This is a genomic window from Nocardia sp. NPDC059228 (assembly GCF_042754245.1).
Classification (GTDB): Bacteria; Actinomycetota; Actinomycetes; order Mycobacteriales; family Mycobacteriaceae; genus Nocardia.
On the sequence record NZ_JBHZAL010000013.1, the window covers coordinates 110640 to 166324 of the forward strand.

Annotated in this window: 55 protein-coding genes and 4 pseudogenes (2 of these 59 cut by a window edge); 33 read left to right on the forward strand and 26 right to left on the reverse strand. The window is 67.0% G+C overall.

Translation table 11 applies throughout. The features are described 5' to 3' along the window. Positions 1-319, reverse strand: partial view of a DNA polymerase IV gene (gene dinB / locus ACFXKA_RS21235; RefSeq protein ID WP_379428544.1) — the beginning only. It extends 911 nt beyond the left edge of the window; the window shows 319 of its 1230 coding nt (coding positions 1-319); it begins with the start codon at positions 317-319; the stop codon falls past the left edge of the window. 228 nt (positions 320-547) lie between these two features. Between dinB and ACFXKA_RS21240 the strand changes: the two are divergent. The 3 genes and pseudogenes from ACFXKA_RS21240 to ACFXKA_RS21250 all read left to right on the forward strand — a co-directional run. Next, positions 548-703, forward strand: a pseudogene (locus tag ACFXKA_RS21240) (Tn3 family transposase); the annotation flags it as partial. A gap of 305 nt (positions 704-1008) precedes the next feature. Then, positions 1009-1830 (forward strand): alpha/beta fold hydrolase, encoded by an 822-nt coding sequence (locus tag ACFXKA_RS21245; protein ID WP_379428636.1) that lies wholly within the window; start codon positions 1009-1011, stop codon positions 1828-1830. Positions 1831-1922: 92 nt separating this feature from the next. Further along, positions 1923-2450, forward strand: a complete 528-nt coding sequence (locus ACFXKA_RS21250; protein WP_379428545.1) for a TetR/AcrR family transcriptional regulator — start codon at positions 1923-1925, stop codon at positions 2448-2450. Positions 2451-2598: 148 nt separating this feature from the next. Here the strand turns inward: ACFXKA_RS21250 and ACFXKA_RS21255 are convergent, their stop codons facing one another. Further along, complete coding sequence (locus ACFXKA_RS21255) at positions 2599-3837, reverse strand: FAD-dependent oxidoreductase (protein WP_379428546.1); 1239 nt, start codon at positions 3835-3837, stop codon at positions 2599-2601. Positions 3838-3935: 98 nt separating this feature from the next. Between ACFXKA_RS21255 and ACFXKA_RS21260 the strand changes: the two genes are divergently transcribed. Next, positions 3936-4985: a helix-turn-helix transcriptional regulator gene (locus tag ACFXKA_RS21260; protein WP_379428547.1), complete on the forward strand. Its 1050-nt coding sequence runs from the start codon at positions 3936-3938 to the stop codon at positions 4983-4985. Positions 4986-5045: 60 nt separating this feature from the next. Beyond that, a complete protein-coding gene (locus ACFXKA_RS21265; RefSeq protein WP_379428548.1) occupies positions 5046-6950 on the forward strand; it encodes an alkyl/aryl-sulfatase in 1905 nt (634 codons plus the stop codon). A 16-nt stretch (positions 6951-6966) separates the two neighbouring features. Here the strand turns inward: ACFXKA_RS21265 and ACFXKA_RS21270 are convergent, their stop codons facing one another. Continuing rightward, positions 6967-7605: a TetR/AcrR family transcriptional regulator gene (locus tag ACFXKA_RS21270; protein ID WP_379428549.1), complete on the reverse strand. Its 639-nt coding sequence runs from the start codon at positions 7603-7605 to the stop codon at positions 6967-6969. 82 nt (positions 7606-7687) lie between these two features. On the opposite strand from ACFXKA_RS21270, the gene ACFXKA_RS21275 reads away from it, so the two are divergent. After that, the gene (locus tag ACFXKA_RS21275) at positions 7688-9196 is read left to right on the forward strand and encodes an FAD-dependent monooxygenase (protein ID WP_379428550.1); all 1509 of its coding nucleotides are present in this window, start codon (positions 7688-7690) and stop codon (positions 9194-9196) included. Between the two features lie 117 nt (positions 9197-9313). Here ACFXKA_RS21275 and ACFXKA_RS21280 read toward each other — a convergent pair whose 3' ends face one another. Then, the gene (locus tag ACFXKA_RS21280) at positions 9314-11344 is read right to left on the reverse strand and encodes an ArnT family glycosyltransferase (RefSeq protein ID WP_379428551.1); all 2031 of its coding nucleotides are present in this window, start codon (positions 11342-11344) and stop codon (positions 9314-9316) included. Between the two features lie 86 nt (positions 11345-11430). Between ACFXKA_RS21280 and ACFXKA_RS21285 the strand changes: the two genes are divergently transcribed. Further along, on the forward strand, positions 11431-12669 hold the full coding sequence (locus ACFXKA_RS21285) for a serine hydrolase (RefSeq protein ID WP_379428552.1): 1239 nt from the start codon (positions 11431-11433) through the stop codon (positions 12667-12669). A gap of 57 nt (positions 12670-12726) precedes the next feature. Here the strand turns inward: ACFXKA_RS21285 and ACFXKA_RS21290 are convergent, their stop codons facing one another. Both ACFXKA_RS21290 and ACFXKA_RS21295 read right to left on the reverse strand, forming a co-directional pair. After that, the gene (locus ACFXKA_RS21290; protein WP_379428553.1) at positions 12727-13524 is read right to left on the reverse strand and encodes a TetR/AcrR family transcriptional regulator; all 798 of its coding nucleotides are present in this window, start codon (positions 13522-13524) and stop codon (positions 12727-12729) included. Between the two features lie 73 nt (positions 13525-13597). Further along, the gene (locus ACFXKA_RS21295) at positions 13598-14821 is read right to left on the reverse strand and encodes an oxygenase MpaB family protein (protein WP_379428554.1); all 1224 of its coding nucleotides are present in this window, start codon (positions 14819-14821) and stop codon (positions 13598-13600) included. 558 nt (positions 14822-15379) lie between these two features. Between ACFXKA_RS21295 and ACFXKA_RS21300 the strand changes: the two genes are divergently transcribed. Continuing rightward, positions 15380-16162 (forward strand): endonuclease/exonuclease/phosphatase family protein, encoded by a 783-nt coding sequence (locus ACFXKA_RS21300; protein WP_379428555.1) that lies wholly within the window; start codon positions 15380-15382, stop codon positions 16160-16162. A gap of 381 nt (positions 16163-16543) precedes the next feature. On the opposite strand, the gene ACFXKA_RS21305 is transcribed toward ACFXKA_RS21300, so the two are convergent. Continuing rightward, a complete protein-coding gene (locus ACFXKA_RS21305; RefSeq protein ID WP_379428556.1) occupies positions 16544-17554 on the reverse strand; it encodes an AraC family transcriptional regulator in 1011 nt (336 codons plus the stop codon). Positions 17555-17851: 297 nt separating this feature from the next. Here ACFXKA_RS21305 and ACFXKA_RS21310 point away from each other — a divergent pair, with 297 nt between their 5' ends. The 8 genes from ACFXKA_RS21310 to ACFXKA_RS21345 all read left to right on the forward strand — a co-directional run bounded on the left by ACFXKA_RS21310 (position 17852) and on the right by ACFXKA_RS21345 (position 25321). Continuing rightward, the gene (locus ACFXKA_RS21310) at positions 17852-18826 is read left to right on the forward strand and encodes a quinone oxidoreductase family protein (RefSeq protein ID WP_379428557.1); all 975 of its coding nucleotides are present in this window, start codon (positions 17852-17854) and stop codon (positions 18824-18826) included. Between the two features lie 49 nt (positions 18827-18875). Next, on the forward strand, positions 18876-19769 hold the full coding sequence (locus ACFXKA_RS21315) for a TauD/TfdA dioxygenase family protein (RefSeq protein WP_379428558.1): 894 nt from the start codon (positions 18876-18878) through the stop codon (positions 19767-19769). 35 nt (positions 19770-19804) lie between these two features. Next, positions 19805-20857: a 3-keto-5-aminohexanoate cleavage protein gene (locus ACFXKA_RS21320; RefSeq protein WP_379428559.1), complete on the forward strand. Its 1053-nt coding sequence runs from the start codon at positions 19805-19807 to the stop codon at positions 20855-20857. Positions 20858-21001: 144 nt separating this feature from the next. Next, entirely contained in the window at positions 21002-22363 is a 1362-nt protein-coding gene (locus tag ACFXKA_RS21325; RefSeq protein ID WP_379428560.1) for an MFS transporter, read from the forward strand. Further along, positions 22356-22958: an RBBP9/YdeN family alpha/beta hydrolase gene (locus ACFXKA_RS21330; protein WP_379428561.1), complete on the forward strand. Its 603-nt coding sequence runs from the start codon at positions 22356-22358 to the stop codon at positions 22956-22958. The genes ACFXKA_RS21325 and ACFXKA_RS21330 overlap by 8 nt, the downstream gene beginning before the upstream one ends. Then, a complete protein-coding gene (locus tag ACFXKA_RS21335) occupies positions 22955-23725 on the forward strand; it encodes a CoA transferase subunit A (RefSeq protein ID WP_379428562.1) in 771 nt (256 codons plus the stop codon). The genes ACFXKA_RS21330 and ACFXKA_RS21335 overlap by 4 nt, the downstream gene beginning before the upstream one ends. Beyond that, positions 23722-24378: a 3-oxoacid CoA-transferase subunit B gene (locus ACFXKA_RS21340; RefSeq protein WP_379428563.1), complete on the forward strand. Its 657-nt coding sequence runs from the start codon at positions 23722-23724 to the stop codon at positions 24376-24378. The genes ACFXKA_RS21335 and ACFXKA_RS21340 overlap by 4 nt, the downstream gene beginning before the upstream one ends. Positions 24379-24556: 178 nt before the next feature. After that, complete coding sequence (locus ACFXKA_RS21345) at positions 24557-25321, forward strand: hypothetical protein (protein ID WP_379428564.1); 765 nt, start codon at positions 24557-24559, stop codon at positions 25319-25321. 9 nt (positions 25322-25330) lie between these two features. On the opposite strand, the gene ACFXKA_RS21350 is transcribed toward ACFXKA_RS21345, so the two are convergent. The 3 genes from ACFXKA_RS21350 to ACFXKA_RS21360 form a co-directional block, all read right to left on the reverse strand. Continuing rightward, positions 25331-25696: a hypothetical protein gene (locus ACFXKA_RS21350; protein ID WP_379428565.1), complete on the reverse strand. Its 366-nt coding sequence runs from the start codon at positions 25694-25696 to the stop codon at positions 25331-25333. A 279-nt stretch (positions 25697-25975) separates the two neighbouring features. Next, positions 25976-26284: a class I SAM-dependent methyltransferase gene (locus ACFXKA_RS21355; RefSeq protein WP_379428566.1), complete on the reverse strand. Its 309-nt coding sequence runs from the start codon at positions 26282-26284 to the stop codon at positions 25976-25978. Continuing rightward, positions 26196-26819 carry a helix-turn-helix domain-containing protein gene (locus tag ACFXKA_RS21360; protein ID WP_354832889.1) on the reverse strand — a complete coding sequence of 208 codons (624 nt, stop codon included), beginning with the start codon at positions 26817-26819 and terminating at the stop codon, positions 26196-26198. Before ACFXKA_RS21360 ends, ACFXKA_RS21355 begins: the two co-directional genes overlap by 89 nt. 231 nt (positions 26820-27050) lie before the next feature. Between ACFXKA_RS21360 and ACFXKA_RS21365 the strand changes: the two genes are divergently transcribed. Further along, positions 27051-27476: a DUF2871 domain-containing protein gene (locus ACFXKA_RS21365; RefSeq protein ID WP_379428567.1), complete on the forward strand. Its 426-nt coding sequence runs from the start codon at positions 27051-27053 to the stop codon at positions 27474-27476. Positions 27477-27529: 53 nt separating this feature from the next. Further along, positions 27530-27898 carry an antibiotic biosynthesis monooxygenase family protein gene (locus ACFXKA_RS21370; RefSeq protein WP_354832885.1) on the forward strand — a complete coding sequence of 123 codons (369 nt, stop codon included), beginning with the start codon at positions 27530-27532 and terminating at the stop codon, positions 27896-27898. Between the two features lie 392 nt (positions 27899-28290). Here ACFXKA_RS21370 and ACFXKA_RS21375 read toward each other — a convergent pair whose 3' ends face one another. Next, positions 28291-29274, reverse strand: coding sequence for a zinc-dependent alcohol dehydrogenase family protein (locus ACFXKA_RS21375; protein ID WP_379428568.1), 984 nt, complete (start codon positions 29272-29274; stop codon positions 28291-28293). A gap of 87 nt (positions 29275-29361) precedes the next feature. On the opposite strand from ACFXKA_RS21375, the gene ACFXKA_RS21380 reads away from it, so the two are divergent. Beyond that, positions 29362-29745, forward strand: coding sequence for a winged helix-turn-helix transcriptional regulator (locus ACFXKA_RS21380; protein ID WP_379428569.1), 384 nt, complete (start codon positions 29362-29364; stop codon positions 29743-29745). On the opposite strand, the gene ACFXKA_RS21385 is transcribed toward ACFXKA_RS21380, so the two are convergent. Next, positions 29720-29872, reverse strand: coding sequence for a hypothetical protein (locus ACFXKA_RS21385; RefSeq protein ID WP_379428570.1), 153 nt, complete (start codon positions 29870-29872; stop codon positions 29720-29722). The genes ACFXKA_RS21380 and ACFXKA_RS21385 overlap by 26 nt on opposite strands. 220 nt (positions 29873-30092) lie before the next feature. Between ACFXKA_RS21385 and ACFXKA_RS21390 the strand changes: the two are divergent. Continuing rightward, a pseudogene (locus ACFXKA_RS21390) lies at positions 30093-30542 on the forward strand (DUF4158 domain-containing protein); the annotation flags it as partial. Between the two features lie 489 nt (positions 30543-31031). On the opposite strand, the gene ACFXKA_RS21395 reads toward ACFXKA_RS21390, so the two are convergent. Then, positions 31032-31901, reverse strand: coding sequence for a DoxX family protein (locus tag ACFXKA_RS21395; RefSeq protein WP_379428637.1), 870 nt, complete (start codon positions 31899-31901; stop codon positions 31032-31034). A gap of 146 nt (positions 31902-32047) precedes the next feature. Then, positions 32048-32188, reverse strand: a pseudogene (locus tag ACFXKA_RS21400) (resolvase); the annotation flags it as partial. Positions 32189-32824: 636 nt separating this feature from the next. On the opposite strand from ACFXKA_RS21400, the gene ACFXKA_RS21405 reads away from it, so the two are divergent. The 3 genes from ACFXKA_RS21405 (at position 32825) to ACFXKA_RS21415 (ending at position 35502) form a co-directional block, all read left to right on the forward strand. Beyond that, on the forward strand, positions 32825-33739 hold the full coding sequence (locus tag ACFXKA_RS21405) for a hypothetical protein (RefSeq protein WP_379428571.1): 915 nt from the start codon (positions 32825-32827) through the stop codon (positions 33737-33739). Positions 33740-33963: 224 nt separating this feature from the next. Further along, a complete protein-coding gene (locus ACFXKA_RS21410) occupies positions 33964-34593 on the forward strand; it encodes a hypothetical protein (RefSeq protein ID WP_379428572.1) in 630 nt (209 codons plus the stop codon). A gap of 117 nt (positions 34594-34710) precedes the next feature. Then, positions 34711-35502 carry an SAM-dependent methyltransferase gene (locus ACFXKA_RS21415; protein WP_354832879.1) on the forward strand — a complete coding sequence of 264 codons (792 nt, stop codon included), beginning with the start codon at positions 34711-34713 and terminating at the stop codon, positions 35500-35502. A gap of 61 nt (positions 35503-35563) precedes the next feature. On the opposite strand, the gene ACFXKA_RS21420 is transcribed toward ACFXKA_RS21415, so the two are convergent. Both ACFXKA_RS21420 and ACFXKA_RS21425 read right to left on the reverse strand, forming a co-directional pair. After that, positions 35564-36172, reverse strand: coding sequence for a GNAT family N-acetyltransferase (locus ACFXKA_RS21420; RefSeq protein WP_379428573.1), 609 nt, complete (start codon positions 36170-36172; stop codon positions 35564-35566). A 4-nt stretch (positions 36173-36176) separates the two neighbouring features. After that, positions 36177-37133 carry an MBL fold metallo-hydrolase gene (locus tag ACFXKA_RS21425; RefSeq protein WP_379428574.1) on the reverse strand — a complete coding sequence of 319 codons (957 nt, stop codon included), beginning with the start codon at positions 37131-37133 and terminating at the stop codon, positions 36177-36179. Positions 37134-37180: 47 nt separating this feature from the next. Between ACFXKA_RS21425 and ACFXKA_RS21430 the strand changes: the two genes are divergently transcribed. After that, the gene (locus ACFXKA_RS21430; protein ID WP_379428575.1) at positions 37181-37603 is read left to right on the forward strand and encodes a MerR family transcriptional regulator; all 423 of its coding nucleotides are present in this window, start codon (positions 37181-37183) and stop codon (positions 37601-37603) included. A gap of 107 nt (positions 37604-37710) precedes the next feature. Continuing rightward, on the forward strand, positions 37711-38325 hold the full coding sequence (locus tag ACFXKA_RS21435; protein WP_379428576.1) for a DUF4232 domain-containing protein: 615 nt from the start codon (positions 37711-37713) through the stop codon (positions 38323-38325). Between the two features lie 10 nt (positions 38326-38335). Here the strand turns inward: ACFXKA_RS21435 and ACFXKA_RS21440 are convergent, their stop codons facing one another. Continuing rightward, positions 38336-39664 (reverse strand): cytochrome P450, encoded by a 1329-nt coding sequence (locus ACFXKA_RS21440; protein WP_379428577.1) that lies wholly within the window; start codon positions 39662-39664, stop codon positions 38336-38338. Between the two features lie 136 nt (positions 39665-39800). Here ACFXKA_RS21440 and ACFXKA_RS21445 point away from each other — a divergent pair, with 136 nt between their 5' ends. Together ACFXKA_RS21445 and ACFXKA_RS21450 are read left to right on the forward strand one after the other, a co-directional pair. Further along, positions 39801-40949, forward strand: coding sequence for an epoxide hydrolase family protein (locus tag ACFXKA_RS21445; protein WP_379428578.1), 1149 nt, complete (start codon positions 39801-39803; stop codon positions 40947-40949). A 56-nt stretch (positions 40950-41005) separates the two neighbouring features. Beyond that, complete coding sequence (locus ACFXKA_RS21450) at positions 41006-41659, forward strand: 1,4-alpha-glucan branching protein (protein ID WP_379428579.1); 654 nt, start codon at positions 41006-41008, stop codon at positions 41657-41659. Positions 41660-41712: 53 nt separating this feature from the next. On the opposite strand, the gene ACFXKA_RS21455 is transcribed toward ACFXKA_RS21450, so the two are convergent. Then, positions 41713-42990, reverse strand: coding sequence for a GH25 family lysozyme (locus ACFXKA_RS21455; RefSeq protein WP_379428580.1), 1278 nt, complete (start codon positions 42988-42990; stop codon positions 41713-41715). Positions 42991-43201: 211 nt separating this feature from the next. On the opposite strand from ACFXKA_RS21455, the gene ACFXKA_RS21460 reads away from it, so the two are divergent. From ACFXKA_RS21460 to ACFXKA_RS21475, 4 genes are all read left to right on the forward strand, one after another. Next, positions 43202-44371 (forward strand): helix-turn-helix transcriptional regulator, encoded by a 1170-nt coding sequence (locus ACFXKA_RS21460; protein ID WP_379428581.1) that lies wholly within the window; start codon positions 43202-43204, stop codon positions 44369-44371. A gap of 20 nt (positions 44372-44391) precedes the next feature. Further along, on the forward strand, positions 44392-44958 hold the full coding sequence (locus ACFXKA_RS21465; RefSeq protein WP_379428582.1) for a DUF308 domain-containing protein: 567 nt from the start codon (positions 44392-44394) through the stop codon (positions 44956-44958). Between the two features lie 225 nt (positions 44959-45183). After that, complete coding sequence (gene narJ / locus ACFXKA_RS21470; RefSeq protein ID WP_379428583.1) at positions 45184-45840, forward strand: nitrate reductase molybdenum cofactor assembly chaperone; 657 nt, start codon at positions 45184-45186, stop codon at positions 45838-45840. 153 nt (positions 45841-45993) lie between these two features. Next, complete coding sequence (locus tag ACFXKA_RS21475; protein ID WP_379428584.1) at positions 45994-46866, forward strand: NAD(P)-dependent oxidoreductase; 873 nt, start codon at positions 45994-45996, stop codon at positions 46864-46866. 91 nt (positions 46867-46957) lie between these two features. Here ACFXKA_RS21475 and ACFXKA_RS21480 read toward each other — a convergent pair whose 3' ends face one another. From ACFXKA_RS21480 to ACFXKA_RS21500, 5 genes and pseudogenes are all read right to left on the reverse strand, one after another. Continuing rightward, positions 46958-47797: an NAD(P)H-binding protein gene (locus tag ACFXKA_RS21480; RefSeq protein WP_379428585.1), complete on the reverse strand. Its 840-nt coding sequence runs from the start codon at positions 47795-47797 to the stop codon at positions 46958-46960. An 88-nt stretch (positions 47798-47885) separates the two neighbouring features. Next, the gene (locus ACFXKA_RS21485; RefSeq protein ID WP_354832850.1) at positions 47886-48245 is read right to left on the reverse strand and encodes a VOC family protein; all 360 of its coding nucleotides are present in this window, start codon (positions 48243-48245) and stop codon (positions 47886-47888) included. Between the two features lie 9 nt (positions 48246-48254). Beyond that, positions 48255-49103 carry an alpha/beta hydrolase gene (locus ACFXKA_RS21490; RefSeq protein WP_379428586.1) on the reverse strand — a complete coding sequence of 283 codons (849 nt, stop codon included), beginning with the start codon at positions 49101-49103 and terminating at the stop codon, positions 48255-48257. Between the two features lie 542 nt (positions 49104-49645). Further along, the gene (locus tag ACFXKA_RS21495; protein WP_379428587.1) at positions 49646-50176 is read right to left on the reverse strand and encodes a hypothetical protein; all 531 of its coding nucleotides are present in this window, start codon (positions 50174-50176) and stop codon (positions 49646-49648) included. 271 nt (positions 50177-50447) lie between these two features. Continuing rightward, a pseudogene (locus ACFXKA_RS21500) lies at positions 50448-50672 on the reverse strand (zinc finger domain-containing protein); the annotation flags it as partial. Positions 50673-51076: 404 nt separating this feature from the next. Between ACFXKA_RS21500 and ACFXKA_RS21505 the strand changes: the two are divergent. Then, positions 51077-51472: a hypothetical protein gene (locus ACFXKA_RS21505; protein WP_379428588.1), complete on the forward strand. Its 396-nt coding sequence runs from the start codon at positions 51077-51079 to the stop codon at positions 51470-51472. Positions 51473-51708: 236 nt separating this feature from the next. On the opposite strand, the gene ACFXKA_RS21510 is transcribed toward ACFXKA_RS21505, so the two are convergent. Further along, positions 51709-52005, reverse strand: coding sequence for a hypothetical protein (locus ACFXKA_RS21510; protein WP_379428589.1), 297 nt, complete (start codon positions 52003-52005; stop codon positions 51709-51711). A gap of 133 nt (positions 52006-52138) precedes the next feature. Continuing rightward, on the reverse strand, positions 52139-53236 hold the full coding sequence (locus ACFXKA_RS21515; RefSeq protein ID WP_379428590.1) for an amidohydrolase family protein: 1098 nt from the start codon (positions 53234-53236) through the stop codon (positions 52139-52141). Between the two features lie 705 nt (positions 53237-53941). On the opposite strand from ACFXKA_RS21515, the gene ACFXKA_RS21520 reads away from it, so the two are divergent. Further along, a complete protein-coding gene (locus tag ACFXKA_RS21520; protein WP_379428591.1) occupies positions 53942-54172 on the forward strand; it encodes a hypothetical protein in 231 nt (76 codons plus the stop codon). A 309-nt stretch (positions 54173-54481) separates the two neighbouring features. On the opposite strand, the gene ACFXKA_RS21525 is transcribed toward ACFXKA_RS21520, so the two are convergent. Then, positions 54482-55685 carry the 3' portion of an MMPL family transporter gene (locus ACFXKA_RS21525; RefSeq protein ID WP_379428592.1) on the reverse strand. Its footprint extends 1196 nt past the window's final position, so only the last 1204 of its 2400 coding nucleotides appear in the window; its start codon lies beyond the right edge, outside the window — the gene reads right to left on this strand; its stop codon occupies positions 54482-54484.

Sequence of the window (55685 nt, forward strand, 5' to 3'; positions counted from 1 at the left end):
CCTCGGGCGTGGTGTCGCGGAAGATCTCGAACACCGCCTTGCTGGCCTCCGAATACGCCGACATCCGCGGCGGCACCACGATCGCATCGGGGCACAAGCTCAGTGCCTGACGCACATTCATGGGCGTCCGCACCCCGAACGCCTTCGCCTCGTAACTAGCGGCCAGCACGACCCCGCCGCCGACCAGCACCGGCCGCCCCCGCAGCCGCGGACTGTCGCGCTGCTCCACCGACGCATAGAAGGAGTCCAGGTCGGCATGCAGAATCGCTGCCCGCTCGGGGCGCGCGCTCATCCTCGTGATCGAACCGGACACGAACATATGTTCGCATACCCGCCGGTCCGTTGTCTGCGTGTGCCGCTCACCCGGGGTCTCGGTAGTAATCGCGCGAAAAACAACACATATGTCTGGACCGGCAGCGATGGCGTTGTGATCGGTTCGGCCTGCGGGCGGGTGCGGTAGGCGCTCGGCGTGGCTGCCGATGAGGTTGGTCGGTGTGCGGGAGGTCGGGATTCGCCGCTGAGGAGTTGGCGCGGCTGCGGGAGTGCCCACGTGACCGATCAGCACACCACCTACGGCACCAAGGTCATCGTCACCACCCTCCGCGAGGCCCATTACGTGCTGGACGAAATCCTGGGCAACGCAACGGATCTGCCGATCACCGAGCATGCGACAGATACCGATGGCGTCACCTTGGTGAACTTCTGATGCGAGGGCGGTCAGATCGATCCAGAGGGCGGCAAGTTCGGCGTCGAGCAGCCACCGGCGGCTTCTGCGCCCGGGGCGCCAGACCGGAGGCAGTCCGGATCACCCAGCCTCGCCGCCGCTCTCGGCACAGTGTGTGCCCGCAAGCCGGATCCGAGATCAACTTCGCTACAGTGTAGATGTAGTCTACGATGTAGATAACACGTAGAGGAGTGGTGATCGTGGCTCGTCGCGATGGTTCGCGAATGGTCGAGGCGCCCGGCGCCCGGCTGTACACCGAATCGGCCGGGACCGGTCCGGTCTTGGTGCTCGTCTCCGGTGGCGGGGGTGATGCGGGGATGTACGAGGAAGTGGTGCCGTTGCTGGCCGATCGGTACACCGTCATCACGTTCGACCGGCGGGGGAATTCGCGTAGCCCGTTCACCACGGCCGATGCTGCGATCGATCCCGCGACCCAGGCCGACGATGTCGTCGCTGTCCTGGATGCTTACGGGATCGACCGCGCGTCCCTGTTCGGCAATAGTGGCGGCGGCATTGTCGCACTGGAAGTGCTTGCCCGGCATGGTGATCGGCTGGTGGCCGCGGTCGTCCACGAACCGCCGGTGATCCAGCTGCTGCCGGAGGACAGTCCCGCTCGGCAGGAGCTGCTGAACATCAACCGGCTCGCCGTGGAGAAGAGCCTGATGCGCGGCTATGCCGCGTTCGGCGCTCTGACAGCGCCGAACATGCCCGCAGTGTTGCGAACGACCGCGGGTCAGACTGTGCTGGCCGGCGCGAGCCAGGCGGCGCTGACGGTGGGATCGATGGTTCGGCGGATCAGCGGCCGCCGGCCGTCCACGATGACTCGCCAATTGCTCAATGCGAATCTGCTGCTGACGCGGGAAATGCCGGCGTTCTGCTTCGGTTATCGGCCCGATGTGGATGCGCTGCGAAAGGTTGAGGTGCCCTGGCGCCTGGCGACCGGCCGGGACAGCGTCGGCCGGTCGTACTACCTATCGACCGAGGCTCTTGCCGACGAACTGGGGATGGTGTGCGAGGAGTTCCCGGGCGGGCACGTGGCGTATCTGTTGCAGCCCGAGGAGTTCGGTGCGCGGCTGAGCGGGCTGCTGGGGGAGTTGACCTCGTGACTGCGGATAAGCGGCTCGCTCCGCCGACCCGGACGGTATTGAACCGCGAATACATTGCGATGCGTGCGCTGGCGCTCGTCGATGAGATCGGTATGGATAAGTTTTCGATGCGCAAACTGGGAACCGCCCTGGGTGCGGATCCGATGGCGGCCTACCGGCACTTCACCGACCAACAGGACCTGTTCGACGGTATGGCCGCGGCGATGTTCGACGAGCTGGAACTGGAAAAGCTGCCCTGGCAAGCGGATTGGCGCGAGATGATGCGGACCTACGCACATCGGCTGCGTTCCATCCTGGCCCGGCACCCGGATGCGGTACCCATCTTCGCCACCCGTCCGGTGCGCAGCGCGGCGGCCATCGACGTCGGCAATCGGATGATCACGCAGCTGACGGCGGCCGGCTTCGCGCCCGCGGCGGCGCTGCAATTGTCCCGTTGTCTCCGCGAATTCGCGATAGGCCATATCCTCAGCCGGGTGGCAGCGGCAGGGCGTGGCCGCAAGCCGGCGCGCGATTCGCCCGAATACAACGAACTCGCCGCCGCGGCCGACGCTGCGGCCGGCGACTACTTCGACATCGGGCTGACCGCCATGTTCGATGGATTCGACCGGAGCATCGGCTAGGTTCCGATCGTTTCGTTCGTCGCGAACGGCGACTGCCCGCGCTCTGTACAGCCGGTCCCGCCGCAAGCCGTGCAAGGATTCGCCCTTGCCACCCGGCGAGTAGCTGACATCGTGATCGAGCCCAGGGACACGGGCGTCGCGTGGCTGGTCAGTGACGCAGCCGAGCGGCTGCGGCCAGAATCGGGGTGCTCACGGCGGTGGCTGCGGCGCCGAGTGTGGTGTCGGTGGCCAGGATCCACCGGACGGTTTTCATGGCCAGGGTGAGAACTTCGCTGCCACGCCGGCGCATACCGGCCTCGAAATCGCTCACGGCGTCGGTGAGGGTGGTGGTGCCGTGGGCAGCGGCGCTGACGTGCTCGAGCAGGCTGGCGGCGTCGCGGATGGCCGCGCCCGCTCCCATTCCGGCGGTGGGTGGTGTGGCGTGGACAGCGTCGCCGAGTGCGGTGATACGACCCGCAGGCCAGGGCGCGAGATCGGCTGCGCGGGTGGAGGCGGCGTTGAAGCGGAACCCGGCCACGCTGTGCGGGTCGGCCTGGGCGATGACCTCGAGCGTGTGCTCGGCCCAGCGTCGCTCGCAGAACATGCCGAGCAGCGCGGCCTGCAACTCGCCGCCCCGCAGGTCACGCAGGGAATCGCGGACGGCGGATTCGGGGAACATGGCGCCCCAGATGTAGGTGGGTCCGGCGGTGATCGACATCCTCAGCTCGGGGGCGTCGAGCGCGGTGTTGCCGACCGGGTCGAGGAACCCGACATACAGTGCTGCCCCCCGCGGGCCGATCGCTGTCCCCGATCGTGGTTTCAGTCGCTGCTGCTCGCTGGGGCTGAGGTCTTGCAGGAGGGTGCGGCCACAGAACCCGATGATGCCTGCCGGGCTGTTGGTCGGGCCTCCCGCCAGGTGGCGGGCGACCACCGAGTGGGCGCCATCCGCGCCCACCACCAGGTCCGCGGAGACCGGCGCCTGATCGGTGAACAACACCTGCGGCGCGCCGTGGTCGTCGTGGCCGACGCCGGACACGCTGCATCCCAGGTGCAGGTCATCTCCGACCGCTTCGGCCAGCAGCATCCGCAGGGTGATCCGATCGACGTCGATGCTGCCGCTGCCGCTCAGATCCGGTCCGTAACCGAGCAACCGGCCACGGCGGTCCCAGAACGCGTCACGCTCGCGCAGCCGCAGCGCCGAACCCGATGCCAGCAACCGCCGCATGATCTTCGGTTCCACCAGATCTGTCAGCGCCGACTGAGCCCGCTCATCCAAGGTGATGTGGTAGCCGCCCGTCGCCGCTACATCGGTGTCGCGGTCGAATACCGCTACCTCGAACCCCCGGCGACGCAACCCCGCCCCCAGTGCGAGCCCACCGATCCCGCCACCTACCACGACTACCCGCATACCTGACCGTCCTCTCCACCACTGCCCGTCCGAAACAGAACCCCACACTGACACCGGTAGTGGCCACCGAGTGGCCACAACCCGGTCATGATGGGACGATGGCGAACACCTCACACCGGGCGTTGCGACTGCTGTCCCTGCTCGGAACAGGCCGGCAGTGGTCGCTGCGCGAGCTCGCGACCCGGCTCGGAGCCAGCGAACGCACCATCCGCCGCGACATCGAAACCCTGCGCCAGCTCGACTATCCGATCACCACCATCCACGGCCCCGACGGCGGCTACCGGCTCGGCGCCGGACGGACCCTGCCGCCGCTGCTGTTCGATCACGACCAGGCCCTCGCGATCGCGGTGGCTCTGCAGACCGCGCCCAGCACGATGTTCGGCCTCGGAGACGACGCGGCGCGGGCACTGGCCACTCTGCACCAAGTCATGCCCCCCGCGCTGCGAGCATCCATGGAATCCCTGCGCCTGACCCGGCTGCGGAACTATTGGGAGTTCCCCGCGCCCCCGATCGACCCGGCCGCCCTCACCACCGTCGGAACCGCGGTCCGCCACCGCCACCTACTAGTCACCGAGACACTGCGTCCCGACGGCACACGCCCCGAACCCGGTGACCCCGACTTCCTGCCCGCCCACCGCATCGAGCCCCATCACCTGGTCGTCTGGGCCGCCCGCTGGTACCTGGTCGCCTACGACGTCACCGACCATCGATGGCGAGTACACCGCGTCGACCGACTGCACACCCGCCCCACTACTCAGCATTTCTCCGCCCGCGCGCTTCCCGGCGACGACCTCGCCCACTTCGTGATGAGCACCCACGACCGGGGCGACACCCCTGCAGACTGGCCATACACGGGCACCGCTCGGCTCAACCTGCCCGCTCACATCGTGGCCCGCTGGGCACCAGGAGGTTCCGTCGTGGAACACCTCGACACCGAGCACTGCCGACTCACTCTCGGCGCCTGGTCCTGGGCCGGCATCGCCGGCATCCTCGCCACCTTCGACACCGAACTCACCGAACTCCACCCACCCGAACTCGTCCACGCATGCCGCCGCCTCACACATCGCTGCCGGTCCAGCCATATGTGTTGTCCTTCGCGCGATTACTACCGCGACCCCCACCCGACCGATTCGCGCCCCAACGGCTGAGGCGTAGTTTTCAAGGCGCGGCAACACTTCGGGCAACACGGATCGAAGAATGGAGTCGACATGTGCACCCAGCCGAAACCTGCGACCCCGGAGACCGCCCGCGTGCATCGTGACGCGGCTGCGCGCTACGACCTGGCGAACGTGCAGGACTACTCGGATGTGCGACGCGGCCTGATCGCCGAACTGCCGGGGAGTGTCATCGCCGGTGACGGTTCGGTCATCTTCGACCCGCATGCCCTGGACTGGATCGAAGAGGGTGCGCCCGCGCCCGACACGGTCGATCCGAGCCTGTGGCGGCAGAGTCAGCTCATCAAACTGGGTGGCCTGTATCAGGTGTCCGATCGGATATACCAGGTCCGTAACAACGACATGGCCAACCTGACCGTCATCGAGGGCGACGACGGATTGATCGTGGTCGACTGCATGTTCGGGGTGGAGTCGGCGAAGCAGGGCATGGACCTGATCCGCGCGCACGTTTCCGACAAACCGGTCGCGGCCGTCATCTACACCCACACGCACGTCGACCACTACGGCGGCGTGAAGGGCGTGATCGATCCCGCGGACGTGGCGTCGGGGAAGGTTCCGATCATCGCCCCGGGCACGATCAAGTCGTTCGACAAGTTCGCCATCGGTGAGAACGTCATCGCCGGAAATGCCATGTCGCGCCGCAGTTTCTACGCCTTCGGCGGTCTGCTGGACCTGAACGCCACCGGGCACATCACCTGCGGCATCGGCATCATCTCCACCAAAGGCGCGACCGTCTCCTACATTTCGCCCACCGACTCGATCACCGAGACCGGCACGCGGCGCGAGATCGCCGGACTGGAGTTCGAATTCCTCTACGCCCCCGACACCGAGGCGCCTGAGGAACTGCATATCTGGATTCCGGAGCTGAAGGCACTGACCTGCGCGGAGAACGCGAACCATGCGCTGCACAACATTCAGACCCTGCGTGGCGCCCGCACCCGCGATGCCCGCAATTTCGCCCGCTACCTCGACGAGTCACTGGAACGGTGGGGCGACGATGCCGTGGTGCACTACGGCCCGCACACCTGGCCGGTATGGGGCAATGACCAGGTGTGTGCCCTGCTGGAAACACAGCGCGACACCTACAAGTACATCCACGACCAAGCGCTGCGGCTGGCCAACAAGGGATATACCCCGTTGGAGGCGGCCGAGATCATCGAACTGCCCGATGAATTGGGCCGCAACTGGGCCAATCGCGGCTATCACGGCACCGTGCATCACAATGTGCGCGCGGTGTTCACCAAGGAGCTCGGCATGTGGGACGGCGATCCGGTGTCGCTGCACCCGCACACGCCGGTCGACTCGGCCACCCGCTTCGTCGAATTCGCTGGAGCCGACGCGATTCTCGCCGAAGGCCGGCGCGCTTTCGAGGCCGGCGACTATCGGTGGGCGACCGAGATCCTGCACAAACTGGTCTTCGCCGATCCGGGCAATACCGCGGCCCGGGAATTGCAGGCCGACGCCTACGAGCAGATGGGGTATCAGGCCGAGGGGCCGCAGTGGCGGGGCGTCTTCCTCAGCGCCGCAAAGGAATTGCGTGCGGGTGTGCAGCCGCCGCCCTATGTGACGGCCGGCCCGGACTCGATTCTGGCCATGCCGATCGACATCCTCTTCGACTTCGTCGCGGTCCACGTGATCGGCGAAAAGGCCACCGGCGCGAACATCGGCATCAATCTCGATTTCACCGATTCCGGAGAGCAGTGGACGATGTGGGTGCGCCGCGGCGTTCTCAACGCCCGCCGGGGGCGCGCCGACGATGTCCGGGTGACGGTGTCGGGCCCGAAGGCGGCGCTCGTTGGGGTGCTGCTGACCCCGGGCAGCGCCGGGGAACTCGCCCGCTCGGGCGCCATCACCCTCGACGGTGATGTGACCGCACTCGGCGAACTCGCCACGTTGCTGGACGATTTCGAGCCGACATTCCCGATCGTCACCCCCTGATCGGGCGATACTCGGGCTACCGGCGGCGGTCCTCGCGGACCGTCCCGGCGAGGATGGCGGTGAGGCCGGCGGTGAATCTGCGGTCGCGTTCGCCGGTCATGATGGAGATGGTGTCGCCGGTGGGGTTCGGGCGAGGGGCATCGGCGGTGAGAGCCGAGACCAGCGGCTGCCATTCGCCGGACCGCTCGAGTTCCAGATAGGCCTGCTCCTCGATGACGAAACCGGTTGTGTAGGAGCGCAGGACCGATTGCAGGTCGCCGGGTTCGAAGGGCGGCACGACGATGCCCTGCAGGAGTGTCATGAGGGTGCCCGACAGTTCCACCGTGGCCGCGAAGGGGGAGTAGGAGCCCGCGACGATGCGACCGCCGTCACGGAATCGGAGCATCGCCGCGCGCATGCGCTCGCAGCAGGCGATGACCTGGGCGAGCGTCGGGGCGTCGAGGTCGATATCGGACAGGTCGATGGTGGCGTAGACGGCATCGGACATGGCGCGCTGGAGATCTCGGCGATCCTTCAGATGCTTGTACAGCGCGCCGGGAGTCACCTCGGCGGCCGCTGCCAGTCGCCGCATGGTGAGCGCGTCCAATCCGTTCGCCGACACGTACTCGTGGGCGATTTCTACCAGCCGATCCCGGCTCAATCCGCGTTTGACCATCGGTCCAGAGCCTAGCGGTGGGCACGCGGCGGCCGGGTTTGCATGGTTGACGATACGAATCACCTCCCTTAGCCTTCGTCTGGTGAACAATGTTTACCAGACCGGTGTCGTCATCGCCGGAGCCGGTCCGACCGGGCTGATGCTCGCCTGCGAATTGCGGCTCGCGGGAATCGAAGTGGTCCTGCTGGATGCCCTCACCGCCCGCACCGGACAGTCACGGGCGGGTGGCATCAATGCCCGGACCATGGAGATCCTCGATCAGCGCGGGCTGATGGAGCGAGTGCTGCCGCACGGCTATGTGTTCCGCGGCCGGGGTCCGGGGCATTTCGCCGGGCTGCCCATCGAGTTCGGCGATCTGGCCACCCGGTATCCGACCGGACTGGTCATCACTCAGGCCGATCTCGAGACCCAACTCGACCGGTACGCAACCGAATTGGGTGCACCCGTGAGATGGGATTCACCGGTTGTCGGCCTCGAGCAGGACTCCGATGGTGTCGAGATCCGGGTCGGTGGTGCGCACGGCCGCCGCGTCCGGGCCGCATATCTGGTCGGCTGCGATGGTGGCCGCAGTGCGGTCCGCAAGCTGGCCGGGATCGAGTTCGCCGGGACCGACGCGACCATGGTCGGCATGATCGCCGACGCCGAACTGGCGGACCCGCCGCCCGGCTGGATCCTGACCGAGCGTCGCGGGCCGGGTGATTTCTCGGTCCTTCCATTGCGGCCCGGCTGGTTCCGGCTCATGGTCAACCGGCACGACCGCGTCCTCGACCACGCGGCCCAACCCTCTTTCGAGGATTTCCGGGCATCCTTCCGCGAGGTGGCCGGCGCCGACTACGGGATGCACAGTCCCCGCTGGGTGTCGCAGTTCGGCGACGCGGCCCGCCTGGCCGAACGCTATCGTTCGAACCGCGTACTGCTGGCCGGCGATGCCGCGCACATCCATTTCCCCGCCGGCGGCCAGGGATTGAACACCGGGGTGCAGGATGTCGCCAATCTGGGTTGGAAGCTGGCCGCCGTTCTGCACGGTCGCGCGCCCGAGGCCTTGCTCGACACCTACGAATCCGAACGCCGGCCGGTCGCCGCGCGCGTCCTGCAGAACACCCGCGCCCAGACCGCGCTCATGCGCCCCGGGCCGCACACCGAGGCGCTGCGCGAAACGCTCGCCGGACTCTTCGACATCGACGAGGTCCGAAACAGCCTCGGCGGCATGCTCTTCGGCCTGGACATCCGCTACGACGTCGGCGACGGCCACCCGTTGTCCGGCTATCGCGTCCCCGACGTCGACCTCACGCTGCCCACCGGCGGTACGCGCGTCCACGAACTACTCCGCAGCGGCCGTCCGGTCCTGCTGTCCCTGAACGGAATCCGCCCGCGACTCGGCGATTGGCGGGGTCACATCGACGTCGTCCACGCCCGCTGCGATGCGGGCCGGTGGCCGGTACCCGGCCTCGGCGACATCCCCGCGCCGACAGCAGTCCTGGTCCGGCCGGACGGCTACGTGGCATGGGCCGCGGATGAACACTGCGACACAGGTCTTTTCGAAGCGCTCAGCGCCTGGGTCGGTCCGAGTGCTGCTGCACCACGGGCCTGACAGGAGCAGCGCGCGTTCACGAGGTTCTCCATGGCCGGCCGGAAAGGCCTCGGCGGCGTCCCCGGATCGATGGGACTCGGTGGGCCGAGCCGGAATCCGGGGACGCCGCCGTAGGGATCAGTGCGGCTGGACCGTCAGGTCGTAGGCGGCCATGTAACCGAAGTGCTGGGTCGCCGTGTAGTGGGTGGTCACCCAGTCGAGGATCTCCTTGTTGCCCGTCGGACGCCAGACGCCCTGCTTCGCACCCGATTGCGCGGGGGCGGCGGTGTCAGCGGGCTTCGGATCCACCCGCCAGGAGTCGGGCAGCGGGACCTCGGGAGCCAGGTAGTAGGTGATCTCGTGGTTGCGGACCATGTCCTCGAACTGGGGCAGCGTCGGCACCGGGTCCTCGGAGGTGAAGCCGCCGATGGCGAGGACCGATGTGCGGCTGGCCAATTCGAGCCCGGCCGCGGGCGACGAACGGTCGATGGCTGCCGACCACTTGGTATTGGTCTGCTGCAGCAGCGTGACCAGCTGCGGATCGGTCTGACCACCGAACAGCGTCTCGAGCTGCTTGCGGAACTGGTCGGCCGGTCCGGCCTTCTTGGGCCGAGCCGGGCCCACGGTCGGGCCGCCGCCGGTGTGCGACTGCGGCAGGGTCGCGGCCGCATACGCCGTGGAGCCGGTCAGGCCCGCGATCACACCGACTACGAGCAGCACCGTGGTCCCGCGGCCGCGCAGCCGGTCCCAGCGGGCCGCGATCGGCAGCGCCAGCACGAGCAATCCCAGCGCCGTGATCACCGTGACCGCCAGCACCGTCCAGCGCAGCCACGGCTGCCAGTCGGAATTGCGTTGCAGCAGCACGAAACCCCAGATCCCCGCCGAGAGGATCAGGCAGGCGCCGCCCACGCGGCCGAACGCCTCGGCCCGTCGCCGCCACACCTCGTACGCGCCGATGGCGAAGCAGCCCGCGATCGCCGGGGCGACGGCGAGGGTGTAGTAGGCGTGCATGCCCGACTTCATCGCCGAGAACAGCACCCCGTCGATGACCAGCCACAGACCGAACACCAGCGCCGCGCCGCGGATCAGATCGGTGCGCGGCCGGCGGCCCCGCGACACCAGCACCAGCACGAACGCGAGCAGCGCGGCCGGCAGCAGCCACGAGATCTCGAAACCGATTTCACCGGTGAACATCCGGTCCGGCCCGTTGCCGAACCCGCCACCGAACCCGCCGCCCTCGAGCGCCTTCGGAATCTGGTAGCCCTCGGGCAGTTCGAAGGGGTTCTTGGCGTTGCCGCCCATGTGGTTCTTGCCCAGATAGCGGGCGAAACCGTTGTAGCCCAGCACCAGGTCCATGAAGGTGTTGTCCTTCGATCCCGCCAGGTAGGGGCGCGAATCGGCGGGCCAGACAATGGTGAGCAGCACGTACCAGCCGGAAGAGACGATCAGCGCGCCCAGTGCCGCCAGCGAGTGCAGCAGCCGGTTGCGCAGCGTGGTCGGCGCGACGATCACATAGGCCAGCCCGAGCGCGGGCAGCACCATGAGGCCCTCGAGCATCTTGGCCAGGAACGCGAATCCCAGTGCGACACCGGTCAGCACGATCCACTTCAGGCTCGCCCGTGGCAGCGCGCGCACGGTGCAGTAGGCCGCGGCGGTCATGAGCAGCACCATGGCGGCGTCCGGATTGTTGAACCGGAACATCAACGCCACCACGGGCGTCACCGCGAGCACCAGACCCGCCAGCAGGCCCGCGCCGCGGCTGCGGGTGACCCGGGTGACCGCGCCGTACATGAGCGCGACCGCACCCACCGCCATGATTGCCTGCGGCGCAAGCATGCTCGCGCTGCTGAACCCGAACAGCTGCCCGGACAGGCCCATGACCCACTGTGAGACCGGCGGCTTGTCGACGGTGATGAAGTTGCCCGGATCCAGCGACCCGAACAGCAATGCCTTCCAGTCCTGCGATCCGGACCAGGCGGCCGCCGCGTAGAAGCCGTTGCCCATCTGGTTGACCGTGATGTTCCACAGGTATGCGACGGCGGTGCCGATGAGCAGCAGCGCCAGCGCCGGCCGTTCCCAGCGGCGGGCAGGGGAGAGGCCTTCCGATGATGTCTCGGACGGCGGGGCGGTCGGTTCGGACGGGGCCAGCTCGGCAGTGGTCACGCTCACCGCGGGAGTGTGTCGCGCCAGCCGGTGAAGACCCTGACTCCTTGCTGGGAGCTTCCTGTGAACCGGGATCTCCCTATGCTGGTCGGATGAGCCCAGGTATGACAGCGCTGGTGCGGATCGACCCGGACCTCGACGCGGTGACCACCCTCGGACCCGAAGCCGACCCCGCCGATGCCGGACTCGCGCCCGGCGATATCGAGGCGATCTGGCGATCCGTGCAGGACTGGTACCGCATGGGGACCACACCCGCCATCCAGGTGTGCCTGCGCCGTCACGGTCACATCGTGCTGAACCGGGCCATCGGCCACGGCTGGGGCAATGCGCCCAAGGATTCCCCCGACGCGGACAAACGCCCGGTGACCCCCGACTCGCCGTTCTGCGGATTCTCCACGGCCAAGGGCGTATCCGCCGCCTTGATGTTCATGCTCATCGAGCAGGGCGCCTTCGCGCTCACCGACCCGGTGCGCGACTACATCCCCGAATTCGCCGGCCATGGCAAGGACCGCATCACCATCGGTGACGTCCTCTCCCATTCCGCGGGCGTCCCGTTCATCACCCCGCCCCACCGCGGCTCGGACCTGGTCCTCGACGAGGAGCTCGCCGTCCAGGGCCTGGCCGACCTGGTTCCGAGCTGGCCGCCCAACCGGTTTCGCGTGTATCACGCACTGACCGGCGGACTGATCCAGCGCCTGCTGGTCCAGCGTGCCACCGGCAAAGCCATGCGCGACCATCTGCGCGAACAGGTCCTCGAACCACTCGGCTTCCGCTGGACCAATTTCGGCGTCCGCCCCGAGGACGTCGACCAGGTGGTGCCCAGCGTCAAGATCGGCCCCGGACCCTCCAAACTCTGGCGCCACCTGGCAGGCCGGGCCCTCGGCGGCGGCCTCTCCGGCCCGACCGACCCGGCCGCCGCCCGCGCCTTCCTCACCGCCGAACTCCCCTCCGGCAACCTCGTCACCACCGCCGCCGAACTCTCCCGCTTCTATGAAATCCTCACCCGCGGTGGAGAACTCGACGGAATCCGCATCATGCGCCCCGAAACCCTCGCCGCCGCAATCCAACCCGCCCCCTGGCTGCCCGGTATGGCGGGCCGGGTCTCCGTGGCGGGCTACGAACTGGGCGCCCGCCGCTCGAAGTTCGGCCGCAACACCGAATCCCACTTCGGCCGCAGCGGCCTCACCACCCAATACGGCTGGTCCGATCGTGCCCGCAACCTGTCGGGCGCCATCCTCACCAGCGGCAAGGCCCAGGCCGACGCCGACCGCCCCTGGCGCCTGGTCAACCAGATATCCGCGACCATGAATCCCCGCACCGATCGCGGATGATGGTTCGGCCACCGTGACAGAACCGGACTTCGCAAGGCGATCGCCAGTGTTCGCGTGCTATCGCCTGTGCGGGTCGAGCATGGGGACCAGGAATTGGCGGGCGATGGCGGCGAGTTGTTCGTCGTCGTCGAGGTCGACGACCTGGCTCGGAATTGCCAAGAACGAGGCGCAGATTCGGACCATCAGCTCGGCGACCAGCTCGATGTGCAGGTCCGGGGGAATGGTGCCGGCCCGCTGTTCCTGGCGGAGCTGATGGGCTACGAACTCCCGGACCATGGCGACCGCTCGTCCGTCGTCGCCGACGAGTGAGCTGACGAAGTGGTCGGGTTCGGCGGTGATCAGTGCGCCGATGAGGGGGTTGCCGCGCAGTGCGCGCAGGGAGCTCACGAATCCGAGAACGACGCGGTCGCCGAGATTCGTCGCCGCCGCGATATCGACGAGGAATGTGTCGAAGTACCGGCGGAATTCACGCAGGATGACGCGTTCGACCAGTTCTTCTTTGGTGGCGAAGCGGCGGTAGACGGTAATCCGTGAGATCCCCGCGGTGCGCGCGACATCTTCCATGGTCGAGCGCTGGATACCCCACCGCCGGAATTGTTCCTCGGCCGCGTCGAGGATGCGGGTGCGCATCGGGTCGGTGTCGTCGACCTGTTCGACGGCCTGCAGGTAGGCGCGTTCGAGCAAGGATTTCCCAGCGGGGAGCTCATTCGCGGGCGGCGCAGATTCCACGGTGTCCTCCTGAAACATCTTGTCCTGCGTCAGTTCTCGGGCTGCGCCGCGATCGCGCTTCGCCTGATGTTCGCGTTGCACGCACTCCACATCGTTGTTGATACGCGGGTACGTTAGCTGTTTCATCGAGTCCAGCGGGGGATCACGCGCCGGGCCGAGTGTCGTCCGTACCGGAATGTTCCTGGACGAGGACGGCGAATCATCGGTTGGTCAGCGGGATTTCGATACTCAGCGGCATCCGTAGTTCGGCCATGTACCACAGGGCGAACTGGCGCAGGAACTCGTCGAACATCCAATAGGGGGCGTCCACCACCGGTGCCACCGACAACACTCCTTCCCGAACCGCGACGAACGGGCCCCACGCCACCTCGAGCAGCGGGCTCCAGACCGGTTCCCGAGGAATGTTGAGCCAGTCGGCGACCTTGTCTCCCATGATGAATCGCGTGAACGCGCCCAGAATGCCGCGGCTGAGCAGCGTCAGGTCGAGATCGGCGCCGAGGTTGAGCAACTGGTTGGCCAGGTCGTTGCCCTCGGCGGTCGGTGCCAGGATCGGGTCGAGCTGCTGGCTTGCCTGCGCGTCGGCCTGCTCCCAGGTCGCCGGGATGTACTCGTCGCGAATGCCGAGCAGATGCGCGGCCAGCTGCCAACTGTGCAGGTAGCCATCGGATTCGGCGGCCGGGATGGGGACTTTCCACGCGGTGAGGGTCCGCATTATGGTGGTGGCCAAGCTGTGCCAGGTGACCATCATGTCGTCCTGGCTGATCGGCGTGACGCCTGCGGGCCAGTGCGGCGACTGCGGCAGCAGATGCCGCACGGACGCGTGGATGATCCTGGTTTTCACACAGGTCACGATCATCTCGCCACCGTCTCCGTAGGCGTTGACCGTGCCGATGTCGTACCCGAATTTCGCGGTCTTGGCGATGCGCTCCTTCAGGTGCGATCCGCCGCGTGAGTAGTACACCGCGAGCGCCTCGTGCGGGATGACCGTGGACATCATGCCGCTGGCGAACGCATACAGCACGCCGAGATACAGACCGCGCTTCTTGTTGAACTCGAAGGAACTGGCCAGCTTGCCCTGGTCGGCCCACGAGGGCAGCTGACGAGCAGATGCTATGAAGTCCGCCAAGCCTTTCGGCAGGCCGGCGGGCAAGGGCTGGTCGTTGTAGACCCACGTCGCCAGCAGCCTGTTGACCTCGGGCACATCGGCGTGGTCGATCACCTCCGCCAGGACGGAATCGGCATCGGGGTCGTACACGGTCAACGGGTCGGCGCCGCCACCGGCGCCGACCACCGAATCAGCGGGCGACCACCTCCATGGCTCCGCCCTCGCGGTACGCGCGGTCAGTGCCATCGCACCGACGACGCCCAACAAACCGCCACCTGTCCTCAATGCGTCGCGCCTGCTGAGACGGTGTGCATCCATGCCGATTTCCTGTTCGTGAGTCTGATACAGAGACACATGCGATGTATCTGTGTATCTTGATGAGAGCACACCGTGACGGCTGTCACAACCAGTTGGCACGAATTTCCAGACGAAGGACCGGCCGATGAATCCGTACGTCGTTATCCAGAATCTGCTCAACCATCTGGACCTGGGGTCGGCGGGAAGCGGGGTTCCGGTGGTAATCGCGCGAGAAACAATGACGTTGCCTTGACCGCAGTGGAGACGCCGGACGCCGCCCGGCTACATCGTCGCGCCCGGCGCAGACAACCGAGTAAGTCGCGTTTTCGCCTGTCCTGGTCTCCTGTCTCCGGTTGGCCCTCGACATGTGTTGTGGGACTTGTGTGTTTGTCTGGTGGGGTGATGTCGAGGTTGGTTCGGGTCGGTGTCGGCGTGCTCGCGTGGGTTGCGACACTGTCGGGAGCCGCTGGGGTCGCGTTGCACTTCAGTCGGTCTGGGTCGCGAGTGTTGGTCTTGGCGGCTTCGGGTGCGCCGTATCTGATGGGTGCCGCGCTCGTTGGGACTGTGGCGTTCATAGCCATGAGACGTTGGATCAGTGCGGGTGCGGCCGTCGTGGTGGTGGCCGCTGCGGTGTGGACTCAAGCTCCGCTGTACGTCCATCGCTCGGGTGGTGGCGAAGGGCCCGCGGTGATGGTGATGCAGGCCAATCTTCTGTTCGACGGAGCGGATCCTCGGGCGCTGGTCGACCAGGTGCGCGCGCGGAACATCGGTGTGCTGACCGTCAACGAACTCACTCCGGCGGAGGTTGAGGGTCTCGGCCGTGCGGGGCTCGACCAAGTGTTGCCCTACCGGTATCTCTCCCCGGGCAGAACCGCGGCCGGGACGGGAATCTGGAGCAGCTATCCGCTGTCGGAGACTGTCGAGTATGACGGGTTCGTGCTGAACCAGCTCTCGGCGACCGCAGACATTCCAGGCGCTGGACCGGTCACGGTGTACGCCTTCCATCCGGTACCACCGGTGTTCGGCACCCAGGTGTGGGCCGACGAGTTGTCCCGTCTGCACGAGATTCTCGAGCGGTCGCCATCGGATCGGCCGGTGATCGTCGGTGGTGACTTCAATGCGACCTACGATCATTGGCAGTACCGCGCCTGGTTGTCAGGACGTTTCGCCGATGCCGCCGTACAGGCCGGCGCCGGGCATCTGGTCACCTATCCCACCGACAAATGGTGGCCGCCCGTGGTCGGTATCGACCATATCCTCATCGCCGAGGGACGAACGGTCACGGTGGAGACAGCGGACCTACCGGGCTCAGACCACCGCGCCCTGGTAGCGCAGATCCGTCTGAACCATGGAAGGCAGTAGGAGCGGCCCCGTCGCGCTGGCAGAACGCTCGGGAATCGCCATTTAGGCTCGGACACAACCATTTCAGATTGGCCTGGACTCCGGCTCGGATGGCGTTCAGCGGTCGGCCGGGGTTCGATCGAAGATCCGGCGGAAGACGTCGTCAGCGTGGCTGGTGGGTTCCGGGGGTGCTGGTATGAAGGAGAAGGTCCGGGTGCCGTCCGAGCGGTGGCCGGCACGGAGGAAGAGATCGGCCGGGTGGGCGGATTGGTAACGGCGGTAGGCGAATTCGTAACCAGGTTCGCCCGCACATGAGAATTCGACCTCGGAGCCAACTCGGCCGTCGATCGAGGACATCCTGTGCCGCAACGGTGTTGACTGCGTGCCGCACACGGGTGAGGCCTACCGCGGTTCGGGTGGCTTGGCCTGGGTGCGCCAGGTTCGCGGGCTGCAGCCATGGCGTTTGGTGAACCAGCGGGTGAAGTTGCTGGGGGAGGAGAAGGCCAGCATTTCGGCTATCTGGGTCAGGGAGTGGCGGCGATTCGCGACCAGGTGCTGAGCCAGTTCGGCGCGGGTGGAATCCAGTAGGGTGGTGAAGGTTTCGCCTTCGGCGGCGAGGTGCCGGTGGATGGTGCGGCGGTCGACCCCGAGGCTGCGAGCGATCTGTTCGATCGAGCAGCGTCCGGTCGGCAGCAGGAGTTCGATCAGTTCCCGCACGCGGTCGATGGTGGTGGCGGGGGCGAGGTCGGCGGAGTCGAGGAACTGCTGGGTGTAGGTGCGCAGCAGCGGGTCCGACATGGCGTTGCGCGCATCGAGATCGGTTGTGTAGATGATGATTCCGTTGAATTCCTGACCGAATGTGACGCTCGGCCCGAGCATGCGGTGATGGGTGCTGCGGTCGGACGGCGCGGCGTGGGTGAATCGGGTCTCCACCGGCTGCCAGCCGCTGCCGAGGAATCCGCGCAGCAGGCCGTGCAGCACTCCGACGGCGAGTTCGATGGACTGGCGGGTTTCGCCGGGTTGTCCGATGTCGAGCCCGAGCCGGATGGTGGCGAGACCGTTGCGTTCGGTGAGGCGGGTGTGCAACGCCTCGTTGTACATGTGCGCGTGCCGGGACATGATCCGCAGCGCGCTGCGCACATCTGGTTCCTCGCGGATGACCAGGCTCAACGGGCCGAGGTTCGCGATGCGCCGCCGCTCGGCCAGGCGCAGCCCGAAGTCCTCGCACTGCGCGGTTGCGGCGGAGCGTTCGAGCAGCTCGGCGATGGTGGCGGCCGGCACCCAGCGGTCCTGCAGGGTCAGGCTCGCCGGGTCGAGTCCGGATTCGCGCACCAGGCGGACCGGATCGAGGCCGACGGATCGGCCCAGCTCCACGTAGTTGCTCAACGCGGCATAGCGGGCGAGCGGCTTCACCGGGCATCCTCCTGTGTCCCGAAGTGAATGGATTCCTGTCCCGAGAGGATAAGCAATCGAGTGTGATCCGGCTTACTCTATGTTCATCACAACGAGTTGACCAGCGGAAAGCCGGGACATCGCGGTCGGTGAGCGCACCCGGCCCGGATTCCGCGGCTGGTCTTTCGTTCTCGATAGCCCGGGCCTCCGAGCGTCCCCGCAGCCGCGGGCACGCGACGGGTCGGTGCCGGGTACCCCTGTCGGACCCAGAACGCCGATCGCCGCCCCGGCGCGGTCGCGTCCAAAAGGAGATGCACTGTGGCACAAGCTGTTCGCTTTCACGAAACCGGCGGACCCGATGTCTTGCGGTGGGAGACAGCCGAAGTCGGCGAGCCCGGACCGGGCGAGGTCCGGATTCGGCACGAAGCGGTCGGCTTGAACTTCGCCGACACCTACTTCCGCACCGGCCTCTACCCCGCGGCGCTGCCGGCCGGCATGGGCGTCGAGGCGGCGGGCGTGATCGAGGCGGTCGGTCCGGACATCACCGATTTCCGGGCAGGTGACCGCGTGACCTACACCGGCAGCCCCCTGGGCGCCTACAGCACCGAACGAGTGATGCCCGCCGAGCACCTGATCCGGCTGCCACAGGAGATCGCGTTCGAAACCGCCGCCTCCATGACCATGCGCGGACTCACCACCGCCTACCTGCTGCGACGCATTCACCCGCTACGCGCCGGGGACACCGTGCTGCTACACGCAGCCGCCGGCGGCGTCGGCTCGCTGTTCACACAGTGGGCGAAGTTGCTGGGCGTCACGGTGATCGGGACGGTGTCGAGCGAAGAGAAGGCCGCGATCGCCCGAGCGAACGGCTGCGATCACGTCGTGCTCTACACCCGCGAGAACGTCGCCGAACGAGTCCGGGAGATCACCGACGGCAAGGGCGTGCCCGTGGTCTACGACAGCATCGGAAAAACCACCTATCAGTCGTCTCTGGATTGCTTGGCGCGGCGCGGCCTGCTCGTCTGCTTCGGCACCGCGTCGGGCCCGGTCCCCCCGATCGACGCCATGCAGCTGGCAGTGAAGGGTTCACTGTTCGTGACACGCCCCGCACTCGCCGACTACATCGCCGACCCCACCGAACGAGCCGAACTCGCGGGTGAGCTCTTCTCCCACGTCGCCGCGGGCCGCATCCGCGTCGACATCAACCAGCGCTACATGCTGCCCGACGCGCAGCAGGCGCACCGCGACCTCGAGTCCGGTCGCAGCGTCGGCACCTCGGTCTTCGTGCTCTGACACTCAGGCCGCCCATTGCCGCGGCTCACACCCCCCTTGGAGGACTGTCATGACAACCCTTACCCCACCCGAGGATTCGACCCTGCGCTCGTCGATCGGCGTGACACCGCTGACCTGCACCATCGGCGCCGAGCTGTCCGACATCGAACTGGCCGCAGCGGCGCACGACGACGACCTTTTCGCCGAATTGCGCGCCCTGCTGCTCGAATACAAGGTGCTGTTCGTCCGCGATCAGGACATCAGTCGCGCCGACCACGTCGCGCTCGCTCGTCGCTTCGGCGAGCTGGAGGACCATCCGGTCGCCGGCAGCGACCCCGATCACCCGGGCCTGGTGCGCATCTACAAGGATCTGGACAGCGCGCCCGAACACTACGAGAACGCCTACCACTGCGATGCCACCTGGCGACAGCATCCGCCGATGGGTTCGGTGCTGCGCTGCGTGGAGGCGCCGCCCGTCGGTGGCGACACCATCTGGGTGAATATGGCCGAGGCGTATCGGCGTCTGCCCAACGAGGTCAAGATCCGCATCCAGGGCCTGCGCGCCCGGCACAGCATCGAGGCCAGCTTCGGCGCGGCCATGCCGCTGGAGCAGCGTCACGAACTGGCGCAACGCTTTCCGGACGCCGAGCACCCGGTGGTACGCACACACCCGGAGACCGGCGAGCAGATCCTGTTCGTCAACTCCTTCACCACACACCTGGTCAATTACCACACCCCCGAGAACGTGCGCTTCGGCTTCGATTACGCGCCGGGCGCGGCGGAGCTGCTGCACTACCTGATGCGGCAGGCCGCGGTCCCCGAGTTCCAGGTGCGCTGGCGGTGGACACCCAACAGCTTCGCCATCTGGGACAACCGCTGCACCCAGCATTACGCGGTCCAGGATTACTGGCCCGCGGTCCGAAAGATGGAGCGCGCCGGGATCATCGGCGACCTCCCGTACTGACATCCCTTCCAGTCCACTCACATTGGAGTAAACCCATGCATTTTCATGACGATGCGCTGTTCCCGGAGGTCCAGGAGAAGCTGGTCATCACCGTGGCCCCCTACGGCCCGGAGTGGGAGCCCGAGGATTTCAGCGAGGACCTGCCGCTGACCATGGACCAGCACGTCCAGCAGGCGGTCGACTGCTACGAGGCGGGCGCCACGGTCCTGCACATCCACGTGCGGGAACTCGACGGCAAGGGCTCCAAGCGGCTCTCGAAATTCAACGAGCTGCTGGGCCGGCTGCGGGAGGCGGTTCCGGACATGATCCTCCAGGTCGGCGGCTCCATCTCATTCGCGCCGGAAGGCGATGGCGCGGACGCCAAATGGCTCTCCGACGACGCACGCCACATGCTCGCGGCATTGGATCCCAAGCCGGATCAGGTCACGATCGCCATCAACACCAATCAGATGAACATCGTCGAGCTGATGACCGCCGACGACATCGCGGGCACCTCGTTCACCCGCCCGGAGGTGTACGAGGCCTACCGCGAGATGCACGTCCCGGCAGGACCGGGCTGGGTGGAGGAGCACCTGAAGCGATTGCAGGCGGCCGGAATTCAGCCGCACTTCCAGCTCGCGAACATCGCCCAGCTCGAGACCGTGGAACGGCTGATCCGCCGCGGCATCTACACCGGCCCGCTCATGGTGACCTGGGTCGGCATCGGCGGCGGCTTCGACGGACCCAACCCCTACAACATGATGGAGTTCATCCGCCGGGTCCCCGACGGCGCGGTGCTGACCTTGGAAACGCTCATGCGCAGTGTGCTGCCGGTCAACACCATGGCCATCGCGATGGGTCTGCACGCGCGCTGCGGTAACGAGGACACCCTCTGGGGGCGCAAGGGCCAGAAGATGACCTCGGTGCAACAGGTCCAGCAGCTGGTGCGCATCGCCGGTGAGCTGGGTCGCGAGGTCGCCACCGGCAAGGAGGCGCGCGAGATCTACAAGCTCGACGAGCGCTACGCCGATGCGGACGAGACGCTCGCCAAGCTCGGATTCGCGCCCAACCGCAAGCCGGGCCAGGTCGGCTTCACCCACCACGCCTGACCATCTCGCACCAGGCGGCATCTCGGGTCGCTGATGAGGCAGGGCCCGATTTCCGGGGCACGCGGCCGATGGTCGTGTGCCCCGGTTCCCTCTCTAGCTCCGGTATGCACCACCGTCTCGCACACCGGATACGTAGGAGCACCAATGGAGTTGCACACTACCGCCGCCGGGACGGACGGCCAGCCGGCCGCCGCCCCGGCCACGGCGGTCGCACGGACCCGCCGGGCGTATCCGTGGCTCATCTTCGCGCTGGCCTTCGGTCTGCTGCTGGCCGACTACATGTCACGCCAAGTCCTCAGCGCGGTCTTCCCATTCCTGAAAACCGCATGGGGACTCTCGGATTCACGGCTGGCCTCGCTCAGCAGCGTGGTCGCGCTGATGGTCGGTCTGCTGACCCTACCGCTCTCGCTGCTGGCCGACCGCTGGGGCCGGGTACGCAGCCTGGTCCTGATGGCGGTGCTGTGGAGCGCGGCCACCCTGCTGTGCGCGGTCGCCACCGATTATCAGCAGATGCTCGGCGCGCGCTTTCTCGTCGGTGTCGGTGAGGCGGCCTACGGCAGCGTCGGAATCGCCGTGGTACTCAGCGTGTTCGCGCCCCGCATGCATGCCGCGCTGAGCGGGGCGTTCATGGCGGGCGGATCGTTCGGCTCGGTGTTGGGCGTGGCGTTCGGCGGGGTGATCGCCGTGCACTTCGGATGGCGCTGGTCGTTCGCTCTCATGGCGGTCTTCGGACTGGTCCTGGCGGCGCTGTTCCGGGCGGCCGTCAGCGACGAGAAGCTCGCCCGGCATGCCGCCGACCCGGCACCGAGCCCGGAAAGTGGAGCGGGCCTGCAGGTTCCGGTCTCGACACTGTTCACGAATCCGGCGGTCCTGTGCGCGTATGTGGGCAGTGCCCTGCAGATCTTCACCGCAGCGGTGCTGCTGTCGTGGATGCCGAGCTTCTTCGGCCGCTACTACGACCTGGCCCCGGACCGGGCCGGCGCGGTTGCCTCGGTGTTCGTGCTGCTCGTCGGCGCTGGAATGGTCGGCTGCGGGATGATCACCGACCGGGTAAGCCGCACCGACATGTCCCGCAAATGGACCACGGCCATCGTGTTCTGCGCGATCGCCCTGGCCTGCCTCGCCATCGGTTTCGCCGTCGGCCGCGGACCGCTGCAGCTGCTGCTGATCGGCGTCGGGGCGTTCTTCTCCGGCGGTTCGTCGGGACCGGCCGCGGCCATGGTCGCCAACCTCACCCACCCCTCCGTCCAGGCTTCGGCCTTCGGCACCCTCACCCTGGCCAACAGTCTGCTCGGCCTGGCTCTGGGCCCGTTCGTCGTTGGCGTCCTCGCTGATCACCTCGGATTGGCGAACGCGCTGCGGCTCGCGCCGCTCACCTATCTGCTCGCCATCGCCGCACTAGTGCTGGGCAAGCGGGCCTATCCCGCCGGGCTGCGCAGACTCGCCGCGCTCGACTCCGGCGCATCACATCGACCTTCGAAAGGACTTGCCGCACCTCATGAATGAGACCACCACACCGACCGTTGTGATCGTGCCCGGGTTGCGCGACCACGTCCCCGACCACTGGCAGACCCGGCTCGCCGACCAGCTCGACCGGGTCTGCACGGTGCCGCCGCTGGAGCGGGACAAGCTCTCCTGCGCCGCCCGCGTCGCCGCCCTCGACGCGGTGCTCACCGACATCGACGGGCCCGTCGTGCTCGTCGCCCACAGCGCCGGCGTCATGATCACCGTGCGCTGGGCGCAGCAGTCCATCCGGCCCGTGCAGGGTGCGCTGCTGGCCACGCCCCCGGATTTCGAGACCCCGCTACCGGACGGGTATCCCTCACGCGAGGAACTGGACGCCAACGGGTGGACGCCGATTCCGTGGCGGCGCTTGCCGTTTCCCAGCATCGTCGCCGCCTCCACCACCGACCCGCTGGCCACCTACCGGCGAGTGTCCGCAATGGCGGAGGCCTGGGGGAGTCGCCTGGTCGATCTCGGCGATGTCGGCCACCTCAATCCCGCCTCGGGATACGGGGAGTGGCCGCGCGCGGCCGAGCTGCTGCGAGAACTCGTCGAGGAGACGACCCCGGCGGCGGCCGCACCGGAGGCCGCCCGATGACGAAGGTCGCCGCGTCGGCCGCGGCCGCCGTCGCCGACATCACCTCGGGCTCCTCGCTCGCGGTGGGTGGATTCGGCCTGTGCGGTATCCCCGACGCACTGATCGACGCGCTCGCCGCCCGTGAGGTCACCGATCTCGAGGTGATATCCAACAATTGCGGCACCGATGCGCACGGCCTCGGAATTCTGCTGGCGGACAAGCGCATCCGCCGCATCACCGCCTCCTATGTGGGCGAGAACGGCGAGTTCGCCCGCCAGTATCTGGCCGGCGAACTGGAGGTCGAGCTGACCCCACAGGGCACCCTCGCGGAGAAGCTGCGAGCAGGGGGCGCGGGCATTCCGGCGTTCTTCACGCCGGCGGGGGTCGGCAGTCCGGTCGCCGATGGCGGGCTGCCGTGGCGCTATGCCGCGGACGGATCGGTCGCGGTGGCCTCGCCCGCCAAGGAAGTACGCACCTTCGGCGGCGGCTGGGGTGAGCGGCGCTACGTGCTCGAAGAAGCGCTCACCGCCGACTTCGCGCTGGTGCACGCCCGCATCGGCGACACCGAGGGAAACCTGGTGTTCGAGAAGTCGGCCCGCAACTTCAACCCGCTGGCCGCCATGGCCGGACGCTGCTGCATCGCGCAGGTCGAGTATCTGGTTCCCGCGGGCGATCTCGATCCGGCGCGCATCCACCTGCCCGGCGTCTTCGTCGATCGGGTGGTGCACACCGGACCACAGCTCAAACACATCGAGAAACGAACCGTCGCCCAGGAGCAGTCGACATGACCACGGCCACCACGAATCTGGGCTGGTCCCGCACCGAAATGGCCGCCCGCGCCGCCCGCGAACTCCGCCCGGGCGAATACGTCAATCTCGGCATCGGACTGCCGACCCTGATCCCGAACCATCTGCCCGCCGGCGTCCGCGTCACCCTGCACTCCGAGAACGGAATCCTCGGCACCGGACCGTATCCGGCAGCGGCGGACGTCGACGCCGATCTGATCAACGCAGGCAAGGAGACCGTCACCACCCTGGCGGGAGCGTCGTTCTTCGACTCGGCCACCAGCTTCGGCATGATCCGCGGCGGGCACATCGACACCGCCGTCCTCGGCGGTATGCAGGTCTCGGCCGCCGGCGATCTGGCGAACTGGATGGTCCCCGGCCACATGGTCAAAGGGATGGGCGGGGCAATGGATCTGGTGCACGGCGCCGGTCGCGTCCTGGTGCTCATGGAACACACCGACAAGACCGGAGCGCCGAAGATCGTGTCCCACTGCACGCTTCCGCTGACCGGCGAACGGGTTGTGCACCGCATCATCACCAACCTCGCCGTCATCGATGTCACTCCGGCCGGGCTGACGCTGCGCGAATGCGCCCCCGGCCTCACCGCGGCGCAAGTACGTGCCGCCACCGCCGCACCCCTGACCGTCGCGTTCTGACCGGCCGGCGCCCGGGTCGAAAATACGTCGCGGTCCACACCGCCACGGCGACAACGGCTCTCGCCAACTAAACAGCCTCCGGCGCCTGACCGCCGGATGCGGGGGCGCGATGCCCCCGCTCATCACGGGCGAGGACCGCAGGGTCGCGCCCGATTCCATCAATGATGATGAGGTACCCATGAAAATGAGGAAATCCGCGGTGGTCGCCGCGTTCGCCGCGACCGCGGTGGTCATTCCCGCCGCAACAGCCTATGCGGAACCGACCGCAGGCGGCGAATCCGCGCCGGTGGCATACGAAGTCACCCGGCAGGGCGACTCCGCTGTTCTCACCGTCAGTGGCGGCACCCTGCGCCGTCTCGACGAGCAACTGGTGCTCTTCGACCGGCACGACCGACCCGTCGCCGCGCTCCCATTGACCTACCGCATCGACGACACCGCCTACCCCGTCACCGCCCGACTCGACGGCTCGACCGCGACCCTCACACCGTCGAAGGCCAACCCGCAGCAGATCACTCGGGTAGACGCCCGCGACGTCGTGACCGTCGACCAAGCAGCAACCCAAGTGGCCGAATCCTTTACGCCACGTGACGCACAAGCCCTGGGTGCGTTCGCGCAACGCGTCGCGATCGGTGCGGCCGTCAGCGCCGTGCTCGGTGCCGTCCTCGGTGCTGGTGTCGGCTGTCTGGTCGGCGGTGCCGCGGGCGCCGTGATCTCCAGCCCGGTCATCGCCTTGCTGGTGCCCTTCGTCGGCGCCACCGTCGCCGGATGCGTGCTCGGCATGGCAACCCTCGGCGCGGTCGGTTCCATGGCCGGCATCGTCCTCGCCGGCGGACCCATCACCCTCTTCTCGGCCATCCAGTACTTCTCCACCATCCTCACCCCCTGCGCACCCGAACTCCCGTACTGCAAGGATCCGGCGCAGCCTGCGCCACAGGCGAAGTAGCCGATAGTGCTATCCGTTCGCGCCGGAACTGCGGGCATCCAGTTCGGCGCGGGCGGTAGCGAACCACGCCTGGGTGCCGACCAAGCCGGCTTCGATGTCTTTCCGTGCGCCCTTGAAGCCGTACAGGTCTCCCGCGAATCGGGTCAGCACCGACCCCTCGTGCTCGTCGAGTTCCTCCAGCAGGTCGCCTTCCTCCAGCAGGTAGGCGACACCGGCAACCTCGCCGCTCGTCCACACGGACCGGTAGTCGTCCCACCCGTTCCGCCTGACCGCAAGCGCCCGTTCGACAAGGTCTGCTCGCAGCGCATCTCGTTCGGCATCCGTCGGCTGCCGAGTCTCGAGATGGTCCCAGTTGATCCGTTCTGCGTCGGACACGTCAAATCCCGTCCTTCCGGGTCGGTTGTGGGCGGTACTGCGCAAATGTATGCCGCAGTCGTGATCTTGTCGCTGCTCCGGTGACGAGTCGCCGCATCTCGTGAGTTCTCAGTCGATCTCGCGGACAGCGAGCGTCTGACCTGCGGTCCGCCAGCCACGGTGAGGCAACTCCGGTGGACGTTTCTCAGGCTGGGTGGCGGTTTCCGCGGCGTCGGCGTTGAAAGCTGCCTCGAGAGTTGACGAGAACCTATGGCCTCGTTGCGGTCAGGACTTCCAGCTTCACTGGCTCGAACCGCCTTGCTCCCAGATCACATTGGTCACTCCCGCAGCCCGAGCGCATCGAGCCGCCTCGACCAACGTCTCGGTTTCGGGGTCCATGCCGACCGCTTCGGCGACGTGGGCTGCCAACGGTATGGCCAACTGCCCTGTGCCGCAGCCCAGATCGAGGAGCCTTCCAGTGCCGTCGAGGTGAAATCGCTCAACGAGGTCGTCGAAATTCTCAGCCGGCTTCCGGCTCCGAGTGCGACAGCAGGAGCGCGAGCGTGTTCGTGAGCCATCGCTCGTACGCCGCAGGCGTCCAGCCGGCATCGGTGACCAAGCTGTGATAGACGTCGTCCGTCATCAGTGCAACTGCGACGTCCGTGGCGTTGACGTCGAGGTTTTTGCCGGCATCGCGAATCTGCCCGATGACTGCGTCGATTTCGATGCGGTTGCGTCGCATAGCTTCGGCCCTGGCGTTAGCGATGTCGGCATCGATGCTGGCGCCGGAGTGGAGCAGGGTGAGGATGTCGCCGCACCGCTCGCGGACTTGTCGGCTCCCTCTCGCCAGTATCTGGATCAACTCCATGGGATCGTCGAGGTGTTCGGACTCGGCCCGCAGGTCGATCAACCCCGCTTCTTCCTCGAGCAGGTCGATGAGTCCCCGCAACACTCCGGCCTTGGATCCGAAGTGCGAGTAGATCGTCTGGGGTGCGACCCCGGCCTCGCGGGCGATGCTCCGAATCGACGTACCCGTGTATCCGCTCTCGGCGAAGAGCCGGCGTGCGGTGGTCAGGATGATCCGCAGCGTCAGTTGCTCACGTCGATCACGCAAGCGGATCACGCTGGATTGCTCCGCCGACATCTACTCCTCCTGTCAACAACCTCACCTGCTCAGTCAGCGTATCGAGCCCCTCGTTGTCGACTTGCTCGTACTACACCGACTGTACGCGATCATTGGACTATCTACTAGATCACTGTTCCATTTAGCTGTCATCTGTTCTAGGGTGGTGGTCGTCATGATGGCCGACCGGCCGACAGGATCGGGCAGGGTGCCCAAGGGTCGCCGGCACCGAACACTCCGACAAGGACCTCGATGAAACAGCTCTACTACGCGGCGACCCTCTATACCGTGCTCGGACTGGTGTCCGGGTTGTTCTATCGCGATTTCACCAAGGCCCACAATTTCACCGGGAAGACCGAACTTGCGATCACGCATACACACCTCCTGTCGCTCGGCACGCTGTTTTTCCTAATTGTCTTGGCTCTGGACAAGCAATTGGCACTTTCCTCACAGCGGCTCTACGGCTGGTTCTTCTGGACGTACAACGCAGGTGTCCTCTGGTCGGTGGCCTGCATGACGATGATCGGCATTCGGACCGTGCTGGGCCACTCCGAGAGCGAGTTGCCAGCCCATCTGGCCGGTGGTGGACACATCCTCCTGACCGTTGGTTTCGCGCTGTTCTTCGTCTGCCTGTATCGGCCGGTGACGGCCCGTCAGGAAGAACCCGCCCAGGTATGACGGATGGGCATATCAGGATTTACGAATGAAGGTAGAAACGAAAGGCTGAAACAATGATCCAATTCAAGGCGCTGGATCCCGCGGTCCCGCTCCCCGTGCAGTTGCAGGAAAACACCGGTCCGATCACCGTCATCAACACCTTTGTCGTCCCGGCCGAGTTGGCTGATGACTTCTTGAAGATCTGGGCCGAGGACGCTTCCTTCATGAAGTCACAGCCAGGCTTCATCTCCACTCAAATGAACCGCGGAATCGGCGGCAGCCGGCTGTTTGCCAATATTGCAGTGTGGGAATCCTCCGCAGCACTGTTGGCGGCTTTCTCCAACCCAGAGTTCCAGCAGGGGGCAGCGAAGTATCCCGACGGGATCGTCACCTACCCAACTGCATTCCAGAAGATCGCCGTCGAGGGGATCTGTGGCGCCTGACAATCGCGCCTGACACTGCTGGGGCGAGCCGGAAGACCGGTCCGCCCCAGCAGTGTTGGCGTCGCCCATCGCCTTACGGGACTCGGCGCTCTTCACCGGCGGCCGTCACGTACACCGCATCGAACTCGCGAGCGTCTTCGGTCAACTCGTCGTCGCCGTCCCGCACGCAGCAATCCTCGCCATATCGGGTAACCAATAGTCGATGAGTTCCTGAGCCGTCCGGCTGTGTCCTCCTCTCCGTTTCGTGCCTGGACCAAGCTTGTTTGGCGTTTCCCTGCACTTGATCACCCGGGTGAAGTAGCCCCTGCGCAGCCGATCACTCTGCGGCCATACCGAAAGTTCTTCACGGAGAGTGAAATCAAGCAGGCGTGGGTCGGCCGCTAGAGGAGAAGCTAGACCGTGACGACGATCTTCTTCCCGGCGTGGAGCCCCGACTCGAGGTGGCGGTGTGCCTCGACGACTTCGTCGAGGGCGAACACCTTGTCGATGGCGGGCCACAGTGCGCCGAGGCGTACCCCGGCGTTCAAGAAGGCCGCCATGCGCTTCACCACCACGGCGTCGAGGGTGTGCTCGAAGCTCCGGTAGCCGAAGATCGTGAGCGGCGTGCTTGTCGGGAAGGGTGTGGGCCGAGGGTCCAGGAAGCCCGCGGCGACCAGTGTTCCGCCGGGGCGGGCCGCCTTCAGCAGATCCTGCTGGCCGGGGCCCATGACTACGTCGAGGACAATGTCGGCGCCGGTCCCGCCGGTCTGGTGGCGGACAGCTTCGACCACGTCCATGTGGTCGGTGGCGATGACGGCGGCGGCGCCGGCGGCGATCAACTCGTCCTTCTTCGCGGTGTGCCGGGTGATAGCGATAGGCACGGCGCCGATCTGATTGGCGATCTGCGTTGCCGCCCGGCCGACACCGCCGGACGCGGCAGTGATGAGGACGTGGTCGCCGGCACGCATCCCAGCCTTCTCGACGAGCGCGCCGTAGGCGGTGGAGTACGCGACCCATATCGCCGCCGCTTCCGTAATTCCGAGCCCGGCAGGCCGAGCGACGACCCGGCTCGCGGGGATCGTGGTGTATTCGGCGTAGCTACCCTTGACACTCGCGTCCGGAATGGCCGTGAGGATGACCGGATCGCCGATCTCCAGCCCAGTGACCTTGGGTCCCACCGCGTCGATGCGGCCGGTTCCCTCGACGCCGAGGCGAGCGTGCGGCAAGGGGACTATTGCGGGCGAGGTACCCGAACGCATCATCTGGTCGAGCGGGTTGACGGCGAACGCTTCGATCCTGACCCGCACTTCGCCGGCTGCGGGCTCGACGACCGGCTCCTCGATGACGTGCATGACATCCGGCCCGCCGAACTCGTCGAACACGACGACTCGTGGCATGGTGATTCCTCCGCATCTGGTGTTGGATTCGTTACTCGCGGAAGACGTTACGGAGCCTTCGGTTACCTCCTGGTACCTTCGACTTTCATGCAGAACACGGCTGGACCGGTCTTCCTCGCCGACTGCCCCACACGACTGGCGGTCGAAATCATCTCTGACAAATGGGCCGTGCTCGTGCTCTTCGGACTCAGCCATCAGCCTCGCCGGCACGGTGATCTGGTCGACCTTATCGGCGGCATCTCGCGCAAGGTCCTCACCCAGACACTGCGCCGACTCCAGCAGTACGGTCTGGTCGAACGCCATGCCGAAGCGCCACGGCGGGTCGAGTACAGCCTCACCGACCTCGGCCAGACCCTCGTCGAGCCCATCGAGGTCCTGACGAACTGGGCGAGGGACTACGGCGGGGCCATCGCCGACTTCCAGGAGGCGGCGCAAGCCGCTACTTCTACTCATCGTCGCCCAGTGAGTTGATCTCGACGACAGGCGAACTCGCCAACGCGGCGGTGACCTTCGATTTGCGCCGCTGCTCTTCGGCCTGCGGCTCGTCGAGGTGGTCAACATCATGAAACGCTGTTTCAACCGGCTCGAACAATGGCATGCGCTGGCCACCCGCTACGCCAAACGCGCCGTTTGACACCAGCCACTGGACTCCGGCCGCGAACCCACCGCGATTCCGGATGCTGCCGCTGAAAAGGCGGTGAGTTCCCACTGATATCGCTTCAGTCCAGCTGAACTCACCGGAGAGTCGTTGGTAAGGATCGTGTTACCTGCTGCAAAGCGTCTGTGGCGGTAGTGGTCTCGGTGTAGCTTGCGCGTCTGTGGCGCGTGAGCTGGACCAAGACGAGCTGATCGACCATTGGACGCTTGTCGGGGACGAGCCTGAGCTGATCGGCGCAAAACGCGGCGCGACTCGGCTGGGGTTCGCGATTCTGCTGCGGTTCTACACCGAGCGCGGCCGGTTCCCGCGTGGGCGGGCCGAGATCCCGCACGAGGCAATCGATTACATGGCCCGTCAGGTAGGTGTAGAGCGGACCGAGATCGCGTTCTACGACTGGTCGGGCCGCACGATCGAGTATCACCGCGCGCAGATCCGCAAGGCCCTCGGGTTCCGGGAATGCACCGTCGCCGACGCCGGCGAGCTCACCTGGTGGCTGGTCGATCACGTGACCCAGATCGAGCGTGGCGGCGAACGAGTCCGCGAGCATCTGCTCGCCGAGCGTCGCCGCCGGAAGCTGGAGCCGCCCACCGCCGGCCGGATCGACCGTATCGTCCGTTCGGCGTTGAGCCGGGGTGAGGATGTCCTGTTCGATCGGGTGTTGTCCAGGTTGCCGACCGCGGTCGTGGCGAAGCTGGTTGCGCTGGTAGCACCGGGCGGGGAGGAGGCCGGGGGGTTGGAGGACGGTACCGCAGTGCTGGCGTCGATCCGGTCGGATCCGGGCAATGTCAGCCTGAACACGATGCTGACCGAGATCGCCAAGCTGGAAGCGGTCCGGGGCATCGGGGTACCGGCCGAGGTGTTCGCCGATATCGCGCCGAAGATCGTGACCGGTTGGCGCGGTCGGGCGGCGGTGGAATCGCCCTCGCACCTGCGCGACCACCCGCTGCGTGTGCAGCTGACGGTCGCGCCGGTCTTCTTGTCGACGTATATCCGAGGGCCGGCCCGGTATCCCATCCTCGGCGAGGGCGGCCAGCTGGCGGTCGAGGCTCTGCTTGGTCGAGCTGACTCGCGCATAGCCGAGATCCCTACCAGCACCCCGTCATCCCGTGACTGCGCGGAAGGCGATGGCCACTGCCGAGAGGATCAGGAGGACGGTCGCGCTTGGCGCGCCTTTCACGTCGTTCTTGCGGAGATGTGCGCCGACGGCGCCGATGAAGTAGAGCACCAGGCCGACGGCGGCGGCAATGCCGATCGGCTTGTACCACAGGCCGCCGATCAGACCCGCCGCGCCGGCGATCTCGCACGCGGAAAGGAACGGGAACCAACTCAGCGGGACGCCGAGATGGCCATGCAGCCCTTCGACCATGTCCTTGGTCCGGGCGAGCTTCGTTGCGGCCGAGGCGAGAACCATGGCGGCGAGTAGGACCGCGATTACGGCGTACGTGATGAACATGGCTGGCTCCCCTAGGGTGTCGAGTACGGAATCGGGCCGGGCGTAGCGACGGCTCAGCAATACGACGGTGCAGCACTCCGGAATGTGAGGTCTGCTCGGTGCTGTCGCCGCGAAACGACTCCGGAATCTATCTGCGGTAGCACGCTTTATTGATAGCCAAACCGCTTTAGAGTGCCTTTTCGCGGACCAGTCTGGTGATTGCAATTTCATCGGATGCAAGACAGCATGCCTCGACGACGTCGATTTACACGTGCGTGTCCTCGGACTACCGCACCCGCACGCTCCGGCGAGTCTGGATACGACCGTAGCAGCCGTGCTGAAACAGCCCGGGACGAAACGATGAAACGCCAAGGGGGAGTTGGTTGGAACCCAAACGATCAGTGCGAAGGACTTCGCGGATCTACGACTGGCACGACCCGTTCGGCAAACTGTTCCTGCAAACCTTGGCCATGGTCGCCGAGTTCGAGGCCAACCCGTGGCCGGCCTGCTCCTGGAGAAATCTGGCATCGAAACCATCCTCGACCTGATGGTCGATATGGCAGTCCACGCCTCCACGCAACCACACGAATCATCCGACGTAGCAAGGCATTTCGGTCATTAGCACCACTAACGCCAGTTTTCCTTCAACTGGCAGCAGACGATCGGCACCGCACTTGGCGCAACAGGCTCGCGTCGTCATCGGGGTCGTGATAGCGGCGGTGGATCGTTTTCCGCGCTGCGAGAGGCAGTTTCGGCTGTTTGCCCTTGAGCCGGCCTTTCCCGCGGGCCTTGGCCATGCCCTCGCGGGTGCGCAAGTGGTTCAGTGGCCGACCTCGCCGAGGAATACAGCGTCGGTCGCTCCACCATCCACCGAATCGTCAGTGGCCCCGCCCCACGCGCCTAGAACTTCTTGCGGCTGGTGACACGTTCCTTACCAGCACCCCATATCGGATGAGAACTCGCGAGTCTTTCGCCAGTTTGGTTGAGAATCCGCCACTTTAGGGAGATCTGACAGCCACATCTCGTGAGAAGTGGTACGGCCGTACATGCCTGCCCAGTTTTCGAGAGGTTTCGTTGTACTTACGTAGCGCTCTGGCCAACCAAACGAAAACGAAACGGAATCAAGCGGTTTCAGGGGGAGTGTGGGTTTCTGACCGCCGATAACGTTCACTTATCGGGGGTCAGAACGCCGGAGTTCGACTTGGGGCGCTTGAGGTTTCGTTTCGTGTTGTTCCGTTGGATTTGACGAAACCAACGCTACGATTTCCGTTGTGTCGAGCATCTGCAACTACCCCGGCTGCACCAAACCGATTACGCGTGGCGGAGGGCCGGGGCGTCCGTCTGAATACTGTGATCACCCGGAGCACACCCGCTGGCGGGCCTGGCGAGAGCGGCAACGGCAGCAACAGGCCGAGGGGGAGACACCCCCGGCAAATGTCACTGTGACGCAACGGGGGCCGGTGACCGTGGCTCGGCTGCGGGCCGATGAGCTGCTCGGACAGTTTCGTGCGATCGCCGAACAGCTTGGGACGACGCTCAATACCGCCGTGGCGGAGTTGTCCACGCTGGCCGATCCGGCCGTCGCTGAAGCTCAGGTCCAGGCCGTGCAGGCGGATGCGGCACGGCGAATCGCGGAGGCGGAGATGGCCACTGTGGCGGCCGAGCAGGCGCGGCGGGAGGCCGCAGAAGCGCGGGCGGCAGCCGAATCGGCGGCCGAGGACGCGGCGCTGGCCGCGGAGGAAGCCGAGGGCCGGATCGCGGAGGCACTCATCGCGCGCGACGACGCGTTGCAGGAAGTCGAGCGGGTCACGAAGCAGGCGGCGGACGATGTGTTCGCGGCGCGGGCGGAGGCCGAGGCCGAGATCCGCACCATCCGGCGGGAATCCGCCGAGGACATCGAGCGGGCGCGCCAGCAGGCCGGCGAGGACATCGAGCTGGCCCGCTCGAAGGCGGCCGCCGAGATCGAGCAGGTGCGCCGGGACGCCACCCAGCGGATCACCGCGGCGGGCGCGGAACGCGATCTGGCCGTGCAGCGTGCCGCCGATGCCGAGCGCACCATTGAACGGGCCGAAGCCGCTGTGGCCGAACGCAATCAGGTGGTCGCCGACACCCGGGACGAACTGAAGGGGGCCCGCGCCGAGCTCGACCGGGCGCGGACGGAACTCACCGAGGTGCGCCGGCAGGCCGCCGCCGACCTGGCCGCGGTGCGTACGGAATCGGCGGCCGCCGTCGACAAGACGCGGCAGGAGGCCGCCGAACGGCTCGCCGCCCTGGACGATGCTCGCACCCAGACCCTGGCCCGTGCCGAACGCGCCGAAAAGCAGCTGGATGCCCTGCTCGCGCAGCGTGATCCGGCCTCGGCGGCGAAGCCGTGAGGGTAGAGTCGGCACTCAATCGATAAATCGCAGGTACCTGATCGATAAGTGGCCCACGGAAATAGGGGCACCGAGCACGATGGCGTCCGGTTCCTGGAGCCCTTAGGGTCGAGCGGGGGTATTGATGCCCCTGGATTCAAGGTTGCCGATTCGGTTCCGGATCGGCGAAAGATGCTCGTGCAGCGGATGAGTCGGGGCTGGGGCTGCACCCTCAGGAGGAATCGATGTCCGCTCTGGCGGAACGGCGTGGTCGGTCGCGCCTGCAAACGGCCACGCGTATCGCGGTGCTGATGATGACACCGGCGGTCGCGGTGGTGGCGGGTTGCTCGAGCGACTCGGGAAAATCGACCGCGATCGCGACGACGGTCAAGCCGTCGGCCAGTGCGACGAGCACGGTGGCGGTCTCGACTACTTCCGGTGCGCCCGTGGCGAGTCCGGGTGCGGGCCAGCCGGTCGGGGGAAGTCCCGTGGCGGGCTCGCCGGGCGGCGTGGCGCCGCAGCAGCAGCCCCCGGGCGAGTCGCCCGATACCCCGCCGGTGTCCGACTCGACTCCCGGCGGAGTTCCCGCGCCCGACGGTTACGTCAAGTGCACCGACAAGATCAACTATGTCGGTGACCCGCGCAGCAATGCCGAGATCAACCGTCTCGGTGAGATACTCGGCCATTGCCCCGATCCGGTTTCGGCGTCCATAATCCCGACGCCGACCACCACGGTCGCCCCGACCACCACCACGGATCCGGGAACCGCCGCACCGGTCACCACCACGACGACCGCGCCCCAAACCACCACTCCCGCACCGACAACCACCGCCGCGGCGCCCACGACCGTGGCCGCCGCGGGCGCTACACAATAGGCACGATCCGCCGTTCGGGGCGGCTGGCGGTGTTCGCGTGGATGGCGCGGGATTTCCCTGGTGGATAGCGGTATCGTCGGTGAGGAAAGAGGGGTGTGACACTTGAACATCAACGCCATGCGAGCGCGGCAGTCCCGGCCGAGCGTGGCACGCGTATACAGCTACGTACTCGGCGGGCGCGACAATTACGGTATCGACAAGGATGTCGGTGACTACTTCATCGAGGACCTACCCGGATCCGAGCGGTTGGCCATCACGAATCGGGACGCTGTGCTGCGGGCCGTGAAGGCCATGGCGGCGGCCGGAATTCGCCAGATCATCGATATGGGTTGCGGCCTGCCGGCCAGCGTCAATGTGCACGAGGTGGTGCGGCAGGTGTATCCGGACGCCCGCGTCGTGTATGTGGACGACGACCCGTTCGTGGCTTCCCACGGGCGGGCGCTGCTCGCCGTGGATGACGGAATCGTGGTGCTGGAAGCGGATATTCGTGATCCGGACAGCATTCAGAAGCATGCCGACGTACAGCGTGTGATCAACTTCGACGAGCCGGTGGGCATCTTGTTCGGGATCACCCTCAGCTTCGTCAATGACGAGGAGGATCCGGCCGGCGTGGTTCGGTACTGGTCGGATCGCTTTCCTTCCGGTAGCCGGTTCTATATCTCACACTTCCGTTCCGGCGCCACCCGCGAGGCCGTGGCGACCGCGAACAAGATCGTGGAAGCGTTCGGTCGCGGTCGTTTCCGCACCGAACCGGAGATCGAGTTCCTCTTCGGTGCACTCACGCTGGAAGAGGACGGCCTGTGCCCATGCGCCCAGTGGCGTCCCGATCCCTCGGAGTCCGACGCCGGCAATCCGGAACTGACAGTCTGGGAACAGCTGGTGGTCGGAGGCATGGCCCGCAAACCGTAACCCTGTCAGGCACATGCGGTGTTGCCGGCCGAATCCCGGTCGGCAACACCGCATGTGCGTGTCAGCGCGGAGTGCGCCACATCGGCCACAACGGTGGACCGCCGCGGGTCACATCGAGGGTGCCGGTGACGTCGAAGCCGAAGCGTTCGTAGTACGGGACATTCTGGGGTTTGCTGGATTCCAGGTAGGCGGGGATGCCCTCGGCGTCGCATCGCTCGAGGCGGGACTGCATCAGCGCCTGGCCGTACCCCTGACCGCGGACGCTGGGCAGCGCGCCGATGACGGCGAGATACCAGTGCGGTTCGCGAGGATGGGCAGCCGCCATGCGGTCGGCCAGCCTGGCGGCCACGAACAAGCGGTGCCGGAAGGCGTAGGCGAGACCCGGAAGCTGGGGCGGCATCGCGGTGTCGGCGACGTGCCAGTGGCCGGGCGGTGCCCAGAATGCCGCGCCGACTACGGAATTCGCGTCATTGCAGGCCACCTCGACGCCGCCCAGGGGAACGAAGTGGTGGCGGGCCTGGGCGGCGAAGAGGGCGGCGGTGCGGCGGGCCCGGGTGGCGTCGTCCCGGATCAGCCACGTGATGAGTGGATCATCGGAGAACGCGATGCCGAGCACGCGCGCCAATTCGGGAATATCGGACATTTGCGCCGGGCGCACGGTGATCCCCATGCGTTCACGGTAGCTGTTCGGCGGCCTCCGTATGAGGTGCGACGAGCTGCTGTGCCGCATCGTGATCATGGGTGGGGATAACCGGCAGGAGCCGTTGCGCCAGGTGCAGCCGGTGCAGAGTTTTGAAGGTCAGGTCGCGATTCTCGTCGACGAAAATGCCTGGGAAGCCGGACTTCTGGCGCACCTTCTCGATCTGCAACGCATGCCAGGCGGCATCGCCCGCCAGCAGGATCCATCCGCGCGCGGTGTGCGCGAGCAGGCCCACGCTGCCGGGCGTGTGGCCCGCGAGATCCACCAGGACCACGCTGCCGTCGCCGAACAGGTCACGGCTGCGGGTGAAGGTGAGCACCGGCGGGCCGTCGAGGTCGTACTCGATCGTGGGGCGGTCCACCAGTGCATCGCGCACACCGCCGACCGGCGCGACCGGCCCGGTCATCACCCAGTCCCGCTCTGTGCTGTGGAGGTGAACCGGCAGCCCCGGGAAGTCGAGAAGTCCGCAGACGTGGTCCCAATGCGCGTGCGTGGGCAGGGCGAAATCGAGCGCGGGCAGGGTGGGCTCGGACTGCAGGCCGGTGATGGTCGGGATGGTCTCGACGGGCGGGCGCACAACGGGACGAATGGCCGCGGGCAGCTGCGCGATGGCGCGGTGCTCCGCGTCGATGCAATAGCTCGGATCGACGATGAAGGTGGCGTCGGGGTGCTGGACGACGAAGGAGGTCAGCGAGCTGGCGATACGTCGCGGTGTGAACACCCCCTCCACGATCGCCGCGGTCGGCGCCGAGCGTGGAAACTGCGGCAGCGGCGTGACCGTGACGGTGCGCTCGGTCGCCGGCAGCCCGGCGTCGGTGATGGACCGCAGGAACCGCTGGTCGATGGGCCGCGGCCGGACCGCGCCGTGAATGGAACTCACTGCCGCGGTGCAGCATTGGATGATGGTGGACTTGCGCACTGGATCGGACATGCTGGAACGCTAATACTTAAGGTCGACATGAAGTAAAGGGGTAAATCGTGGCCATAGCCCAGGACATGAGAATCGGTGACGCCGCCGCCGCGCTCGGTGTGGAGACGCACGTGCTGCGGCACTGGGAGTCGGTCGGCCTGCTCGCGCCGCCGCGCAGCCCGTCGGGTCACCGCAGCTACAACGAGCACATCCTCGACTACGCCCGCATGATCCAGACTTTGCAGCGAACCGGACTGTCACTGGACCAGATCCGGCAGCTCGGAGTGAGCGGGTATGACGGCCGGCGGGACATGATCGCCGACCGCCGCGCCGAGGTGCGCGAGCGCATCGAACTGCTGGAGGCGACGGACCGGTTCCTCGAGCACCTGCTCGAATGCACCCATCCGATCATCAGCGAATGCCCCGAGTGCTCGGGATTCGTGGCGCGGGCGCACGCGCGGCGAGCCGCGGAGTTCCCGGACCGCCCCTAGCCTGGGTGGTGCAGTAAGCGCTCACACTCGCGCGGCGTGAACCGATACAGGGTGTGGAGACGCCGGGGGCCGCCCGCCAATGTTCCCGGACCGGGAGGAGTTGGGAAATGCGCTATCGCACAAGGATTCTCGCCGCGCTGGGGGTCTTCGCACTCGGCCTGGCCGCCTGTTCGTCGAGTGCGTCCACCACAACACCACCGGCGACATCACCGGCAGTCACTGGCGGCGCCACGGTCGTGGGCGGGAGCACCGCGGCTCCGGCCGCTCCGCCGAGTTCTCAACAGGCAAAGACCACGGCCCCGGCGCGGCAGGCGGCCTGCGGCGCAGGCCAGGTCGACGTGACCGCCGACGTCATGTCCCCGGCCACCGGGCACCGGGGCGTGAAACTCACTTTCAGCCTCGCCGCCGGCGCGGCCCCCTGCACGCTGACCGGCTATCCGGGTGTCGACACCGGCGCGGGCGGCCCACTGCTGCACGCCGATCGGACCCCGCGCGGATACATGGGCGGCCTGCCGCAGGGCAGCGACGAACCGCCCACCGCGACACTGGAATCCAATCGTCCGGGCACCGCGGTCGTCGAGGGCATCGCCGTCGACGCCTCCGGCAATCATTGCCCGCTGTACACGAATCTGCAGGTCACGCCACCGAACTCGACCGATACCCGCACTGTCGCAGTGACGATCGACAGCTGTGCCCTGCACGTGCACCCGGTCACCGGGTAAGGTCCGGTAGCTACACCCGGACCGTGTTGTCGGTGGTGACCACCACGCGCGCGCCGTGTGCCGGAACGTGGGTGATATTGCGCATCCGCGATGGTTCGCTGCCCGCCCCGTCGGGCAGTGAAAGCCGGTAGCGGGTCAGGATTTCCCGCAGCACCGCCGTGCCCTCCATGAGCGAGAACCCCGCGCCGATGCAGCGCCGCACTCCGCCGCCGAACGGCAGCCAGGTGTTGGCGGCGACCGAGCCGTCCAGGAATCGTTCGGGCCGGAAGGTCAGGGCGTCCGGGAAGGCTTCCGTGCGCCGATGCGCCAGCAGGATCGAGGTCGCGACCACGGTTCCCTTCGGCAGTTCGTATCCACCGAGTGTCATGTCGCGGGTGAGTCGCCGTCCGGTCCCGCCGATGACGGTGTGCAGGCGCATGGCCTCCTTCAGGACCGCCTCGAGGTACTTCTCGTCCCCGTCGTGCGCCGCCCGCCGCGCCAGGTCCTGGACGTCCGGGTTGGCGGCCAGCTCGTGGCAGGTCCAGGACAGCGCCGACGCGGTGGTCTCGTGCCCGGCCAGCAGCAGTGTCACCAGCTGGTCGCGCAGTTCCTCGTCGGACAGCGGTGCGTCGGTGGAGTTCTCGCCGGAGCCGACCGCCAGCAGCCGCGACAGCACATCGGTGCGCGCCTCCAGGTCCGGGTGCGCGCGCCGCTCCGTGATCTCGCTGTAGAGCAGCTCGTCGATGGCGTTCTGGTTGTCGCGGAAGCGTTTCCACGGCCCGCGGCGTTCCAGGAACGGATACTTCCAGCCGAAGAAGATGATCGGATCGATATTGACGATCCGGCGCAGCCGCGGCGCCAGCTGGGCGCGGCGGCGTTCGTCGGTCATGCCGAACACCACCTGCATGATGACATCGAGTGTCAGATCGTTCATCGCGTCGAGCGTGAGCACCGTCGACCCCGACACCCACCGGTCGACATGTGCCGCGGCGATGGTGTCGACCAGCCCGCGATATCCGCGCAGCGACGAGCCGACGAACGCCGGCATCAGCAGCCGCCGCGCCCGCGCGTGCTCGTCCTCATCGGTGAGCAGTAGCGAATGGTGGCCCATGATGTGCACCAGCAGTCGATTGCCCTCGCCGGCATGCAGATCCGCGGGGTCGGCGGCGAAGATCTCGCGGATGTGCTCCGGCCGCGAGAACACCACCAGGTTCTCGGCATAGGGCGCGACCAGATGGAGCGTGAAGACGTCGCCGTAGCGGCGTGCCGACCGGCGCACCAGGGTCCCGCGCCATTTGCCGTAGAGGGCGGTCTGCACCGCGCGTGGCAGTGGCGGTCCCGGTGGAAAAGCGGTGCCCACGATGCCTGATCCCTTCACCCGGCCGCCTCGCTGCGGCTGAAACGCTTGTCCAACAGCGTAGAACGCGGGCGAACCGAGGGGAATCCGCTGACGGTATAGGACAGCATCTGACCTAGTCGGTTCCTACCGTGGACGCATGACGATTTTCGAGCCCTTCCGAATCGACATCCCGGCCACCGACATCGAGGATCTGCGGACCCGCCTGGCCCGCACCCGCTGGCCCGCGGACCTGCCCGGGGTGGGCTGGACCTACGGCATTCCGACGGCCTACGTGCGGGAGCTCTGCGAGTACTGGGGGAGCGGCTACGACTGGCGCGTCCACGAGGCCGAGCGCAATCGCCACCCGCAGTTCCTGACCGAAATCGATGGTCAGCGTATGCATTTCGTGCACGTCCGCTCGCCGGAGCCGCACGCGCTGCCGCTGGTGCTGGTCCACGGCTGGCCCTTCGAGGATTTCACCGGCATGATCGGCCCGCTCGCCGATCCGCGCGCCCACGGCGGCAATCCCGCAGACGCCTTCCACCTGGTCATCCCGACCCTGCCTGGCTTCGGATTCTCCGGTCCCACCCACCGGCCGGGGGACGCCTCGACCGAGCGCAGCGCGGAACTGATCACGAAGCTCATGGCCGCGCTGGGCTATGGGCGATACGGGGCGCACGGTGGCGACGCCGGATCCTTCATCGCACCGCAGATGGGCAGGATCGCGCCGCAGCACCTGGCCGGTGTCCACCTCAACGACCCGATCACGATCCCGGCCGGGGATATCGACCCGGCCGACCTCAGCGCCCGAGACCGGGAGAAGCTGGCCCGGTACCAGGACTGGAACCGGTTGGAGACATCCGGCTACGCGGGCATGCACTCCACGCGCCCGCAGACTCTCGCCCCGGCGATGTCCGATTCGCCCGCCGGGATGCTGGCGTGGGTCCTGGATGTGGTCAACACCTACAAGGATCCGGCGAAGCCGACACCCGATGCGGCGATCGACCGCGACCTGCTCCTCACCGATCTGTCGACGCTGTGGTTCACCGATACCGCCGGCTCCTCCATGCGGCTCTACAAGGAATCCCGGCAATGGGGTGCCGCACCGGCCGATTCCGGCGTTCCCACCGGTGTCGCGGTCTTCCCGGGTAGCAGCAGTATTCGCGGTGTCGCCGAGCGGCGGAACACGATCGTGCACTGGTCGGAATTCGATCGCGGCGGCCACTTCGCCGCGATGGAAGCCCCCGATCTGCTGACCGCCGATCTGCGTGACTTCTTCCGAAAGTTGCGCGGACCCAACGAATAACGCACCGCCGCAAGAAGTTCCGCCGCGATCCCGCCCATCTCTGGCAGGATGGCGGCATGGCCGAGATCCACAGGACGACCATGGTGCCCACCAAGCTGGAGTTGCTGTCGCGGTGGCTGCCCACCCGGCACTGGTACTCCGGCGCCGAGTCGCCGGTGCTGTCCAAGTCCGGCGGCTTCCGTCTCGACGATCCGGCCGGCGAGGTCGGCATCGAGTTCATGGTCGTCACCGACGCCTCGGGCGCGGAGCCGGTGGCGTATCTGATTCCCATGACCTACCGCGGTGCGCGGGCCGAGGACCTCGACCACGCGCTGATCGGCACCTCCGAACACGGTGTGCTGGGTCTGCGCTGGCTCTACGACGCCGCGCACGACCCGGTCTTCATCGAGCAGGCCGCTCTGCTGCTGAGCGGCAAGGCCACCGCCCAGGACCAGAGCACGAGCGACACCCCCGACCTGACCGTGCACGTGGTCCCCGGCGACATTCTCTGGCCCGCACCCGGATTCCGTCCGACGGTCATCGACACCGATACCCACACCGATATCGCCTTCGATTCCGACCGCTCGACCAACGCGGGCGCGGAGCTGATCCGCGTCCACCGCCGCCTCACCACCGGACCGGCGCTCGAGCGCGACCGCAGCCACGTCGACGCGCTGTGGTCGGACGTGGACGGCTCCCCGTCGCGTGGTGTCTTCCTGAGCGCTCCGTAGCCGCGGTCCGGCCGCTGACCTACCGTATGCGACCGGGCGGACCCGGCCGTGGCTCAGTCGTGTTCGATGTCCTTCTTGATCTCGCTGAGGGCGTCGACCGGAGTCAGGTTCTGGCCCTGGGCGTTCTGCCCGAGCTGGGGCCAGCCGTGGCCGTCCTGTCCGAGCAACTGGGCCCAGATGTCCCGCAGCATGCGGCGGTCGTCGTCGGTGAAGCTCATGTCGTCTCCTGTGAGTAGGGCGCGGAATTGGTCGGGGCTGCCGCGGAAGGCATCCACGTCCAGGGAGCGACCGGCTACCGAGCCGCTGTCGCTGAATTGGAACACCGTGACCTCGGCGCCGCCGTAGGGCTGCCAGCCGATGTCGTCGTCGCCCGGGTAGATGACCGAGGCGTAGCCGGAGCGGCCGTCGCCGTAATTCGAGGTCATCAGCGGCGGAATTCCGCTCAGGTCGGGTGAGCCCATCGTGCCTTCCCAGTACCAGTGCGGCAGGTACGAGAGGGCGACGTGCACACCACGATTCTCGATAGCGGTGCGCACGTCCTCGAACACGCCGATGTCGCCGGAGTTCAGCTCGTGGTCGAGCATGGCCGGGATGCTGTGATCACCGAGGTGATCGACGAACAGCGCGGCCTGGGCGTCGGCGTCGACATCGCCGCGCACGTAGTGATAGCCGACGAGGATCTTGCCGGCCGCCAGGGTGGCGTCGCGGAACGCGGGCCAGGAGTCGTCGGTGTAGTAGTCGCCCTCGCTGACCTTGGCGATGACGAACTCGAATCCCTCGGCGAAGACCTCCGTGAGGTCGAGCCCGTTCTGGTAATTCGAGATGTCGATGCCGAAAATCGTTGCGCTGGAAGTCATATCGGGTCCGTTCTGGTCGGGCGCGGGCGGTTCGACGGCGCCGGTCAGCATGGTGAGCGGGTCCAGGCGATCCGGGCCCGGCGGCACCCACGAGTACCGGTGCCACTCGAAGTGCAGGTGCGGGGGGACGCCGCCATTGGTGCCGGAATCGGGATTGACGTGGGCGATACGGTGCCCGGCCTCGACTCGGCTGCCCAGCTCGACCTCGCGGACGATGTGCCCGTAGACCGTGGTGCCCCCGCCGTCCGCCGCCGGATGGTCGACAACCAGCCAGCCCGCCGGATCCGGTCCGCCGAAACCCGTTGCGGCACCGGCGTACACGACCGTCCCGCCTTGCGACGCGTACACCGGCTCGCCCCCGCTGCCGCCGTCCTTGCCGAAGTCCACGCCCCAGTGGAAGCCGTCGTCGCGCGGCCCGAATCCCGAGGTGACCACCCGCCCGGCGCCCATGGGCCAATACCTGGTGAAAGCCATGAGTCTTCTCCCCCCTTGCGGTACAGCCGATCCGGTGCCCGTCCGTTTGCTGTGACCCGAGTAAAGCGGGATCGCCCGTCCGATTCCTCACCCGAACAGATGAATTTCCCTGTGATAACTCGCTGCGCCCGGCCGATAAACTGGTATCACCCTCGACCGGGGCTCGGCGGCCGGGACGTGATCGTTCTTGATGGGGGGCGGGACAATGGACATGGGGGAGACGGGTATCTCGCTCGCTCGCTTTTCCGAGCTGATCGCGGAGATCAACCGTGCGACAGGGCAGCCCGGCGCGTGGACACGCGCACTGCGAGCCATCACCGACAGCCTCGGCGGCCACCACGGCTGCCTCGTCACGGCACAGGGCGGGCGGCGGTACATGCTCGCGAGCACCACCGAGGGGCTGCGCGATAGCTACAACGAGCGCTACGGGCGCATCGATCCGTTCGCGGCCGTACTCGAATCCGCGCTCACCGCAACGGTGCTCACCGGTAGCGAGCTGATCCCACCGGATGGCGGGCGCCGGCATCCGTTCTGCACCGGCTGGGCCGCGCCACACGAGCTCGGGGACGGCGTGTTCGCGCGGCTGGCGACGCCGGGCTCCTGGATCGCCGTCTATCCGCGCGCGGACCGGAACCTGGACCGCGCCCTGGCCGAACGGGTGCTGAGGTTGTTCCTGCCGCACCTGGACCACGCCCTCGGCATCGCCGCGCGGCTGAGCGATGCCGTCATCGACCGGGATCTCGCCCTCAGCGTGCTGGACCGCCACCGGCACGGCCTGGCCCTGGTATCCGGTTGCGGCCGGGTCGATTACGCCAACCCGGCGGCGCTGGCGATATTGCGGGCCGGCGACGGTCTGCGCCTGAGCCCGCCGGCGCGCCTGCAATCGAGCGACCCCGCGGTGTCGAGTCGGCTGCGTCGCCTGCTGGCGGCGGCCGCGCAGACCGGCCCGTCGAATGCCGCGGCCCGCCTGCTCATTCCACGCGACGGCGGCCGGCTGCCGCTGACCGTGTCGATCCTGCCGCTCTGCCCGGGTTCGCAGGAGTCACCGCGCCGCGCGGCGCTGATGGTGATCGTCGATCCCGAACGCGAAGAGCCGGGCGGACGCGAAACCCTGCGCGAGCTCTACGGGCTGACCCGGGCCGAATCGCAGGTCGCCTTCGAGGTTCTGCGCGGCAGCGGGCTGGCATCGGTTGCCGAGGAGCTCTATATCTCGGTGAATACCGCACGCACCCACCTGCGCCAGGTGTTCGCCAAGACCGGCACCTGCCGGCAGGCCGAGCTCGTCCGCCTGCTGTCGTGCGTGCTCTCGGGTGCCGGGCAATTCGCCGACGGGCGACGCGCCGGTGCCGGCGAGATTGCAGACGTCCAGTTACCTGGGTAAATCGGTCATATCATTTAGGCATGCCCGCCAATCGGATCGAGGGGCGAACCGATGTATTCGCCGACTGGGCTTGGCAGTCGCTGGTCGTGACCGGCGGCTGCTCGGTGGTGCTGGGGGTGGTGATGGCGGTGTGGCCGGACAAATCGCAGACGGTGGCGGGGATTCTGTACGGGCTCACGCTGATGGCGTCGTCGGCGGTGCAGTTCGTCGTCGCGTTCGGGGCGCGGATCGCCACCGCGTTGAAGGTACTCGAGGTGGTGAGCGCGATCATCGCGCTGGTGCTGGCCGCCTGGGCGTTCACCAGCGGTGAGTGGGTTGCGTTGCTGTCCTTGTGGATTGGGATGGCCTGGGTGGTACGGGGCATCGTGCAAGCCATTGTGGGCGTGTGGTCGGAGCAGTTCGCGGGAGCGGGCCGGCTGGAGGTGGTCGGGCTGTTGACGCTGGCCGCCGGTGTGGTGGTCGGGGTGGTCCGGTTCGAGTCGCTGACATCGCTGTCGATCGTGGTGGGCCTGTTGACCATTGCCCTGGGTGTCTCGGAAATCCTGCTCGGCGTCCGGGTGGAACGCGAGGTCGTCGGAACCGCCTGACAATTGCCGTGGTCGAGTACCGGATCGCTCTCGCGTAACTGACCAGTCTGAAATTCGTCAATTGCCTAAAATTTGCCACCAGGTTCGGATTGTTCGTGTGCCCGGATAATCGATCGCGCGACGGATGCCGCCGCGACACGGTGAGAGGCAGGTCTGGATGGCGCGAGACAACGGCAGCGGTGTGGTGGACGAGGAGTTGACCGAGAAGCCGGGAAGGCATCGCAGATGAGCCGCAGGACCGCTCGACCCGAGCCCGGTGACGCCCAGCAGATCGCAGCCTGGCAGGTGCAGTCGCTGCTGCTCGGCTATCCCGACGAGGCGCTGCTCGACTCGCTGCCCATCCTGGCCCGGGCCGTTTCGACGCTGCCCGAGGCAGTGGGTGCACCTCTGCATCCGGTGCTGTCCTACCTCGACACCACGCAACCGCACACCGCGGCAGCCGAATACGTCGGCGCCTTCGATCATGGCAAGCGCTTCAGCCCGTACCTGACCTGGTTCCTCTACGGCGACACCCGCAAACGCGGCATGGCGCTGCTGCGGTTCGAGCAGGTCTACCGCAGCGCCGGGGTGGTGCTAGGCGACGACGAGCTGTCCGACCACCTGGCGGTGGTGCTCGAATTCGCCTCGGCGCATCCGGTTCCCGGGCAGCGGCTGCTCGACGAGCACCGCGCGGGCATCGAGGTCATGCGCCTGGCGCTGCGGGAGGCCGGCTCGCCCTGGACGGGTGTGCTCGATTCGGTCTCCGCGACCCTGCCCGCCCTGCAGGGCGCCGAGCGCGAGGCCATTGCCGCGCTCCTCGCTGCCGGACCGCCGGATGAGGACGACCCGGAGCCGTTCGCACCGCCTACCGACATGCCGGATTTCATCGGCGGTCGACGGTGACTCTGCGCAACTTCAGAATCCTCGGCGAATGGCAGCCGAAGTGCGGCTGGGAGCCGGGCGGCCACTGATTCGATCTCGTGTCTGGGCCAATGTGCCGAGTGCATGCCGAATTCCGTTCATCCGGAGACATCCGGGCTCGGTAGGGTTCGGCGGGTGGCGAAGATTGCGTTTCTGGGTGTCGGGCGTATGGGTGCGGGGATGGCGGGGCGGCTAATGGGTGCCGGGCACGAGGTGACGGTGTTCAATCGGACGCCGGAGAAGGCGAACGAACTCATCGGGGCTGGAGCGGCATTCGCGGCGACCCCTCGGGAGGCGGTGCGTGGCGCCGAGGCCGTTTTCGCCATGGTGGCCGACGATGACGCCTCGCGGGCGTCGTGGCTGGGCGCGGATGGCGCGCTGGCGGGGGAGTATGCGTCCGAGGCGTTCGCGGTGGAGTTTTCCACCATCTCCCGGCCGTGGGTGCTGGAGCTGGCGAAACATGCCGCAGCGCAAGGTCTTCGTTATCTCGACTCACCGGTGACCGGGCTGCCGGATGCGGCGGCTGCGGGGCGGCTGACGCTGTTCGTCGGTGCGGACGCTGCGCATCTGGACGCGGCGCGTCCACTGCTGGCGCCGCTGTGCACCGGCATCGTGCATTTCGGCGCGGTCGGGGCGGGCACGAGCTACAAGCTCATCCAGAATCTGCTGGGCTCCATCCAGATCGCCGCCACCGCCGAAGCGCTGCGCACCGCCGAACTCGCCGGACTCGACCTCGCCGTCGTCACCGACACCCTGTCGCGGGGTGGAGCGGCCAGCCCCACCGTCATCCGCATGTGCCAGGAGATGACGGCCGGCGTCCACGACCGCGATATCGCCTTCACGGCCGCGCTCCGACTGAAGGACACCCGGATCGGCGTGGAATTGGCCGATGCGGTCGGCACCCCGGCCGCCCTCGGCCACACCGCCGAGCAGATCTTCCAGCGCCTGGTCGACGCCGGGCACGGCGACCTCTCCGAAACCAAACTCATCGACCTGCTGCGTGACTGAACCCGATCCGCCACTACTGTGGCCGGTCGCGCGCCACACGCTGTTCCCGTGAGGTGATCCTGACGATCGAATGGCTGTCGCGCGCGGCCACCTATGTGTCCGTGCCGGCCTGGCGGAAAGCTTCGGCGTGAATTGTGGCCCACTGCCGGAAGGTTCGTGGTGCACGGCCGGTGACCTGCTCGACGGTGGGCCGCACGATCGACTCGTCGATCGCGCCGGCGACGTAGAAGTCGAAGAACGCGTCCACGTATTCGACGGGTGTGGATTTCAGCATGTCGGTGCGGGCGTCCTCGTCGCTCAGGCCGACGCATTCCAGGTCCCGGCCGAGCACGTCGCCGAGAATGGCGATCTGTTCGGCTGGCAGCAGGGATTCGGGCCCGGTGGGCCACAGGATTTCGCCCCGCAGTGCGGGGTCGGCAAAGGCGTGCGCGGCGACAGCGGCCAGATCGAAGGCGTCCAGGCTCGCGGTTCGCACGGTCGGGAACGGGACCCGCACGGTATCGCCCGCGCGGAGTTGCGGCAGCCAGCGCAGGGCATTGGAGTCGAATGCGCAGGGACGCACGATCGTCCATGCTGCGCCACAATCGGTGACCTCCTGTTCGGAGGCCATCATGTAGCGGGTGACCGCATTGCCGGTGTCACCGGTCGCCGCGGAGACGCCGGACAGTTGGACGATGTGTTCGACCCCGGCCTTGGCGGCTGCCTCCGCGACCCCGGGGTAGCCGGGAAGAAGGAACAACGCTCGGACTCCGGCCAGCGCGGCCGCTAGGGTGTCCGGCGCGGTCATGTCGCCTGCGACCGGCTCGACACCGGCGGGAAGGCCGGCCTTCACGGGATTGCGGACCACCGCCCGAACCGCTTCCGCGCCACCTGCCAGCACCTGCACGAGTTCGGCGCCGACATTGCCGGTCGCGCCCGTCACCAGAATCATGCCACGCCCTTCGCGTCCGGGCCGGGTACCGGCCGTTGGTTCAGGCTGTCACGAAAAGCGAACGGGCGCAAAGCATCCGAGAATGCAATCAGGGCAGATCGTAGGCGGTGGCGTGGCGGGGCTGATACAGTCCGATTTCCCCGGCGCCGGGCACCTTCAGCATGGTGAGCATGCCCCAGCCCGCATTGGTGACCTCCGAGGTGAATTCGACGCCCTTCGCGTGCAGGTCGTCCATGGCGGCTGCCAGGTCGTCGCACATGAGGTACAGCTCGGCGCGGCCGCTGTCCGGGGCGGCGGCGGGATGGACCGCGAGTTCGGCGGGCGGCGACTTGAAGATCAGCCATCCGTCGTGCGCGTCGACGTGGGCCAGGCCGAGGACGTCACGGAAGAAGGCCCGCGCCGCCTCGGCGTCCTCGGCATACAGGATGGTGTGTGCGCCGGTGATCATGCGCTGACGCTAACAGCGGCCGGCGCTTTCGGCCCGTAGGCGGGCGGTCATGGCGTCGGCCAGTTGCGCGGCGAATTCGGGTGCTTCGGTGCGCATTCCATTGTGGGCGCCGGGGAATTCGGTGACCTCGCGGCCGATCCGGCGGGCGATCTCCACGGCGGGGCGGTAGGGCAGGCAACCCCGCGTCTCGCGCCCGACCGCCAGGACCACCCGGTCGGCCACCGGGGCCAGCGCCTCGCAATCGGGCAGGTACGAGGTGAATTCCCGTAGTTCGTACTCCAGCATGAGCGGACCGTTGGCCGCCAGCCGCGACCACATCTCGGCGGCGCGCGGCGGCAGCTCGGCCGGTACGGGAGACGGCTTCATCGCATTGCCGATCCCGGCCAGGAAGCGTGCGCCCGCCGCGGCCGGACCCTCGGTGCGGAACAGTGTGTAGACCTCCTCGATCATGGCGCGCTGCTCGGCGGCATCGGGAAGCACCGCGAAGCACGGCGGTTCGTGCGCCACCAGGAGGCGTACCCGATCCGGATGCCGGGCCAGTAGATCCAGCCCGACGATCGCACCCGCACTGCCGCCGACCACGAACGCGGGCTCCTCGGTGAGATGGCCGAGCAGCCGGAACGCGTCATCACTCTGCACCTCGACTCGCTGTGTCTGCTGCGGCCCGTCCAGCACGCTGCGCGAATACCCGCGCGGATCCAGCGACACCACCGTGAACCGATCCTCGAGCACCTCGGCGATCGGATCGACCGAGGCCGCGTCCCCCCCGCCGCCAGGCAGGAACAGCACCAGCGGCCCACTGCCGCGCACCTCGTAGTAGAGGGACGCGCCGGGTACGCGCAACATCTCGGATCTCATTGCGGTATCTCCTCTTTCGAATTCGGACTGGATGGCAACCGCAGGCGGCGGCGCAACATCAACCTAGGCAGATGAGGGTAAAACCTAATGTACCTAGGTTTGAAGCGTTCGCCAAACGAGAGTGCCCAAGCCACCGCATACGGTGAGCAGGGGTAGCCGTAGCATTCGCCGAAAATCGGGCGGATATGACGTAGCGGCCTGCTGGGTACCGGTTTTCGCGCTCGGCATGCGCGTGGGGCTAGTTGGTGCTTGGCTGCCGATGATGATGTTGGTCGGCTGTGAGGACTGGCCGACGGTTGGTTTCTGGTTGTGCCCGTGGCGGTTTGGTGTGGTGGTGTCGTGCACCGGGTGCTGTGGAGTGTCAGCCGAGGGCTGTGGTCCACCGGTATCCTCCCGGAAAATCAACTCCCGTACGAAGGGGTGTTGAACGAGATGCGCTACCTGTGAACGGTCGACGCGGCGGTGCGCCGTGAAGGTGGACGCCCGCATTGGTCGGGTACGGACCCCGGGTCCGGACCCGACCAATGCCGAAACCCGTTCTCCTAGTGACTCGATCCTTGACTCGAGCCGCTGGTCAATGCGCCGAACAATCCGGAGAGCACGCTGCCACCCAGTGCGCTCGGCAGACCGTTGCTGGAGCCGGACGCGAAGCCGCTGGCCGACCCGGTCAGATATCCGCGACCTGGACCGGTGGTCGAGCCGGTAAAACCGTCGGGCGCATCGTTGTTCAGTTCGTCGAGACCACAGGCGGCGAGCCCGCCGCCGGACCCACTGGTCAGAGCACTGAGAATCCCGGCCGCCAACCCGGCGGCGGATCCAGCCTCCGGTCCACCAGAGGATCCCCCGAGGAACCCGGTCGCGGACCCGGTAACCGACCCGGTCGCAGCCGATTCGGCCCAGCCGCTGAGGAAACTCTGCAGACAGGCCTGGCCCGGCGGCAGCGCCACATCGGTCGTCGCATCGACCGGTGTCGCGCTGGGACCCTCCACCGTGAGCGGTTCGGCGGTGGCGGGTCCAGCCCCGACAGCGACGGCGAGGGCGAGGGAAGCGGTGATCAGAATGATGTATCGCATGGAAAAGCTGCTCTCGTGTGATTCACATCGAAACGACTACTGCTCGATTACCGTGCAGGACAGTCGATTTCGAGTACAAGCAATGATCCGTCCAGCGATCTCCTGGACGTGTGACCAATTTAGCCCCACGATCACAACTTCGCAGGGCGAATGTGAAACGGAGATGCATACCTCTAGTGACTTCTGCGGCAAGCGCCGCTCGGCGCCGAGGGCATGGAGCGATTCATGCTCCGCGTACCGGACCTGACGGGAAGAGGTTCAACAGGAGCAATCAGGCGGGCTGACAGGTGGGGCACCAGAACAGGTTTCGGGCGTCGAGGACCGAGTGGAGGACGGTGCTGCCGCACAGGCGGCAGGGGTCGCCGGCTCGGCGGTAGACGCAGGTGCGAGACTTGTCCTTGGCGTAGGCCGGTGCGCCGTGGTCGTCTTCAGGGCGGACCACGACGATCTTGCCGCGACGGACGCCGACCTACATGAGGTCGACCAGGTCGGCCCAAGATCGCTTGCCACTCTGGAACTTCAGCAATTGCGCGAGTACGCACACCAACTGGCCCAAGGGGATCCTTCCGGTCCTCTACATCCCGACAAATGATCTGCCGGGTCAGCAGGCACCAGCAGGCAGATCCTGCTGGTGCGCCCGAGGGCGGTGCTGTCGAGTGGAACCCAGCGCCTGACGATGTTCGGAAAAGATCGGTCGCCGGCGGCACGGGCCCGGGTCACGGTGTGGGCGTATAGGTGGCGCGTCAGGCCGCCGTCAGGTCGCTATCAGCGCGACCGGCGACAGTAGTCACATCGACACGGGCAACCCAGCCCGGCGGGCCACGAAAAGTCCACGCGGACAATCCAGCCCGCTCGTCCACCGAGCCGCTTCGCGCACCACACCACGAGGAGTCCACGACCATGAGCACCATCACCCTCACCGACCAGGACAAGATCACCCTGCGCACCGCCGCCTACGGCGCCGTCGCCCTGGTCGCCGCGGCAGGGGCCACCGGCGGCTCGCCGCACAAGGCCGCGACTCGCGGCTCGGTCGCCCTGTGCTCGGCCACCGGCACGGTCGGGCACGTCCTGTCCGAGAAGAAACGCGACGTCAACGTCTACGGCAAGTCCGTGGCCGCCCTCGCCAACCAGGTACTGCCCGCGCTGAGCGCCTCGATGCACCTGCTGGGGCAGCAGGACCCGGCCGAGGCCACCAACTTCGCCACCACCGTGACGGTCGCCATCGACGCCGCCGCCCAGCCCGGCCCTGCCACCGCCGAGATGACCCGCAAGATCACCGCCGCCCTCGCCGCCTGAGGCGAACAGCCACCCGGTCCGGTCACATCGAAGGCCCGCAGATCGCTTCTGCGGGCCTTCCGCGTGTTCGGAAAACGCGCCCACGAGCTCAGCCGCCGCTCCGGCGAGGAAATCCGCGCCATCCGCCTGCCGGGGCATCCCGAATGTCCGGACGACCGAGGGCGTTACGAAATTCATTGTCGCCCTTAGCGTTCGATCTACCAGAACCTTTGTGAGTTCGAGCCCTCGTTGATAAGCTACGCCCAACGATAGGGACGAACGCCGACATCCGCGGCAGGCTCGGCTATGGGTGATGGCAAGCTCATGGCCTGCTGCATCGCATTCCCGCGTTCCCTTGCGCCTGCGTCCAGCTGCCGCGTCAGCTGGCGGCGCGGCCGTTGTCCGGCATTGCTGGCGCCGATACCGACCAGGACGGCCATCGCAGAATCCATTCTCGCCGTGCTGCTTTCGACACCGAAGTAGGTCATCGCTCGCTCACACGCGGTGAGGTACCCGGCGGCGGCCAAAGACACGATGGCGGTCAATGTCACCATCGACGCCCCTCACTGGCCCCTGGTCATCCCCTCACGACTGACACCGGCGGTCCGCGTCGCCAGGGCCGACGACAGGTGCGGCTGGGCATGAACACCTGCTGACGAATTTCTCTAGGAAAGTTGCGCGGTCGTCTCAGGCCGGAAGTGCTTGCGCGGGAGCGTGTTCGGTGCCGCCGCACCAGATGGCGCGGATGGCGCGGGTGGCGGCGATGTCGGCGAGGGGGTCGGCGTCGAGCAGCACCAGATCCGCGCGCAGGCCCGGGGCGATGGCACCGCGGTCGCTCAGGCCGAAGTGCCGCGCCGGGGCGGCGGTGGCGGCGTGCAGGGCCGCCGCGGGTGAGAGTCCGGCGCGCACGAGCAGTTCCAGTTCGTGGTGCAGGCTCGCCCCGTGGGGCGGGTGGAAGGGGATGCCGGGCATCCGGTTGGCGTCGGTGCCGGCCAGGATCGGCACGCCGGCGGCGTGCAGGGCGCCCACGGTGGCCAGGGTGGCGTCGAAATACTTGCTGACGCTGTAGATTTCGGCGGCGCCTTCCATCATGGCGAGGGTGGGGACCACCTGGTGGCCGCCGGCGGCGAGGCGGTCGATGTCGGCGGCCGGGATGCGCGCGCCGATGGGGACATGGGTGAGGATGTCGACTCCGGCGTCGACGGCCATGGCGTACGCGCCAGGGGTGATGGTGTGGGCGACCACGGCGCGGCCGCACGCGTGGGCCGCACGGACGACCGCGGCGGCGGTCTCGGCGTCGGGGCCGCCTTCGCCGGGGGCTTCCAGGACCATCTTGATGTAGTCGCTGCCGTCGCGGACGCGCTGCGCCACCATGGTTTCCGCGTCGGCCGGGCCGGTGATGACCTCGACCTGCGCCATGCCCGGCACCTGGGCGTGCACGCCGGCCGAGGCGATGATCGGGACACCGGCGCCGCGCACGTCGGTCGTGGCGGTGCGCTCGCGCAGGGCCGCCATCAGCTCGCCCTGCAGCGACGCCATGTCCAGGGCGGTCGTGACGCCGTGGGCGGCATACGAATCCAGCGCGTCGAGGCTGTCGAGGTGGACGTGGGCGTCGATCAGGCCCGGGATGAGGATGGCGCCGCCGGCGTCGAGGGTCTGCGCGCCGGTGGCGTCGGTGCCGATCACAGTGCCGTCGATGACGACGGTGGCCGGTTCCCCCAGCCCGTGGCCGTCGAAGACGCGGACGTTCCGGATGGCCAGTTTGTTGTTCGTGTCTGCCCGCATCGACCCAATCTAGAACCCGTACTACACCCGGGCAAGATCGAATCGGCTGAACCACACAGGCTTTGGTGGCCGCGGGCGCGACTGATAGAGGCGTTCGGAAAACGATGGTCGACGAACGCTAGGGCTCGTGCTCGAATGCTGACCCATCCCGCCGGGTGATGGCGTTCGGAAACTCGTTCAGTTCGAAACCTGGCTGGGCTCCGATGTGCCGAAGCGGTCCCAAGTTTGGACCGGCCGTTACGAAATTCGGGCATGAGTCGATGGGGCCCGTGGGACCGAAGGTTGTTCTGAGCACTGGCGTTGACGTGCGTCCAGGCTGAGAGATACAGTTCGCGGCGGGTTGACCACAGGTGTGTCCAACTCGCCCCAAACCTCTTGGTGTGGGGCTTTTCTTCGTTTCCACACTCGAAGGCCTCCGACAACGTGTCGGGGGCCTTTCGTCGTTTGAGGAGGTATTGATGGACGGTGTCGTCTCTGCCAGCAGTGTGTGGGCGGTGTTCTGGTTCCAGTTGCCCGTGCTCGTGCTGGCGATCGCCGTCATCGTCGTAGGGCTGGCGGCCATTCGGAGAGCGCACCCCGACGACGTACCCCGCGTATTCGAAGCCTTCACCGCCTACTTGTCTCGACGGCCTGCTCCGACCTCGCGACGCCGGCCACGCCGTAGGCCGAAAGCGCCAGCCGACCAGACCTACCAGGAGGAACGCGATGGGACATCGAGGTGTGCGGCGTGACGGGGTGGGCGAGCACGCCATTCACGCATTGACATGGAAGGAAGCCGATGCCTTCCTCGGCGAGGCAATGGGAACAGGAACTACGGCCTTCCTCTATCAGCTCTCCGAACTGGTGGACATGGTCGAGCACGTTCACATCGGTGAAGCTTCCAGTGGTCGGATGCCCCACAAGCCCAGGGCGGGCCGCTCTGCTTCCGGGCTGTAGTGCTGGGTGTATTCGCCCAGGAGATCCGCGATGGCCTGGTCGTGACCAACGCTGAGCAACTCGGGGTCCCGGTAGAACTCGCCGAAAAAGCAACTGATATGGGCGTTAGTCCCGGTCAGCGGCGGTGGCTCGCTAACCCCGGAAGGGTTTACGTCACCTCGTACACGGCAAAATTTTCGGGTCCTATCTGCGGAAACACGTTGCCCCCGAAGCTGTCTCACGAACGAAGGCATCCCGACGGCCCTGATCAGGAGGTCATGGATCGAACTTCGTTGGAATTTTCGGCGAGTTCTACCAGGACCCCGTTCTTCAGGAATTCCTTGGGGCGGGCGTACCGGGTGTTGGGCGTCTCGGTAGGGCGGCGGTGGTGTCGTCGAGGCGGTCGGTCGGTGCCTCGCTGTTGATTCTGCGGGGACGGACTCTGCGGGACGACCGTGGCTCGGTGGCTGGTGTGCCGTCTGCCAGCAGTGCGATCTGTTCGGTGACGGGGTCGGTGATCGGGGTGGTTTTGACCAGGTCGATCATTTCGCCGCCGCCGGGAAGTTCGTCGTCGAGGATCGGTTCGCCGAGCCCAATCTTCTGTTGAATCTTCTTCATCCATTTCGGTGCCCACCAGCACTCGTCACCGAGCAGTTTCATGGTGGCCGGCACCAGCAGCATGCGCAGCACTGTGGCGTCGATGAACAAGGCCGAGACCATGCCGAAGGCGATGTACTGCATCATCACCAGATCGGAGAAGGCGAACGCGCCGGTGACGACGAGCAGGATGAGCGCGGCCGCGGTGATGATTCGCCCGGTTTGCGCGGTGCCGATGCGAACGGCTTCGGTGGTGCTCGCGCCGCGGGTGCGGGCTTCGACCATGCGGGAGAGTAGGAAGACCTCGTAGTCGATCGATAGGCCGTAGATGATCGCGATGATCAGCACGAGTACCGGTGAGGTGATCGGTTTTGCAGTGAAGTTGAGGAGCGACGCGCCGTGGCCGTCGATGAAGATCCAGGTCAGGATGCCGAGTGTGGAGCCGAGTCCGAGGGCGCTCATCAGGGCGGCTTTGATCGGCAGTACGACTGAGCCGAAGGTCAGGAACATCAGCAGCATCGTCATGGACACGACCAGCAGGATCATCCACGGTAGGCGCGACACCAATGTGTCGACGCTGTCGTATTGGATGGCGGGCTGGCCACCGACCAGTACTTGCGTGCCTTCGGGGACGTCCATCGAACGGAGATAGTCGATGGTCGGTCCGGCGTTGTTGCTGTCGGCGATCGCCGCGGAGGTTGTCCAGACGTTGGTGCCCTTGGGTGGGGTTTGGTCGATGGCGAAGGCGGCGCGTGGCGCGAGCCCGGGTGCCTGGTTGGCTTGGGAGATGATCGGGCCGACCTTGCTCGGGTTATCGGTGACGATGACCAATTCGATCGGGTAGGCCTTGCGCAGGGGGAAGGACCGGTCGAAGTCGGCTTGCGCGACTCGGGTCGGATTGTCGGGCGGTAGGTAGGTTTCGTCGAGTCCGCCGAAG

Coding starts and splice junctions, on each gene's coding strand:
- ACFXKA_RS21250 (WP_379428545.1), top strand. CDS start 1,923: ATGGATAAGTTTTCGATGCGCAAACTGGGAACCGCCCTGGGTGCGGAT.
- ACFXKA_RS21255 (WP_379428546.1), bottom strand. CDS start 3,837: ATGCGGGTAGTCGTGGTAGGTGGCGGGATCGGTGGGCTCGCACTGGGG.
- ACFXKA_RS21260 (WP_379428547.1), top strand. CDS start 3,936: ATGGCGAACACCTCACACCGGGCGTTGCGACTGCTGTCCCTGCTCGGA.
- ACFXKA_RS21265 (WP_379428548.1), top strand. CDS start 5,046: ATGTGCACCCAGCCGAAACCTGCGACCCCGGAGACCGCCCGCGTGCAT.
- ACFXKA_RS21270 (WP_379428549.1), bottom strand. CDS start 7,605: ATGGTCAAACGCGGATTGAGCCGGGATCGGCTGGTAGAAATCGCCCAC.
- ACFXKA_RS21285 (WP_379428552.1), top strand. CDS start 11,431: ATGAGCCCAGGTATGACAGCGCTGGTGCGGATCGACCCGGACCTCGAC.
- ACFXKA_RS21290 (WP_379428553.1), bottom strand. CDS start 13,524: ATGAAACAGCTAACGTACCCGCGTATCAACAACGATGTGGAGTGCGTG.
- ACFXKA_RS21295 (WP_379428554.1), bottom strand. CDS start 14,821: ATGGATGCACACCGTCTCAGCAGGCGCGACGCATTGAGGACAGGTGGC.
- ACFXKA_RS21300 (WP_379428555.1), top strand. CDS start 15,380: ATGAGACGTTGGATCAGTGCGGGTGCGGCCGTCGTGGTGGTGGCCGCT.
- ACFXKA_RS21315 (WP_379428558.1), top strand. CDS start 18,876: ATGACAACCCTTACCCCACCCGAGGATTCGACCCTGCGCTCGTCGATC.
- ACFXKA_RS21320 (WP_379428559.1), top strand. CDS start 19,805: ATGCATTTTCATGACGATGCGCTGTTCCCGGAGGTCCAGGAGAAGCTG.
- ACFXKA_RS21325 (WP_379428560.1), top strand. CDS start 21,002: ATGGAGTTGCACACTACCGCCGCCGGGACGGACGGCCAGCCGGCCGCC.
- ACFXKA_RS21330 (WP_379428561.1), top strand. CDS start 22,356: ATGAATGAGACCACCACACCGACCGTTGTGATCGTGCCCGGGTTGCGC.
- ACFXKA_RS21335 (WP_379428562.1), top strand. CDS start 22,955: ATGACGAAGGTCGCCGCGTCGGCCGCGGCCGCCGTCGCCGACATCACC.
- ACFXKA_RS21340 (WP_379428563.1), top strand. CDS start 23,722: ATGACCACGGCCACCACGAATCTGGGCTGGTCCCGCACCGAAATGGCC.
- ACFXKA_RS21345 (WP_379428564.1), top strand. CDS start 24,557: ATGAAAATGAGGAAATCCGCGGTGGTCGCCGCGTTCGCCGCGACCGCG.
- ACFXKA_RS21355 (WP_379428566.1), bottom strand. CDS start 26,284: ATGCCGGCTGGACGCCTGCGGCGTACGAGCGATGGCTCACGAACACGC.
- ACFXKA_RS21360 (WP_354832889.1), bottom strand. CDS start 26,819: ATGTCGGCGGAGCAATCCAGCGTGATCCGCTTGCGTGATCGACGTGAG.
- ACFXKA_RS21365 (WP_379428567.1), top strand. CDS start 27,051: ATGAAACAGCTCTACTACGCGGCGACCCTCTATACCGTGCTCGGACTG.
- ACFXKA_RS21370 (WP_354832885.1), top strand. CDS start 27,530: ATGATCCAATTCAAGGCGCTGGATCCCGCGGTCCCGCTCCCCGTGCAG.
- ACFXKA_RS21375 (WP_379428568.1), bottom strand. CDS start 29,274: ATGCCACGAGTCGTCGTGTTCGACGAGTTCGGCGGGCCGGATGTCATG.
- ACFXKA_RS21380 (WP_379428569.1), top strand. CDS start 29,362: ATGCAGAACACGGCTGGACCGGTCTTCCTCGCCGACTGCCCCACACGA.
- ACFXKA_RS21385 (WP_379428570.1), bottom strand. CDS start 29,872: ATGCCATTGTTCGAGCCGGTTGAAACAGCGTTTCATGATGTTGACCAC.
- ACFXKA_RS21395 (WP_379428637.1), bottom strand. CDS start 31,901: ATGGTTTCGATGCCAGATTTCTCCAGGAGCAGGCCGGCCACGGGTTGG.
- ACFXKA_RS21410 (WP_379428572.1), top strand. CDS start 33,964: ATGTCCGCTCTGGCGGAACGGCGTGGTCGGTCGCGCCTGCAAACGGCC.
- ACFXKA_RS21415 (WP_354832879.1), top strand. CDS start 34,711: ATGCGAGCGCGGCAGTCCCGGCCGAGCGTGGCACGCGTATACAGCTAC.
- ACFXKA_RS21420 (WP_379428573.1), bottom strand. CDS start 36,172: ATGGGGATCACCGTGCGCCCGGCGCAAATGTCCGATATTCCCGAATTG.
- ACFXKA_RS21425 (WP_379428574.1), bottom strand. CDS start 37,133: ATGTCCGATCCAGTGCGCAAGTCCACCATCATCCAATGCTGCACCGCG.
- ACFXKA_RS21435 (WP_379428576.1), top strand. CDS start 37,711: ATGCGCTATCGCACAAGGATTCTCGCCGCGCTGGGGGTCTTCGCACTC.
- ACFXKA_RS21445 (WP_379428578.1), top strand. CDS start 39,801: ATGACGATTTTCGAGCCCTTCCGAATCGACATCCCGGCCACCGACATC.
- ACFXKA_RS21450 (WP_379428579.1), top strand. CDS start 41,006: ATGGCCGAGATCCACAGGACGACCATGGTGCCCACCAAGCTGGAGTTG.
- ACFXKA_RS21455 (WP_379428580.1), bottom strand. CDS start 42,990: ATGGCTTTCACCAGGTATTGGCCCATGGGCGCCGGGCGGGTGGTCACC.
- ACFXKA_RS21460 (WP_379428581.1), top strand. CDS start 43,202: ATGGGGGAGACGGGTATCTCGCTCGCTCGCTTTTCCGAGCTGATCGCG.
- ACFXKA_RS21465 (WP_379428582.1), top strand. CDS start 44,392: ATGCCCGCCAATCGGATCGAGGGGCGAACCGATGTATTCGCCGACTGG.
- narJ (WP_379428583.1), top strand. CDS start 45,184: ATGAGCCGCAGGACCGCTCGACCCGAGCCCGGTGACGCCCAGCAGATC.
- ACFXKA_RS21480 (WP_379428585.1), bottom strand. CDS start 47,797: ATGATTCTGGTGACGGGCGCGACCGGCAATGTCGGCGCCGAACTCGTG.
- ACFXKA_RS21485 (WP_354832850.1), bottom strand. CDS start 48,245: ATGATCACCGGCGCACACACCATCCTGTATGCCGAGGACGCCGAGGCG.
- ACFXKA_RS21490 (WP_379428586.1), bottom strand. CDS start 49,103: ATGAGATCCGAGATGTTGCGCGTACCCGGCGCGTCCCTCTACTACGAG.
- ACFXKA_RS21495 (WP_379428587.1), bottom strand. CDS start 50,176: ATGCGATACATCATTCTGATCACCGCTTCCCTCGCCCTCGCCGTCGCT.
- ACFXKA_RS21505 (WP_379428588.1), top strand. CDS start 51,077: ATGAGCACCATCACCCTCACCGACCAGGACAAGATCACCCTGCGCACC.
- ACFXKA_RS21510 (WP_379428589.1), bottom strand. CDS start 52,005: ATGGTGACATTGACCGCCATCGTGTCTTTGGCCGCCGCCGGGTACCTC.
- ACFXKA_RS21515 (WP_379428590.1), bottom strand. CDS start 53,236: ATGCGGGCAGACACGAACAACAAACTGGCCATCCGGAACGTCCGCGTC.
- ACFXKA_RS21520 (WP_379428591.1), top strand. CDS start 53,942: ATGGGACATCGAGGTGTGCGGCGTGACGGGGTGGGCGAGCACGCCATT.